General features: G+C 67.5%; 59 protein-coding genes (2 of these 59 cut by a window edge). 42 read left to right on the forward strand and 17 right to left on the reverse strand.

Features of this window, described 5'->3' with window-relative positions:
- The 12 genes from PA01_07335 to ilvA all read left to right on the forward strand — a co-directional run.
- Positions 1 to 982: the 3' portion of a TAXI family TRAP transporter solute-binding subunit gene (locus PA01_07335; protein ID KON81439.1), read on the forward strand. Its footprint begins 71 nt before the window's first position; the window shows 982 of its 1053 coding nt (coding positions 72-1053); its start codon lies beyond the left edge, outside the window; the stop codon is at positions 980 to 982.
- Positions 983 to 1098: 116 nt separating this feature from the next.
- Entirely contained in the window at positions 1099 to 2058 is a 960-nt protein-coding gene (gene thiL / locus PA01_07340; protein ID KON81440.1) for a thiamine-phosphate kinase, read from the forward strand.
- A 57-nt stretch (positions 2059 to 2115) separates the two neighbouring features.
- Positions 2116 to 2595, forward strand: coding sequence for a phosphatidylglycerophosphatase A (locus tag PA01_07345; GenBank protein ID KON82370.1), 480 nt, complete (start codon positions 2116 to 2118; stop codon positions 2593 to 2595).
- A gap of 1 nt (position 2596) precedes the next feature.
- Positions 2597 to 3097: a nicotinamide-nucleotide amidohydrolase family protein gene (locus PA01_07350; GenBank protein KON81441.1), complete on the forward strand. Its 501-nt coding sequence runs from the start codon at positions 2597 to 2599 to the stop codon at positions 3095 to 3097.
- A gap of 62 nt (positions 3098 to 3159) precedes the next feature.
- Positions 3160 to 4200 carry a recombinase RecA gene (gene recA, locus PA01_07355; GenBank protein ID KON81442.1) on the forward strand — a complete coding sequence of 347 codons (1041 nt, stop codon included), beginning with the start codon at positions 3160 to 3162 and terminating at the stop codon, positions 4198 to 4200.
- Between the two features lie 8 nt (positions 4201 to 4208).
- Positions 4209 to 4658: a recombination regulator RecX gene (gene recX, locus PA01_07360; GenBank protein ID KON81443.1), complete on the forward strand. Its 450-nt coding sequence runs from the start codon at positions 4209 to 4211 to the stop codon at positions 4656 to 4658.
- Complete coding sequence (lptB, locus tag PA01_07365; protein KON81444.1) at positions 4645 to 5367, forward strand: LPS export ABC transporter ATP-binding protein; 723 nt, start codon at positions 4645 to 4647, stop codon at positions 5365 to 5367. Before recX ends, lptB begins: the two co-directional genes overlap by 14 nt.
- Positions 5368 to 5388: 21 nt before the next feature.
- Complete coding sequence (locus PA01_07370; protein ID KON81445.1) at positions 5389 to 6822, forward strand: RNA polymerase factor sigma-54; 1434 nt, start codon at positions 5389 to 5391, stop codon at positions 6820 to 6822.
- A gap of 14 nt (positions 6823 to 6836) precedes the next feature.
- On the forward strand, positions 6837 to 7160 hold the full coding sequence (gene raiA / locus PA01_07375; protein ID KON81446.1) for a ribosome-associated translation inhibitor RaiA: 324 nt from the start codon (positions 6837 to 6839) through the stop codon (positions 7158 to 7160).
- 130 nt (positions 7161 to 7290) lie between these two features.
- Positions 7291 to 7776, forward strand: coding sequence for a PTS IIA-like nitrogen regulatory protein PtsN (gene ptsN / locus PA01_07380; GenBank protein ID KON81447.1), 486 nt, complete (start codon positions 7291 to 7293; stop codon positions 7774 to 7776).
- Entirely contained in the window at positions 7745 to 8686 is a 942-nt protein-coding gene (hprK, locus tag PA01_07385) for an HPr(Ser) kinase/phosphatase (protein ID KON81448.1), read from the forward strand. The genes ptsN and hprK overlap by 32 nt, the downstream gene beginning before the upstream one ends.
- Positions 8687 to 8758: 72 nt before the next feature.
- Positions 8759 to 10279, forward strand: a complete 1521-nt coding sequence (ilvA, locus tag PA01_07390) for a threonine ammonia-lyase, biosynthetic (GenBank protein KON81449.1) — start codon at positions 8759 to 8761, stop codon at positions 10277 to 10279.
- Between the two features lie 9 nt (positions 10280 to 10288).
- On the opposite strand, the gene PA01_07395 is transcribed toward ilvA, so the two are convergent.
- On the reverse strand, positions 10289 to 10894 hold the full coding sequence (locus PA01_07395) for a 5-formyltetrahydrofolate cyclo-ligase (protein ID KON81450.1): 606 nt from the start codon (positions 10892 to 10894) through the stop codon (positions 10289 to 10291).
- Positions 10895 to 10934: 40 nt separating this feature from the next.
- Between PA01_07395 and PA01_07400 the strand changes: the two genes are divergently transcribed.
- From PA01_07400 to PA01_07415, 4 genes are read left to right on the forward strand one after another with little or no spacing between them, the layout of a single operon-like run.
- Positions 10935 to 12869, forward strand: a complete 1935-nt coding sequence (locus tag PA01_07400; GenBank protein KON81451.1) for a lytic transglycosylase domain-containing protein — start codon at positions 10935 to 10937, stop codon at positions 12867 to 12869.
- 33 nt (positions 12870 to 12902) lie between these two features.
- Positions 12903 to 13868, forward strand: coding sequence for a complex I NDUFA9 subunit family protein (locus PA01_07405; GenBank protein ID KON81452.1), 966 nt, complete (start codon positions 12903 to 12905; stop codon positions 13866 to 13868).
- 38 nt (positions 13869 to 13906) lie between these two features.
- Complete coding sequence (locus PA01_07410) at positions 13907 to 14563, forward strand: glutathione S-transferase family protein (protein ID KON81453.1); 657 nt, start codon at positions 13907 to 13909, stop codon at positions 14561 to 14563.
- Positions 14563 to 15786, forward strand: coding sequence for a multifunctional CCA addition/repair protein (locus PA01_07415; GenBank protein ID KON81454.1), 1224 nt, complete (start codon positions 14563 to 14565; stop codon positions 15784 to 15786). Before PA01_07410 ends, PA01_07415 begins: the two co-directional genes overlap by 1 nt.
- A gap of 31 nt (positions 15787 to 15817) precedes the next feature.
- On the opposite strand, the gene PA01_07420 is transcribed toward PA01_07415, so the two are convergent.
- Complete coding sequence (locus PA01_07420; GenBank protein ID KON81455.1) at positions 15818 to 16015, reverse strand: DUF2905 domain-containing protein; 198 nt, start codon at positions 16013 to 16015, stop codon at positions 15818 to 15820.
- Between the two features lie 89 nt (positions 16016 to 16104).
- On the opposite strand from PA01_07420, the gene PA01_07425 reads away from it, so the two are divergent.
- From PA01_07425 to PA01_07435, 3 genes are all read left to right on the forward strand, one after another.
- The gene (locus PA01_07425; protein ID KON81456.1) at positions 16105 to 16725 is read left to right on the forward strand and encodes a glutathione S-transferase family protein; all 621 of its coding nucleotides are present in this window, start codon (positions 16105 to 16107) and stop codon (positions 16723 to 16725) included.
- Entirely contained in the window at positions 16722 to 17531 is an 810-nt protein-coding gene (locus PA01_07430) for an alpha/beta hydrolase (protein ID KON81457.1), read from the forward strand. The genes PA01_07425 and PA01_07430 overlap by 4 nt, the downstream gene beginning before the upstream one ends.
- A gap of 199 nt (positions 17532 to 17730) precedes the next feature.
- Entirely contained in the window at positions 17731 to 17943 is a 213-nt protein-coding gene (locus PA01_07435; protein KON81458.1) for a hypothetical protein, read from the forward strand.
- 122 nt (positions 17944 to 18065) lie between these two features.
- Here PA01_07435 and PA01_07440 read toward each other — a convergent pair whose 3' ends face one another.
- A complete protein-coding gene (locus tag PA01_07440) occupies positions 18066 to 19226 on the reverse strand; it encodes an SAM-dependent methyltransferase (protein KON81459.1) in 1161 nt (386 codons plus the stop codon).
- Positions 19227 to 19312: 86 nt separating this feature from the next.
- On the opposite strand from PA01_07440, the gene PA01_07445 reads away from it, so the two are divergent.
- The 7 genes from PA01_07445 to PA01_07475 all read left to right on the forward strand — a co-directional run bounded on the left by PA01_07445 (position 19313) and on the right by PA01_07475 (position 28744).
- Positions 19313 to 20059: a pteridine reductase gene (locus tag PA01_07445; protein ID KON81460.1), complete on the forward strand. Its 747-nt coding sequence runs from the start codon at positions 19313 to 19315 to the stop codon at positions 20057 to 20059.
- A 69-nt stretch (positions 20060 to 20128) separates the two neighbouring features.
- On the forward strand, positions 20129 to 21112 hold the full coding sequence (gene ttcA / locus PA01_07450; protein ID KON81461.1) for a tRNA 2-thiocytidine(32) synthetase TtcA: 984 nt from the start codon (positions 20129 to 20131) through the stop codon (positions 21110 to 21112).
- A gap of 119 nt (positions 21113 to 21231) precedes the next feature.
- Positions 21232 to 22098 (forward strand): FHA domain-containing protein, encoded by an 867-nt coding sequence (locus PA01_07455; GenBank protein ID KON81462.1) that lies wholly within the window; start codon positions 21232 to 21234, stop codon positions 22096 to 22098.
- Between the two features lie 22 nt (positions 22099 to 22120).
- Positions 22121 to 22540: a DedA family protein gene (locus tag PA01_07460; protein ID KON81463.1), complete on the forward strand. Its 420-nt coding sequence runs from the start codon at positions 22121 to 22123 to the stop codon at positions 22538 to 22540.
- 198 nt (positions 22541 to 22738) lie between these two features.
- A complete protein-coding gene (locus PA01_07465) occupies positions 22739 to 26638 on the forward strand; it encodes an FAD/FMN-binding oxidoreductase (protein ID KON81464.1) in 3900 nt (1299 codons plus the stop codon).
- 131 nt (positions 26639 to 26769) lie between these two features.
- Complete coding sequence (locus PA01_07470; protein ID KON81465.1) at positions 26770 to 27348, forward strand: hypothetical protein; 579 nt, start codon at positions 26770 to 26772, stop codon at positions 27346 to 27348.
- A 556-nt stretch (positions 27349 to 27904) separates the two neighbouring features.
- Positions 27905 to 28744: a hypothetical protein gene (locus tag PA01_07475; GenBank protein ID KON81466.1), complete on the forward strand. Its 840-nt coding sequence runs from the start codon at positions 27905 to 27907 to the stop codon at positions 28742 to 28744.
- Between the two features lie 52 nt (positions 28745 to 28796).
- Here PA01_07475 and PA01_07480 read toward each other — a convergent pair whose 3' ends face one another.
- From PA01_07480 to pyrE, 6 genes are all read right to left on the reverse strand, one after another.
- Positions 28797 to 29213 (reverse strand): hypothetical protein, encoded by a 417-nt coding sequence (locus tag PA01_07480; GenBank protein KON81467.1) that lies wholly within the window; start codon positions 29211 to 29213, stop codon positions 28797 to 28799.
- A 9-nt stretch (positions 29214 to 29222) separates the two neighbouring features.
- Complete coding sequence (locus PA01_07485) at positions 29223 to 29573, reverse strand: hypothetical protein (protein KON81468.1); 351 nt, start codon at positions 29571 to 29573, stop codon at positions 29223 to 29225.
- 326 nt (positions 29574 to 29899) lie between these two features.
- Positions 29900 to 30682 (reverse strand): NAD-dependent deacylase, encoded by a 783-nt coding sequence (locus PA01_07490; protein KON81469.1) that lies wholly within the window; start codon positions 30680 to 30682, stop codon positions 29900 to 29902.
- A complete protein-coding gene (locus PA01_07495; protein ID KON82371.2) occupies positions 30675 to 32759 on the reverse strand; it encodes a molybdopterin oxidoreductase family protein in 2085 nt (694 codons plus the stop codon). The genes PA01_07490 and PA01_07495 overlap by 8 nt, the downstream gene beginning before the upstream one ends.
- Before the next feature lie 92 nt (positions 32760 to 32851).
- On the reverse strand, positions 32852 to 33487 hold the full coding sequence (locus PA01_07500; protein ID KON81470.1) for a hypothetical protein: 636 nt from the start codon (positions 33485 to 33487) through the stop codon (positions 32852 to 32854).
- Entirely contained in the window at positions 33465 to 34112 is a 648-nt protein-coding gene (gene pyrE / locus PA01_07505) for an orotate phosphoribosyltransferase (protein KON81471.1), read from the reverse strand. The genes PA01_07500 and pyrE overlap by 23 nt, the downstream gene beginning before the upstream one ends.
- A 32-nt stretch (positions 34113 to 34144) precedes the next feature.
- Between pyrE and PA01_07510 the strand changes: the two genes are divergently transcribed.
- The 8 genes from PA01_07510 to PA01_07545 all read left to right on the forward strand — a co-directional run bounded on the left by PA01_07510 (position 34145) and on the right by PA01_07545 (position 38121).
- Positions 34145 to 34927, forward strand: coding sequence for an exodeoxyribonuclease III (locus PA01_07510; protein ID KON81472.1), 783 nt, complete (start codon positions 34145 to 34147; stop codon positions 34925 to 34927).
- Positions 34928 to 35118: 191 nt separating this feature from the next.
- Positions 35119 to 35388, forward strand: a complete 270-nt coding sequence (locus PA01_07515) for a type II toxin-antitoxin system prevent-host-death family antitoxin (GenBank protein KON81473.1) — start codon at positions 35119 to 35121, stop codon at positions 35386 to 35388.
- Positions 35385 to 35792, forward strand: a complete 408-nt coding sequence (locus PA01_07520; GenBank protein ID KON81474.1) for a type II toxin-antitoxin system VapC family toxin — start codon at positions 35385 to 35387, stop codon at positions 35790 to 35792. Before PA01_07515 ends, PA01_07520 begins: the two co-directional genes overlap by 4 nt.
- 219 nt (positions 35793 to 36011) lie before the next feature.
- Complete coding sequence (locus PA01_07525) at positions 36012 to 36332, forward strand: DUF883 family protein (protein KON81475.1); 321 nt, start codon at positions 36012 to 36014, stop codon at positions 36330 to 36332.
- A gap of 6 nt (positions 36333 to 36338) precedes the next feature.
- The gene (locus PA01_07530) at positions 36339 to 36722 is read left to right on the forward strand and encodes a phage holin family protein (GenBank protein ID KON81476.1); all 384 of its coding nucleotides are present in this window, start codon (positions 36339 to 36341) and stop codon (positions 36720 to 36722) included.
- A complete protein-coding gene (locus PA01_07535; GenBank protein KON81477.1) occupies positions 36719 to 37045 on the forward strand; it encodes a YqjK-like family protein in 327 nt (108 codons plus the stop codon). Before PA01_07530 ends, PA01_07535 begins: the two co-directional genes overlap by 4 nt.
- A 159-nt stretch (positions 37046 to 37204) precedes the next feature.
- Complete coding sequence (locus tag PA01_07540) at positions 37205 to 37765, forward strand: hypoxanthine-guanine phosphoribosyltransferase (GenBank protein KON81478.1); 561 nt, start codon at positions 37205 to 37207, stop codon at positions 37763 to 37765.
- Positions 37766 to 37776: 11 nt separating this feature from the next.
- On the forward strand, positions 37777 to 38121 hold the full coding sequence (locus PA01_07545) for a DUF1840 domain-containing protein (protein KON81479.1): 345 nt from the start codon (positions 37777 to 37779) through the stop codon (positions 38119 to 38121).
- Between the two features lie 3 nt (positions 38122 to 38124).
- Here the strand turns inward: PA01_07545 and PA01_07550 are convergent, their stop codons facing one another.
- The 5 genes from PA01_07550 to PA01_07570 form a co-directional block, all read right to left on the reverse strand.
- The gene (locus PA01_07550) at positions 38125 to 39153 is read right to left on the reverse strand and encodes a fumarylacetoacetate hydrolase family protein (GenBank protein ID KON81480.1); all 1029 of its coding nucleotides are present in this window, start codon (positions 39151 to 39153) and stop codon (positions 38125 to 38127) included.
- Positions 39150 to 39701 (reverse strand): VOC family protein, encoded by a 552-nt coding sequence (locus tag PA01_07555; GenBank protein KON81481.1) that lies wholly within the window; start codon positions 39699 to 39701, stop codon positions 39150 to 39152. Before PA01_07555 ends, PA01_07550 begins: the two co-directional genes overlap by 4 nt.
- Positions 39702 to 39858: 157 nt before the next feature.
- A complete protein-coding gene (locus tag PA01_07560) occupies positions 39859 to 40131 on the reverse strand; it encodes a DUF2783 domain-containing protein (GenBank protein ID KON81482.1) in 273 nt (90 codons plus the stop codon).
- A gap of 12 nt (positions 40132 to 40143) precedes the next feature.
- Positions 40144 to 41811, reverse strand: a complete 1668-nt coding sequence (locus PA01_07565) for an FAD-dependent oxidoreductase (GenBank protein ID KON81483.1) — start codon at positions 41809 to 41811, stop codon at positions 40144 to 40146.
- An 89-nt stretch (positions 41812 to 41900) separates the two neighbouring features.
- Positions 41901 to 42863: an MBL fold metallo-hydrolase gene (locus PA01_07570; GenBank protein ID KON81484.1), complete on the reverse strand. Its 963-nt coding sequence runs from the start codon at positions 42861 to 42863 to the stop codon at positions 41901 to 41903.
- 165 nt (positions 42864 to 43028) lie between these two features.
- Between PA01_07570 and PA01_07575 the strand changes: the two genes are divergently transcribed.
- From PA01_07575 to PA01_07585, 3 genes are all read left to right on the forward strand, one after another.
- On the forward strand, positions 43029 to 43844 hold the full coding sequence (locus PA01_07575) for an IclR family transcriptional regulator (protein KON82372.1): 816 nt from the start codon (positions 43029 to 43031) through the stop codon (positions 43842 to 43844).
- Between the two features lie 403 nt (positions 43845 to 44247).
- Positions 44248 to 47301: an EAL domain-containing protein gene (locus PA01_07580; GenBank protein KON82373.2), complete on the forward strand. Its 3054-nt coding sequence runs from the start codon at positions 44248 to 44250 to the stop codon at positions 47299 to 47301.
- Positions 47302 to 47366: 65 nt separating this feature from the next.
- Positions 47367 to 48041 (forward strand): N-acetylmuramoyl-L-alanine amidase, encoded by a 675-nt coding sequence (locus tag PA01_07585; GenBank protein KON81485.2) that lies wholly within the window; start codon positions 47367 to 47369, stop codon positions 48039 to 48041.
- 42 nt (positions 48042 to 48083) lie between these two features.
- On the opposite strand, the gene PA01_07590 is transcribed toward PA01_07585, so the two are convergent.
- On the reverse strand, positions 48084 to 49754 hold the full coding sequence (locus tag PA01_07590) for a peptide chain release factor 3 (GenBank protein KON81486.1): 1671 nt from the start codon (positions 49752 to 49754) through the stop codon (positions 48084 to 48086).
- A 151-nt stretch (positions 49755 to 49905) separates the two neighbouring features.
- Here PA01_07590 and PA01_07595 point away from each other — a divergent pair, with 151 nt between their 5' ends.
- Positions 49906 to 50163: a hypothetical protein gene (locus PA01_07595; GenBank protein KON81487.1), complete on the forward strand. Its 258-nt coding sequence runs from the start codon at positions 49906 to 49908 to the stop codon at positions 50161 to 50163.
- 84 nt (positions 50164 to 50247) lie between these two features.
- Here PA01_07595 and PA01_07600 read toward each other — a convergent pair whose 3' ends face one another.
- Both PA01_07600 and PA01_07605 read right to left on the reverse strand, forming a co-directional pair.
- Positions 50248 to 51012, reverse strand: a complete 765-nt coding sequence (locus tag PA01_07600) for a TerC family protein (GenBank protein ID KON81488.1) — start codon at positions 51010 to 51012, stop codon at positions 50248 to 50250.
- 130 nt (positions 51013 to 51142) lie between these two features.
- Positions 51143 to 51367, reverse strand: coding sequence for a glycine zipper 2TM domain-containing protein (locus PA01_07605; GenBank protein ID KON81489.1), 225 nt, complete (start codon positions 51365 to 51367; stop codon positions 51143 to 51145).
- Positions 51368 to 51729: 362 nt separating this feature from the next.
- Between PA01_07605 and PA01_07610 the strand changes: the two genes are divergently transcribed.
- The 4 genes from PA01_07610 to PA01_07625 all read left to right on the forward strand — a co-directional run.
- On the forward strand, positions 51730 to 53742 hold the full coding sequence (locus tag PA01_07610) for a TonB-dependent receptor (GenBank protein ID KON81490.1): 2013 nt from the start codon (positions 51730 to 51732) through the stop codon (positions 53740 to 53742).
- An 8-nt stretch (positions 53743 to 53750) separates the two neighbouring features.
- Positions 53751 to 54350: a DOMON-like domain-containing protein gene (locus PA01_07615; GenBank protein ID KON81491.1), complete on the forward strand. Its 600-nt coding sequence runs from the start codon at positions 53751 to 53753 to the stop codon at positions 54348 to 54350.
- On the forward strand, positions 54347 to 55567 hold the full coding sequence (locus tag PA01_07620) for a DUF1343 domain-containing protein (GenBank protein KON81492.1): 1221 nt from the start codon (positions 54347 to 54349) through the stop codon (positions 55565 to 55567). Before PA01_07615 ends, PA01_07620 begins: the two co-directional genes overlap by 4 nt.
- 90 nt (positions 55568 to 55657) lie before the next feature.
- A protein-coding gene (locus PA01_07625; GenBank protein KON81493.1) for a ribose-phosphate pyrophosphokinase crosses the window boundary here: on the forward strand, positions 55658 to 55817 show its start. Its footprint extends 782 nt past the window's final position; only the first 160 of its 942 coding nucleotides appear in the window; the start codon lies at positions 55658 to 55660; the stop codon falls past the right edge of the window.

Here is a 55817-nt window from a genome sequence, read left to right on the forward strand (position 1 = left end):
GGCGGAGTTCAAGATCGTGACTGCCTCGGAGCGCGGGACTTACATTCAGATCGGCCGCGACATCGCGAAATTCATCGCCCCGGACGCGAACATCGCGCTCGAAGTGCTGCCGTCGGCCGGCTCGGCCGAAAACGTGCGGCGCCTGCGCTACGAGCCCGGCGTGAAGTTCGCGATGGTGCAGTCGGACGTCTATCAGGCCTTCCTCGACCAAGGACAGGAAGGCAACGTCGCCGCGGCCCGCATGCTGCATCCGCTGCGCGTGATCATGCCGCTGTACAACGAGGAGATCTACTTCATCACGCGGGCCGACACCCCCGCTGAATTCATCCACGAAATAAAGGACGCGAAAATCAACGTCGGCCCGGTGGGCAGCGGCACTGCGCTGTCGGCGACGACGCTGTACCGGCTGATGTTCGGCAAACCGATCGCCGAGGAAAACACCAGCTACCTTTCGAACGAGGACGCGCTCGTCAAGCTGCTGACCGAAAAGACGCTCGACGTCGTCGTCGTCGTCGCCGGGCAGCCGGCGAAGCTCCTGACCGACATGAAACCCGAGGCGCGCCAGTTCATCAAGCTGCTCAAGCTCGATCCGGACCACAGCACGAGCCGCGCCGCGCTGCGCACGTATTTTCCGGCCACCGTACGCGCCGCGAACTATCCCAACGTGCTGACCGAGGACGTCCCCGGCCTCGCGGTCAAGGCGTTCCTCGTGACCTACAATTACAACCGCCCCGAGACGATCCGCTACCTGACGAAATTCGCCGAGTCGCTGTGCCACAATTTCCCGCGGCTGCGCAGCGAAGGCCACCCGAAGTGGCATGAAGTCGAGCTTTCGCTGCCGGCGCTGGGCAAGGGCTGGTCCTACTTTCCGCCGATGGAGCGGCATCTGCGCGCGTGCCCGGAGCTGACGCCGGCGGCGTCCCGAACCGTCGAGCAGAGCCAGTGCACGCAGCAGGAAAAAATTCTCGGCCTGTGCGAGTGAGCGCGCAGCCGGCGGTGAAATCCGGCAGCGGCGGAAAATAGTTCGGGCGGCCGGGGGCGGCCGGGTTAAGCTTTTCGACCCGATGAGCCGCTCCATTCTGCCTGCGCCGCGCCGCGATGCCTTCCGAATTCGACCTGATCCGCCACCACTTCACCCGCGCTGCGCGCCACACCGAGCTCGCCGTCGGCGACGACGCGGCGCTGTTCACGCCGCGCCCGGGCATGCAGCTCGCGACCTCGACCGACATGCTCGTCGCCGGTACGCATTTCTTCGCCGACACGGACCCCGAGGCGCTCGGCTGGAAAGCGCTGGCAGTCAACCTCTCCGATCTCGCGGCGATGGGAGCCGAACCGCGTTGGGCGCTGCTCGCGCTCGCGCTGCCGGCGGCCGACGAAACGTGGATCGAGGCGTTCGCACGCGGTTTCTTCGCGTGCGCCGCGCAGTTCGATGTCGACCTCGCCGGCGGCGACACGACGCGCGGCCCGCTCAACCTGTGCGTGACGATCACCGGTGAAGTGCCGACAGGCATGGCGGTCACGCGCGCCGGCGCGCGCCCGGGCGACGACCTCTGGATCACCGGCGAACCCGGCCGCGGCGCGCTCGGCCTCGCGTTCCTGCGCGGCGACACGGCGCTCGATGCCGCCGCGGTCGCGCCGTGCCTCGACGCGCTGCACCGTCCGCAGCCGCGCGTCGCCGCCGGGCTTGCGCTGCGCGGCGTCGCCGACGCGATGCTGGACGTCTCCGACGGGCTGGTCGGCGATCTCGCGCACATCCTCGAGGCTTCCGGCACCGGCGCGGTCCTCGACCTCGCCGCGCTGCCGCTCGGCGCGCTGCTCGCGGCGGGCGCCGACTTCGAATTCGCGCAGCGCTGCGTGCTCGGCGGCGGCGACGACTACGAGCTGCTATTCACCGCCGCCGCGGCGCAACGCGAGCGGCTCGTCGCGCTCGCGCGGCAGCTCGATCTGCCGTTCACGCGCATCGGCACGATCACCGGCGACGCCGGCCGCCTGCTGCTGCGGCACCCCGACGGCAGCGAACGCCCGCCGGCGTGCCGCAGCTACGATCATTTCATCTGATTTTCATTGGCGCTCCCGATGCTGTCACCCACCCCTGTGCGACAACGGCCGACGATGTTGCCCCCGACGTGTCGCCTGCTCCTGAGCCATCCGGCCCATTTCATCTCGCTCGGTTTCGGCACGGGGCTCGCGCCGCGCGCGCCCGGCACGGCCGGCACGCTTGCCGCTTGGCTGCTGTACCCGCTGCTGCGCGCACCGATCTCGGATTTCGTGTTCCTCGCGCTGCTGGCGAGTTTCTTCGTCGCCGGCCTGATCGCCGCCGAGCGCACAGGGCGAGCGCTCGGCGTGCCCGACCACGGGGCGATCGTCTGGGACGAAATCGTCGCGTTCTGGCTGGTACTATTCTTCACTCCGGCGAACCTCCTCTGGCAGAGCCTCGCGTTCGTGCTGTTCCGCTTTTTCGATATCGTCAAGCCGCAACCAATCCGGTGGATAGACAGTCGCATCAAGGGTGGCCTGGGCGTGATGCTCGACGACGTGATCGCGGCCGGCTACGCCATTCTCGCGCTGGCTTTGCTGGTGCGTTTTTTTGGATGAGATGATGGACAGGGAACTGGCTGCACTGTCGGTGCAAACCGGCGCGTGGCTCGGGGCTCGGGGCATGCGGCTTGCGAGTGCCGAATCGTGCACCGGTGGCTGGATCGCCGAAGTGGTCACGGCGACGGCCGGCAGCTCGGCGTGGTTCGACTGTGGTTTCGTTACGTATTCGAACGAGGCCAAGCAGCAGCTCCTCGGAGTGGCGGCGGCGACGCTCGCGGACTTCGGCGCCGTCAGCGAGGAGACCGTGCGCGAGCTGGTCGCCGGGACGCTCGCGCGCAGCCGGGCCGATGTCGCGCTGGCGGTGTCCGGCGTCGCCGGCCCGGGCGGCGGCACGGCAGCCAAGCCGGTCGGCATGGTGTGTTTCGCGTGGGGTCGGCGCGGGGGCGGGATCGACAGCGAAACGCGGCATTTTTCCGGGGATCGGGAAACGGTGCGGCGCCAGGCGGTGATCCGGGCGCTGCGCGGGATAATGACATATGATTTCCCGGCAGGCCGCTGAAGCAGCACCCGGCGTACCAGCAATCTCTGTGCCATAATTCGCAAAGTTTGAAAGGACAGGACATGGACGACAACAAGGCCAAGGCTCTCGCCGCCGCGCTCTCGCAGATCGAGAAGCAGTTCGGCAAAGGTTCGATCATGCGGATGGGCGACGGCACCATCGAACGTGACATCCAGACGGTGTCGACCGGCTCGCTCGGGCTCGACATCGCGCTCGGGCTGGGCGGTCTGCCGCGCGGGCGGGTCGTCGAAATCTACGGCCCCGAATCTTCCGGCAAGACGACGCTGACGCTGCAGGTCATCGCCGAAATGCAGAAGCTCGGCGGCACCGCTGCGTTCATCGACGCCGAGCACGCGCTCGACGTCGGCTACGCCGAGAAGCTCGGCGTGAACATCCAGGATCTGCTGATTTCGCAGCCAGACACCGGCGAGCAGGCGCTCGAGATCGCCGACATGCTGGTGCGTTCGGGCGGCGTCGACATCGTCGTCATCGACTCGGTCGCGGCGCTGACGCCGAAAGCCGAGATCGAAGGCGAGATGGGCGACCAGCTGCCCGGCCTGCAGGCGCGCCTGATGAGCCAGGCGCTCCGCAAGCTCACTGCGAACATCAAGCGCACCAACACGCTGGTGATCTTCATCAACCAGATCCGCATGAAGATCGGCGTGATGTTCGGCAGCCCGGAGACCACGACCGGCGGCAACGCGCTGAAGTTCTACGCTTCGGTGCGGCTCGACATCCGCCGCACCGGCGCGATCAAGAAAGGCGACGAAGTGGTCGGCTCGGAGACGCGCTGCAAGGTCGTCAAGAACAAAGTCGCGCCGCCGTTCAAGGAAGCGCATTTCGACATCCTCTATGGCGAAGGCATCTCGCGCGAAGGCGAGATCATCGACCTCGGCGTGCAGCACAAGATCGTCGACAAGTCCGGCGCGTGGTATGCGTACCAGGGCGAGAAGATCGGCCAGGGCAAGGACAATTCGCGCGAATTCCTGCGTGCGAACCCGGCTCTCGCGCGCGAGATCGAGAACAAGGTCCGCGCGCTGGTCGGTCTGAACGCAATGGCTGTCGAAGGTGCACCCGCCGCGGTGGCTTCCGTCGAGCCCTGAGCGGCACGATGGCTGAAATCAGCTTGCGGGAACGGGCGATACGCCATCTCGCGCGACGCGACCATTCCCGCGCCGAACTCGCCCGCAAGCTGGCGCCCTACGGCACCGCCGAGGAAATCGACGACGTCCTGACCCGCATGCACGAACTGGAACTGCTCTCCGACCGGCGCTTCGCCGAAGCCTGGGTGCGCGGCAAGGCCGCCCGCTTCGGCACTGCCCGCCTGCGCCACGACCTGGCGCAGCGGGGAGTTGCGCGCGAGACGGTCGAGGCTGCGCTGGCGAGCGCAAGCGGCGCTGACGAACTCGGCCGCGCCCGTCAGGTATGGACGGGCAAGTTCGGCGTCGCTCCGGCCGATGCCCGGGAGTGGGCGAAGCAGGCGCGCTTCCTGCAAAGCCGCGGCTTCGGCGGCGATGTGATCCGCAAGGTACTGAACGAGACGCCCGATGAGTCTGCTTAAGGTTGCCGGGCTGCAAAAGCGCTACAAGGCACGCACGGTTGTCCACGACGTCGGCTTCGAAGTCGGCAGCGGCGAAGTCGTCGGCCTGCTCGGGCCGAACGGCGCCGGCAAGACGACGTGTTTCTACATGATCGTCGGGCTCGTGCGGGCCGACGGCGGCGACATCACGCTCGACGCGGCGCTTCTCACGCACTTGCCGATCCACGCGCGCGCGCGTCTCGGGCTGTCCTACCTGCCGCAGGAGATGAGCGTCTTCCGCAAGCTCACCGTCGCCGAGAACATCCGTGCGGTGCTCGAACTGCAGGCGCTCACCGACGAGCAGATCGCGGCGCGACTCGAACAACTGCTCGAGGAGCTCGGCATCGCGCACCTGCGCGACAACACTGCGATCTCGCTGTCCGGCGGTGAGCGGCGGCGCTGCGAAATCGCCCGCGCGCTCGCGACCGACCCGCGCCTGATCCTGCTCGATGAGCCGTTCGCCGGCGTCGATCCGATCGCCGTGCTCGACATCCAGAAGATCATCCGTTTCCTCAAGGATCGCGGCATCGGCGTGCTGATCACCGACCACAACGTGCGCGAGACGCTCGGCATCTGCGACCGCGCCTACATCATCAGCGAAGGCCGCGTGCTCGCGAGCGGGCGGCCCGGCGAAATCGTCGCCAACGAGAAAGTCCGCCAGGTCTATCTCGGCGAGCATTTCCGCCTCTGAGCCAGATCGAGCCGCCTGCCGATGAAGCCGACCCTCCAGCTCAAACTCTCCCAGCACCTCACGCTGACGCCGCAACTGCAGCAGTCGATCAAGCTGCTGCAGCTATCGACGCTCGAACTGAACCAGGAACTCGAGCGCTTCCTGCTCGAGAACCCGATGCTCGAACGCGAGGACGGCGACGGCAGCGATTTTGCCCCCCCGCCCGCGACCGCCGCAGTCACAGGCGGAGAGAGCGAAACCCCTGCCGCCGCGAACGAACAGCACGCCGAAGCCGGACCGGCGAACCTCGACGAAGCCGGGGAATGGTCGAGCGCCGGAAGCGGCTCGTCGAACCGCGACGACGAGGACGACAGCGACTATCAGGAGTTCCAGGCCGCCGAAACCAGCCTGCGCGACCACCTCGACCAGCAGGTCAGCCTGTCGCCGCTGTCCGATCGCGATCGCGCGCTGGTGCGCTTCATCATCGAGGCGCTCGACGACGACGGCTATCTGAACCAGTCGCTCGAAGAGCTGCTGCCGCTGCTGCCGCCGGAACTCGAATACGACCTCGACGACCTGTCGATCGCGCTGCACCATGTGCAGAACCTCGACCCCGCAGGCGTTGCGGCGCGCACGCCGCAGGAATGCCTCAGCCTGCAGCTGCGCGCGATGCGGCCGACGCCGGCGCGCGAACTCGCGCTGAAAATCGTCGATCATCACCTCGAACTCCTTGCCGAACGCAATTTCGTCCGCCTCAAGCGGCTGCTCGGCTGCGACGACGATGCGCTGCGCTGCGCGCACCTGCTGATCTGCAGCCTCGATCCGCACCCCGGGTCGCAGCATTCGGTGCAGGAAACGCGCTACATCATGCCCGACGTCGTCGTGCGCAAGCAGCGCGGGCGCTGGGTCGTCACGCTGAACCCCGAAGCGATGCCGAAACTGCGCATCAACTCGCTGTACGCGAGCATCCTGCAGCAGAATCGCGGCTCGGGCGGCGCCTTGACGAGCCAGTTGCAGGAAGCGCGCTGGCTGATCAAGAACGTGCAGCAGCGTTTCGACACGATCCTGCGCGTCTCCCAGGCGATCGTTGACCAGCAGCGGCAGTTCTTCGATTATGGCGAGGTGGCGATGCGCCCGCTGACGCTGCGGGAAATCGCGGACCAGCTGGAACTGCACGAATCGACGGTGTCGCGAGTCACGACACAAAAATTCATGGCCACCCCGCGAGGCGTGTTCGAACTGAAATATTTTTTCGGCAGTCACGTCGCCACCGACACCGGTGGAGCGGCATCCTCAACGGCGATTCGCGCGCTGATCCGCCAGTTGGTCGAAGCCGAAGACAGAAAGAAACCTCTGTCCGACGCAAAGATTGCCGAATTGTTGGGCCAGCAAGGTATCGTGGTGGCGCGGCGCACCATTGCAAAATACCGCGAATCACTCAATATCCCGCCGGTCAGCCTGCGCAAGACGATCTGAAAAGAGGAATGATCATGAATCTCAACATTACCGGACATCACGTCGAAGTCAGCCCCGCGATCCGCGAATATGTCACGAACAAGCTCGACCGCGTGATCCGCCATTTCGACAACGTGACGAGCGTCGGCGTGATTCTTTCGGTGGAGAAGCTCCGGCAGAAGGCCGAAGTTACCCTGCACGTGCGCGGCAAGGACATCTACGTCGAGAGCGACGACGTCGACCTGTATGCGGCGATCGACGCGATGGTCGACAAGCTCGACCGCCAAGTCATGAAGTACAAGCAGAAAGCGTTCGATCACAATCACGACGCGCTGAAGCACCAAAGCACGGAACTCTGATCGAGTCCCTCTCTCTTCCCGCTCCAGGGTGTGTCTATAATGCGTGGGCATCCGTCCCACGCATGCGACACACCTCACGACTTTTCCCGCGCGCGGCGCCTCTTCGGGCGTCGCGCGCGTCATGAGCAGCATGAGCCTCATTGCCGAACTCCTGCCACCTTCAAACGTGGTCATCGACCTCGACGCGAGCAGCAAGAAGCGCGTCTTTGAACAGGCTGGCCTGCTGTTCGAGAACAACCACGGCATCGCCCGCAGCGTGGTATTCGACAGCCTGTTTTCACGCGAACGCCTCGGTTCGACCGGGCTCGGCCAGGGGATTGCGATTCCGCACGGCCGCATCAAGGGCCTGAAGGACGCGGCGGGCGCGTTTCTGCGCCTCGCGACGCCGGTGCAGTTCGACGCGCCGGACGGGCGGCCGGTCAACATGCTGTTCGTGCTGCTGGTGCCGGAGCAGGCGAACGAGCGCCACCTGCAGCTGCTCTCCGAACTCGCGCAGATGTTCAGCGACCGCGACTTCCGCGAGCGCCTGCTCGCCGCGCCCGATGCCGCGACGATCCACTCCCTGTTCGCCTCGTGGGGACCCCATGCGACAGACGAACGTCGCGCTGCTGTATGAAGCGCAGCGCGAAAGGCTGGCGCTGACGCACGTCAGCGGACAGCTCGACCGCACGATTTCGGTCACTGAAGATCGCATCTGGCCGGCAGACCTGATCGGCCACCTGAACCTGATCCACCCGGCCCGGCTGCAGATCCTCGGCGCCGCGGAGCTGTCGTGGGCGCAGCGTCAGTCCCGCGAGAAAATCGGCCATCATCTCACCGAGATCATCAACGCCCGCCCGCCGGCGATCATCGTCGCCGACAAGTGTCAGATCCCGCCGATCCTGCGCACGATCTGCGAGAACGCCGACATCGCGCTGTTCACCACGCCTCATCCGGCCGCGAGCGTCATCGACCAGCTGCGCTTGTACCTGTCGCGCGAGCTCGCCGAGAAAATCTCGCTGCACGGCGTGTTCATGGACGTGCTCGGACTGGGCGTGTTCATCACCGGCAACTCCGGCGCCGGGAAGTCCGAACTCGCGCTGGAGCTGATCTCGCGCGGCCATGGCTTGGTCGCGGACGACATCGTCGAATTCTCGCGCATCGCGCCGACCGTGCTCGAAGGCCGCTGCCCCGAAATGCTCAAGGATTTCATCGAGGTGCGCGGCCTCGGCATCCTCAACATCCGCACCATCTTCGGCGAGACCGCATGCCGCCGCAAGATGCGCCTGCGCCTCGTGGTCCATCTCGAGCGGCGCCTGCCCGGCCAGACCGATCCTTCGCGGCTGCCGATGCACCGCGAAACCCAGGAGGTGCTGGGCGTGCCGGTCCTCCGCGCGATCCTGCCGGTCGCAGCGGGCCGCAACATCGCGGTGCTGCTCGAAGCCGCCGTGCGTTCGACGATCCTGCAGCTGCGCGGCATCGACTCGACGCAGGAGTTCATCGACCGGCAGCAACGCATGCTCGAAGGCGAGCCGGGCCCGGACTGATCCCCCGCTTGCCGCCGTGCCGCACCGGCTGCTACGCTCGTTCCCTTTGCTCCTCCCGCTCAGCGACCGCCGATGACTGCCGCAATCCCGGACTATCTGGAAAAAACCCTCAACGCCCGCGTCTATGACGTCGCGGAGGAAACCCGGCTCGATCTCGCCCCGAACCTGTCCGCACGCATCCACAACCGCATGTACCTCAAGCGCGAGGACATGCAGCCGGTGTTCAGCTTCAAGCTGCGCGGCGCCTACAACAAGATGGCGCACCTGCCGCCGCAGGCGCTCAAGCGCGGCGTGATCTGCGCTTCGGCGGGCAATCACGCACAGGGCGTCGCGCTGTCGGCGCAGAAGCTCGGCGTGCGCGCAGTGATCGTGATGCCCACTTCGACGCCGCAGATCAAGGTCGACGCGGTCAGGTCGCGCGGCGGCGAAGTGGTGCTCGCCGGCGATTCGTACTCGGACGCCTACGCCCACTCGCTGGAACTGGAAAAAGCGGAGCAGCTCACTTTCGTCCATCCCTATGACGACCCGGACGTCATCGCCGGGCAGGGCACGATCGGCATGGAGATCCTGCGGGCGCACCCCGATCCGATCCACGCGATCTTCTGCGCCGTCGGCGGCGGCGGACTGATCGCCGGCGTCGCGGCCTACGTGAAGCGGCTGCGCCCCGACATCCGGGTCGTCGGCGTCGAGACGGTCGATGCCGACGCGATGACGCGCTCGCTCGCGGCGGGCGAACGGGTCGTGCTCGAGCAGGTCGGCCTGTTCGCCGACGGCACTGCAGTCAAGCAGGTCGGCGAAGAGACGTTCCGGCTGTGCCGGGAATACGTGGACGAAATGGTCCTCGTCGACAACGACGCGATCTGCGCTGCGCTGAAAGACGTCTTCGAGGACACGCGCTCGATCCTCGAGCCTTCCGGGGCGCTCGCGATCGCCGGCGCGAAGGAATACGCGAAGCGCCACAACCTGCACGGCAAAGCGCTCGTGGCAGTCGCGTCCGGCGCGAACATGAACTTCGACCGGCTGCGTTTCGTCGCCGAACGCGCCGAAGTCGGCGAGCAACGGGAAGCGGTTTTCGCCGTGACGATTCCCGAACGCCCCGGCTCGTTCCGCAAATTCTGCAGCCTCGTCGGCGACCGCCACATCACCGAGTTCAACTATCGCTACGCCGACCCGGAACAGGCGCACATCTTCGTCGGCGTGTCGGTGCACAACCGCGGCGAAGCTTCCCGTCTCATCGAGATGCTCGACCGCCACGAGCTGCCGGCAGTCGATCTCACCGACGACGAAATGGCGAAGAGCCACATCCGCTACATGGTCGGCGGCCGCGCGCCGCACGTCGACAACGAGCTCGTGTACCGCTTCGAATTTCCCGAGCGGCCCGGCGCGCTGATGAATTTCCTCACCAACCTGCACTCGGACTGGAACATCAGCCTGTTCCACTACCGCAACCACGGCTCGGATTTCGGCCGCGTGCTGGTCGGCATGCAAGTGCCTCCCGGCGACAAGGCAGCTTTCGGCGCGTTCCTCGACCGGCTCGGGTACGAATACGCCGACGAGTCGGGAAACCCCGCGTACCGCATGTTCCTCGGCTGAAACCTCGCTTCAGGCAGCGTGCGGCCGGGCCGGGAAAGCTCCCGCTTCGGTCACGATCCACTGCATCGGGCGGTCGTGGCGCTGCGGATACACCGTTTCGGCGCGCCCCAGCTCGAAACCGACGCCGACCGCGACCGTGTCGATCAGCGCCAGCGTGCGATCGAAATAGCCGCCGCCGTAGCCGAGCCGGTAGCCGGCGGCGTCGAACGCGTTGCACGGCACCAGCACCGCATCCGGCACGAGCGCCGCGCCGTCGGGCGGATGCGGGATACCGTGGCGATCGAAGACCATTTCCATGCCCGGCGTCCACCGGCGGAACACCAGCGGCGTCGCCTTTGCGAGCACGACCGGCAGCACTGCGATGCGCGACGGCCCGCCGGCGAGCCAGCGGCACATCCATGCACGCAGGTCGGGCTCGGCGCGATACGGCCAGCAGAACGCCAATACGTGCGGCGCAAGTTGCGCGACCAGCCCGTCCAGATGCGCTTCGAGCTGCTCCGTGAGCGCCGCACGCCGCTCGTCCGGCAGCGCGACGCGCTCGGCACGCGCGCGCTCGCGCAGCGCCCGCCGGATGCGGTGCGCGTCGTCGTCGGCAGGGGAAACGGGCGTCGTCACTGTGCTAAGGTGAATCGAATCAAAAACAGGATGGTAAGGGATGATCAAGGGATTGTGGGCAGGCGTGGCGCTGGCGTTGGCGGGTCTGAGCGCGGGGGTGCACGGCGACCCGGGGGATGAACGGATCCTGGCGGCGCGCGAGGCGCTGCGCACCGGCGACCGCGGCGCACTCGAGCAGCTCGACGCGGAACGCACGTCGCATCCGCTCGACCCGTACGTCAAGTACTGGCTGCTGTCGAACAAGCTCGCGCGCCCCGACCCGGCGCCGATCGTCGAGTTGACCGAATTCCTGGTGCAGGATCCCGACAGCCTCCTTGCCGAGCGCCTGCGCGCCGACTGGTTGCGCCGGACGGTGCGCGACGAGGACTGGTCGGGATTCCTGCGCCTGTACGTCGACCTGCGCGAACCGGACGCCGAGCTGCGCTGCCATTACCGCACCGCCCGGCTCAACCTCGGCGACACCGCAGTGCTGGCCGAGACCCGCGCCCAGTGGATGGAATTGACCGGCAGCCACGTCGCCTGCGAGCCGGTGCTGCGCGCGCTCGCGACCGGCGGTGGGGTCGGCATCGACGAGCTGTGGTGGCGATTCCGCCGCCAGGTCGAGACCCGCAGCTTCACCGCCGCGCGCAGCACGCTCGCGTGGCTCGCGGCCGGCGAAATGCCGAAACTCGCCAGCTTCGACCACGCGGTGAAGTCTCCCGCCGCGTACCTCGACCGCCTGCCCGCGAACTTCGCCGCGACGCGGCCGGGTCGCGAACTCGCCTTGACGGCGCTGGTCAGCCTCGCGCGCGAGGACGATCCGCGTGCCGCGCAGGTCCGCTTCGAGCGCATCAGCGACCGGCTCGACCACGACGAACGGGCCTACGCGCATGCAATCCTCGGCCACTACGGCGCGCTCGCACGCCTGCCGCAGGCCTCGGAGTGGTACCGCGCGGCCGGCGACGTGGCGATGAGCAGCGAACAGCGCGCGTGGCGGGTGCGCGCGGCGCTCAGGGTCGAGGAATGGCGCATGGTCGAATCCTCGATCGCGGCGCTGCCGGCGGCCGAGCAGGCCCGCCCGGAGTGGATCTACTGGCTGGGGCGCGCACGCGCTGCACTCGGCCGTGCCGACGAAGCCGCCGCACTCTACCGGCGCATCGCCGGCGAGCCGCATTTTTACGGTCTGCTCGCGGCCGAAGAAGGCGGCGAGCTTTTTTCCGCACCCGCCGGCAACGGCGTGGTGACGACGGGCGACACCGCGCGGGCCGCGGCCGATCCCGGCCTGCAGCGCGCCCTCGCGCTGTACCGGCTCGACCTGCGCACCGAAGCGGCGCGCGAATGGAACTGGGCGCTGCGCGGCCAGGATGAAGGCTTCCTCGTCGCGGCCGCACGCCTCGCGCTCAGCCACGAGATCTTCGACCGCGCGATCAACACTGCCGAACGCACCGACGCGCGCGCGAACTTCGACCTGCGCTATATCACCCCGTATCGCCCGCTGATCGAGCCGCAGGTGCGCGAGCGCGGGCTCGACATCGGCTGGGTATACGGGCTGATGCGCCAGGAAAGCCGCTTCATCGCGCCGGCGCGCTCGAGTTCCGGCGCCCAGGGGCTGATGCAGGTGATGCCGGCAACCGGCAAATGGGTCGCCGGCAAGATCGGCCTGCCGGGCTACCACGCGGGCATGCTCACCGATCCCAACACCAACGTCCTGCTGGGCACGAGCTACATGCGGCTGATTCTCGACGGACTCGACAATCATCCGGTGCTCGCATCCGCCGGCTACAATGCAGGGCCGAGCCGGGCCCGACGCTGGCGCGACCAGCGCGCGCTCGAAGGCGCGATCTATGCCGAAACGATTCCTTTCGACGAGACACGCGACTATGTCAAGAAGGTGATGTCCAATGCGGTCATCTATGCGGCGATGCTCGAAGGCCGACCCCAGTCGCTGAAGCAGCGGCTCGGCACGATCGCTCCCCGCCCCGCCGAAGACCAGTGATCCTCGCATCGTTGCCTGCACGGGAGCCTCAACATGAAAATCGAACGCGTCGTGCTCATCGGCGGCTCCGGCTTCGTCGGCAGCGCCGTTGCCAACCGGCTTGCCGGAGCCGCTGTCGAAGTCGTCGTTCCGACTCGCCGCGCGAGCCGCGCGCGTGATCTGCTGCTGCTGCCGACCGTCGAAGTCGTCGAAGCGGACGTGCATGATCCGGCGACGCTCGCCCACCTCGTCAGCGGCGTCGATGCGGTCATCAACCTCGTCGGGATCCTGCATTCCCGGTCGGGCTCCCCGTATGGCCGGGACTTCGCGCGCGCCCATGTCGAGTTGCCGCAAAAGATCGTCGCCGCGTGCCGCGCCGCGCGCGTTCCCCATCTCGTGCATGTGAGCGCGCTCGGCGCGTCGCCCGACGGTCCGTCCGAATACCTGCGCTCGAAAGCCGCCGGCGAAGCGGCAGTACGCGCCGGCGGCGATGCCCCGGCGTGGACCGTGCTGCGCCCGGCGGTGATGTTCGGCCGCGGCGACCACTTCACGAACCTCTTCGCCAAGCTGGCAAGGCAGTTTCCGGTTTTGCCGCTGGGCGGCGCGCGCACGCGCTTCCAGCCGGTGTACGTCGAAGACGTCGCGGCGGTGATCTGCCGCTGCCTGCGCGAGCCGGCCGCCGCCGGCGAGCTGTTCGAACTCGCCGGGCCGCGCGTCTATACGCTGCGCGAGCTGGTCGAATACATCAGCGATCTGGCCGGCGCACCCCGCCCGATCCTCCCGCTGCCGAACGGGCTCGCGATGATGCAGGCGGCCCTGATGGAATGGCTGCCGAATCCGATCATGAGCCGCGACAACCTGCGCTCGATGCGCGTCGACAACGTCGCGAGCGGCGCGCCGCTGCCGTTCGGCATGGCCCCGACGCCGCTGGAGGCCGTCGCGCCGTCATATATCGGCGACAGGTCGCAGCGCGCCCGCTACTATTCGATGCGTAGCCACTCCGGCCGACCCCACGGCTGACCGGCCGGACGATTCCCCACCCGACGGAGACTTCGTGCATGAAACTGATCATCGGCAACAAGAACTACTCGTCCTGGTCGTTGCGTGGGTGGCTCGCGGCCAAGGCCAGCGGCCAGCAGTTCGAGGAGATCCGCATCGCGCTGTTCATCCCCGGCAGCCGCGAACGCATCCTGTCGCACTCGCCGTCCGGGAAAGTGCCGTGCCTGATCGACCACGGGCTGGCGATCTGGGACTCGCTCGCGATCTGCGAATACCTCGCCGAAAAAGCGCCGGGACTGTGGCCGGCCGACGCCGCGGCGCGCGCCATCGCCCGCGCGGTCAGCGCCGAGATGCATTCGGGCTTCACCGACCTGCGCCAGCACATGACGATGAACATCCGCAAGGACTACGCCGGCCAGGGGCACAACGCGGCGGTCGATGCGAACATCGCGCGCATCGAGGCGATCTGGAACGACTGCCGCGAGCGTTTCGGCACGCGCGCGAACCCCGCCGGGCCGTATCTGTTCGGCGCGTTCTCAATAGCCGATGCGATGTACGCGCCGGTCTGCTTCCGTTTCAGGACTTACGGCGTGCGACCCGCCGCAGCGGCAGGCGAGTATCTCGACGCGATGCTCGCGCACCCGCTGATGCGGGAATGGGCAGCCGCAGCGAATGCCGAAAGCGAATCGATTCCGTCCGAAGACCTTTACGGCTGATGCGTGTTTATGTCGTCGGCGGCGCGGTGCGCGACCGCCTGCTCGGCCTGCCGGTGCAGGATCATGACTGGGTGGTCGTCGGCGCGACTCCCGACGAGATGCTCGCGCGCGGCTTTCGCGCCGTCGGCAAGGATTTCCCGGTGTTCCTCCATCCTCGCACCGGCGAGGAATACGCCCTCGCCCGTACCGAACGCAAGAGCGGCCGCGGCTATACCGGTTTCACCGTGCACGCGTCGCCGGACGTCACGCTCGAAGAGGACTTGCGCCGCCGCGACCTGACGATCAACGCGATCGCGCAGGACGAGGACGGCACGCTGATCGACCCGTACGGCGGGCGCCGCGACCTCGAAAACCGCGTGTTCCGCCATGTCAGCGACGCGTTCGCCGAAGATCCAGTGCGCGTTCTGCGCGTCGCACGCTTTGCCGCGCGCTTCGACGGGTTTTCGGTCGCGCCCGAGACGCTCGCGCTGATGCGCACGATGGTCGACGAGGGCGAAGTCGACCACCTGGTCGCGGAGCGCGTGTGGCAGGAGCTCGCGCGCGGCCTGATGGAACGCCGCCCGTCGCGGATGTTCGCCGTGCTGCGCGAATGCGGCGCGCTCGCGCGCATCCTGCCCGAAGTCGATCGCCTGTTCGGCGTGCCGCAGCCGCCGCAGCACCACCCCGAAATCGACACCGGCATTCACGTGATGGCGGTCGTCGACCACGCTGCGGCCACTGCGCAGCCGCTCGCCGTCCGCTGGGCGTGCCTGCTGCACGATCTGGGCAAAGCCGACACGCCGGTGCACGTATTGCCGCACCATTACGGCCACGAGGCGAAGAGCGCCGATCGCGCGCGGGTCGTGTCGGAGCGCCTGAAGGCGCCGGTTGAGTGCCGCGACCTCGCGGTGCTGCTGGCGCGCGAGCACGGCATCCTGCATCAGGCATGTGCATTGCGTCCGGTGACGGTCGTGAAGCTGCTCGAACGCACCGATGCGCTGCGTCGCCCGGAACGTTTCGGCCTGTTGCTCGACGCCGCAGCGTGCGATTTCCACGGCCGCCCAGGGCTGGCCGAGCGCCCTTATACGCAGGCCGCGCTGTGGCAGGACGCGCTCGCCGCGGTCCGGTCGGTCGACGCCGGGGCGATCGCGCGCAGCTGCCCCGACAAGGCAAGCATCCCGCAACGCGTGCACGAGGCGCGGGTGGCGGCCGTCAAGGCGCGGCGTGCGGAAGAGGAAGACTGACTCCGCGGGCCGCCCGTTTGCATGGAGCGACTCACAATGCGCGCAGCAGCGCCCAGCCGAGAACACTCAGCAGTATCGTGCTGGTAAATGGCAGATGGATCGCACGGCCCCACAGGCGAAAATGAAAATCGCCTGGCAGATGGCCGAAGCGCAGGCGGCGCATGATGTCCGGCCGGAGCAGGCCGGTCAGGAGGACGATCAGCGCCACCACGACCAGCCACTTAAGCATTCCGATCTCCGCCCCAAATTCGCATTAGACCTTGCGAAGGGTGCGTCTCGCAACGCGGCGTTCGCGCCGCCATCGACGGAGCCTGTCCGATGATCACGCTTTACACCTGGACCACGCCCAACGGCCGCAAGATCTCGATCGCACTCGAGGAACTCGGGCTGCGCTACGCAACGCGCCCGATCGACATTTCGCGCGGCGAGCAATTCGCGACCGAGTTCCTCGCGCTGAACCCGAACCACCGCATCCCGGTGATCGTCGATGACGAAGGGCCGGACGGCGAGCCGATCACCATCATCGAATCCGGCGCGATCCTGCTGTATCTCGCCGAAAAGACCGGGCGCCTGCTGCCGGCCGCAGCGCGCGAGCGCTGCGAGGCGATCCAGTGGCTGATGTTCCAGATGGGCAACGTCGGCCCGATGCTCGGGCAGGCGCATCATTTCCTGCGTTACGCGCCGGAAGTGATCCCGTACGCGGTCGAACGCTACGCGAAGGAAGCCGCGCGCATCTACGGCGTCCTCAATACCCGTCTCGCCGGCCGCGACTGGCTCGCCGGCGCCGATTATTCGGTCGCCGACATCGCGACGTTCCCGTGGATTGCGAGTCACGACTGGCAAGGAATCGATCTCGACCGCTTCCCTGAAGTGCGGCGATGGTTCGATGCGATCGCGGCGCGGCCGGCCGTGCAGCGCGGCATGGCGGTGCCGCAATGAGTGGGGGGCCTTTCGGCGAACTCGAGGTGATTGCGCGCCCCGCAGGCAACGCGGTTTCACCGGTCCCGCTGCTGTTCATCCACGGCGCCTACACCGGCGCGTGGTGCTGGGACGAACATTTTTTGCCGTATTTCGCCGCTGCCGGCTTCGACTGCTACGCGCTGTCGCTGTCCGGCCATGGTGCAAGCCGCAGGCGCGGAAGACTCGATTCGTTCTCGATCGACGACTACGTGCGCGACGTCGGCGAAGTCGTCGCCGCGTTGCCGCGGACGCCGGCGCTGATCGGCCATTCGATGGGCGGGATGGTGATTCAGAAGTACCTCGAGGAGGCTGACGTCCCCGCCGTCGCGCTGCTGTGCTCGGTCCCGCCGCAAGGGCTGATGGGCTCGGCGCTGGGCCTGATGTTCAACAAGCCGCACCTCCTCGGCAACCTGAACCAGATGCTCGCCGGCAGCCAGCCCGACCCGGAAAGCCTGCGCGAAGCCCTGTTCCACCAGCCGGTCGATGACGGCGCGCTGATGCGCTACTACCATCTGTGCCAGCCCGAATCCCACCGCGCAGTGTGGGACATGACGCTTTTCAACCTGCCGCAACCGTCGCGCATGCACCGTCCGCCGATGCTGATCGTCGGCGCGGAACACGATCACCTCATCCCGCCGGCGCAGGTCGCGATGACCGCGGCGCTGTATGGCCTGGAGGCGAGGATCCTCCCTGGCCTGGGGCATGGAGTCATGCTCGAGCGCGACTGGGAAAGTGTCGCGCAAATGCTCCTTGAATGGCTCACGGTACAACTTGTCGAAGTTTAGTACTGGAAACTGTAATCATTCGGCGCCAAGATGAAAGCGCGGGGTCACTCCGGAACCCCGTCAGCCGTGCCCCCTCCGGAGCTCGAACCCGGAGCGGGCAGCTGCAGACACTCGCGGCGCCCCGGTGCCGCCGGCATTTCCCGGTCCGCGCGACCAACGCCGGGAAGCCGGAACAACGGGGTACGTCGCGGAGGCCATCATGGTGATCATCATGGAAATGCACGCAGGCAACGTGATCGGGAATCCCGATGAATACGGCGACGAAGTGCTCAACGCCAGCTGGCTGCCGCCGCAACCCGAACCCGCGCTCCCGTTGCAGCACGCCGGACGCGGCGAAGGGGCCGGGAATCGCCCGCCGCCGCCGCTCGACGTCGACGACTTCCTGCAGGCGGTTTACCGCTACCAGGAATAGAGACCGCGCAGGCCGCGTGACGCGCAAGCCGGAAAGCGCGACGTCGCCGGAACAGCGCTCGGGAGCGCGCCGACCCGCGCAGTGCACCCGACCGATGCGTTCGCAGCGAAGCGCGCTGCGGATTACAGCGCGTGCACCCGGTCGCCGCGCTGGAACCCGAGCAGCGGGTCGGGGATGCCTTTGCCGAGCGCAAGCACTTTGAAGAGCTCCCCCATTTCCTGTGGCGTCGTCAGTCGCTGCGCGGCGCGCGCTGCGCGGATGTAGTCCGCCGACGTCTCGGGCCCGCGCCGCGCGAGGCATTCGAGCAGCCCGCAGTTGAACAGGAACGCGGCCTGGTTGGTGTAGCCGAGCACGTCGAGCCCGGCGTCGAACGCCGCTTCGGCGACCGACGTGAAATCGACGAACGCGGTGATGTCGTTCAGCCCCGGCCACAGGAAAGGATCGGCGTGCGCATGGTGGCGGTAATAGCACAGCAGCGTGCCGTTCGAGCGCGACGGCAGATAATACTCGGCGCGCGGATAACCGTAATCGACGAGCAGCAGCGCGCCGCGCTCGAGGCGCTGCGCCCATTCGCCGACCCACGCGCGCGCAGCGAGGTTCAGCTCGGTGACGTATTCGCCGCTCTCGGGCAACGGCAGGTCGAGCGCGCGCGCCGCGTCGGCGACCGCTCCGCTCGCCGGCGAGTCCGCCCAGCGCAGCGTGCCCGACGGATCGACGGCGACGCCGCGCTCGAACAGCCCTTCGGGGCGCGACACGACAAGGTGCACCGGCATCACGTCGAGGACTTCGTTCGCGACCAGCGCGCCGGAAAAACGCTCCGGCAGCGCGTCGAGCCAGCGTACGCGACTCGCCAGACGCGGCGCTTTCTCGGCCAGCACGTCGAACTGGCGCTCGCGCAGTTCGCCCGACAGTTCGAGGATGCCGTAAGTCTCGGGCAGGCAGTCCCGCCGCTCGAGTTCGAGCAGCAGATCGGCAGCGAGCAGTCCGGTGCCCGCTCCCGCTTCGATCACGTGCGCGGCGGAGGCGTGCATCACCTGCTCGACCTGCGCCGCGAGCGCCTGGCCGAACAGCGGCGTCAGCTCCGGAGCCGTGATGAAGTCGCCACCCGGGCCGAATTTCCTCGCCCCGCCGCTGTAATACCCGAGCCCCGGCGAATACAGCGCCAGTTCCATGTAGCGCGAGAAGGGCATCCAGCCGCCGGCCGCGGCGATGGATTCGGTGATCGAGCGCACCAGGCGCGCGCTTTGTTCGATCGCGTCGGCGGAAGGTTGAGGCAGGGACATGGGCGGCGGCACTCGGGAAAACGCGTATTCTAGCGTCTGTCTCCAGCGGCCACGCGCGGGTGGCCAGAACCGAGGAATCCGGCACGATGAGCACCACAGCCTCGCCCGTCATCCTGGTTACCGGCGCCGCCCGGCGCGTCGGTGCCCAAATCGCGCGGACCTTGCACGCCAGCGGCGCACACGTCGTGCTGCATTACCGCAATTCGGCAGCCGAGGCCCGCGCCGTGGCTGCCGAGCTCGACCGGTTGCGCCCCGGCTCGGCGTCGCTCGCGCACGGTGACCTCAAGGACGACGGCGTTCCCGCGGCCTTGATCGACGGATTGCTCGCGACGCACGGCCGGCTCGACGCCGTCGTGAACAACGCGTCGAGCTTCTTCCCGACGCCGCTCGGCCATATCGACGCCGCGGCATGGACCGAGCTGATCGGTTCGAACCTGAAAGGCCCGCTGTTCCTCGCGCAGGCCGCGGCGCCGATGCTGCGGCGCCAGCGCGGTGCGATCGTCAACATCGTCGATATCCACGCCGAGCGGCCGCTGCGCAACTACCCGCTGTATTGTGCCGCGAAGGCCGGCCTGCTCGGTCTCACCCGGGCGCTGGCGCTGGAGCTCGCGCCCGACGTCAGAGTGAACGGCGTGTCGCCCGGCGCGATCGAGTGGCCGGACGACGGCCAGTTTCCGCCCGAGCAGCGCGACGAGATCGTCCGCCACACGCTGCTCGGACGGATCGGATCGGCTGCCGACATCGCCCGCACGGTCCGCTTCCTGCTGTTCGACGCGCCGTATGTCACCGGGCAGATCATCGCCGTCGACGGCGGGCGCAGCGCGCACCTCTGAGCGCAGCAGGACCGCGTGCGCAGGGCGCAAAGGTATAATTGCGTTCGTTTCCCCGCAGGACGTTCAACCGTGACTCCCCTTTCCGCTGTCGCCGCGGCGACTCCAGCCCTCGCCGCGGCGACTTCAGCCCTCGCCGAAGCGGCCGACACCCGCTTTTCGAACACTTTCCTGCGGCTGAAGAAAAAGCTCGAGCGCAGCGTCGGCAAGGCGATCGCCGACTTCAACATGATCGGCGACGGCGACACGGTGATGGTGTGCGTATCCGGCGGCAAGGATTCGTACACGCTGCTGTCGTGCCTGCTCGCGCTGCGCGAACGCGCGCCGGTCGACTTCCGCATCATCGCGATGAACCTCGACCAGAAGCAGCCCGGCTTCCCCGCCGAAGTGCTGCCGGCCTATTTCGAGTCGATCGGTGTCGAATACCGCATCGTCAGCGAGGACACCTACTCGATCGTCAAGGACAAGATCCCCGAGGGCAAGACGACCTGTTCGCTGTGCTCGCGGCTGCGGCGCGGCATCATCTACCGCGTTGCGCGCGAGCTCGGCGCGACGCGCATCGCGCTCGGCCATCACCGCGACGACATGCTCGAGACGCTGTTCCTGAACCTGTTCTTCGGCGGCAAGATCAAGGCGATGCCGCCGAAGCTCGTCAGCGACAACGGCGAACACGTCGTGATCAGGCCGCTTGCGTACTGCACCGAAGCCGACATCGCGCGCTTCGCGCGGACGATGGCGTTCCCGATCATTCCGTGCAACCTGTGCGGCTCGCAGGAAAACGCACAGCGGAAGCAGATCAAGACGATGCTGCAAGGCTGGGCGCGCGAGCATCCGGGGCGCATCGAATCGATCGCGACCGCGCTCGGCCAAGTCGTGCCGTCACATCTCGCCGACGCATCGCTGTTCGACTTTCGCAACCTGACGCGCGACACGGTCGTCGCCGAAGGCGACATCGCGTTCGACCACGTCGAGGTGCCGTCCGCGTCCGCCGCGCCGATGCACGCCGTCATGCCCACCGTAATGCAATTCGCCGATCGCCCGACGGACGGGGAGTAGGCGCCGATCCGCCCGGCACAGAACCTGACCCCCATCCCACGCGACCGATCCCACGCGACACGTCCCGCTCCGGCCCGCCCGGCGCGGGAACGCGGCCGCGGCCGTGACTGCCCCCGCACATGATCCAGCCGAAGAACGTCTGCGTCCTCGTTGCCGAAATACCCGGGAGACAGCGCTTTGCCGAGGCGCTCGGCGCGCATGAAGTCAGCCATGCGGTCGAGCGCTGCATGCACCGCATCGAGCGGGCCGTCGAGGCCAACGGCGGAACCCGGCTGCGCCGCGAATCGGCACGCGCGTGCACGACGTTCGAGCGCTGCGACGCGGCGATCCTCGCCGCCTGCGAAATGCTCGAGCGCGTCGAAAGCCTGCCGCCGCTGCGCGGCCTGCGGATGTTGATCCGCGTCGGCGTGCACTATGGCGCGGCCGCCCCGGGCCAGGCAGTCAGCGCCGACGAGGCGCTCGCGATGCGCCTCGCCGATACCGCGCGACCCGGCCACATCCTCGCCAGCAATGCGGTCGTGATGCAGCTGTCGCCCGGCGTGCGCCATCTCGCCTGCAACACGGCGCTGCAGGACCCGGCGCTCGACGGCCTGGGCTGGCCGGCGTTCGAGATCGTGCGGTATTCGGGCACGATCACGTCGATCCCGGCTGCGGAGCGCATCGCGCAACGGCTGAGAATCCACCACCAGCAGGACGTGCTGTTCGTCGAGGAGAACCGTCCGGTGGTGCTGCTGGGGCGCGAGATCGGCAACGACATCGTCATCATCGACCGGCGCACTTCGCGCCAGCACGCGCGCATCGAGCGCCGGCGTGAAGGGTTCGTCCTGATCGACCGCAGCACCAACGGCACGTACATCGCCGAAAACGGCGGCGCCGAGCGGTACATCAAGGCCGGCGAACTGCCGCTGATCGGCCCGGGCCGCATCGGCTGCGGCTTCTCGGCGAACGACATCGAGCGCGACCTGGCGTTTTTCGAGATCGTCTAGGCGGCCGCGCCCGCAACCGCCGATGAGCTTCCTTTCGCTGCTCGACCCCGGCCCCGAAGCGGGTCTCGCGGCGCTGTTCGCGTCGAGCTTTCTTGCCGCGACGCTGCTGCCCGGGGGGTCGGAACTCGTGCTCGCCGGCGTGCTCGCGCTGCGGCCCGAGCAGCTCGTCGCGGCGCTGACGCTCGCGACGCTCGGCAACACGCTCGGCGGCATGAGCACGTGGGCGCTCGCCCGGCTGCTGCCCGGAAAGGCGGACACGGGCCGGCTCGCGTGGGTGCGCGATCACGGCGCGCCGATCCTGCTGCTGGCGTGGGTGCCGGTGATCGGCGACGCGCTGTGTGCCGCAGCAGGCTGGCTGCGCCTCGCGTGGCTGCCATGCCTGCTGTGGATGGCGGCAGGCAAGCTGCTACGCTACGCGCTCGTCGCCTTCGCCGTGCTGTGAACCCGCCTCGTGCGCAACGCCGGCTTCGCGAAGGACTGCCGCCCGCAGTCTGCCGGGCGCCTCGAGCCGATGACGGCACGATACAAGCCGCTTGAAAATCAAGCCCCTACGCAGCGCAGGGACTTGACCGACGTTCGTATTGCACCGCGGTAAGTTACAATTTGCGGCTTCCCCGCCGTCCTGGTATCGGAATATCTGATGACTCAACGCCTGCGCGAGATTCCCTATAACTACACGTCGTTCTCCGACCGCGAGATCGTCATCCGCCTGCTCGGCGCCGACGCCTGGCATGCGCTCGATGCGCTGCGCGAGGAACGCGTGACCGGGCGCTCGGCGCGGATGCTCTACGAAGTGCTTGGCGACATCTGGGTCGTGCAGCGCAATCCCTACCTCCAGGACGACCTGCTCGAAAACCCGGAGCGGCGCCGCGCGCTGATCGAGGCGCTGCGCCACCGGCTGCGCGAAGTCGAGAAGCGCCGCGAGGAAAGCGCAGCACAGGATCCGGAACGCAGCGACAAGGTCGCGCGCCTCATCGAGTCGGCGCACGACGCCGTCGACCGCTTCGCGCAGTTCTTCAGCGACACCGAAGTGCTGCGCAAGAAAACGCTGAAGACGCTGACGCGCCACACCGCACGCGACAACATCTGCTTCGACGGCCATGCCCGCGTGTCGCACGTCACCGATGCGACCGACTGGCGCGTCGAATATCCCTTCGTCGTCCTCTACCCCGACACCGAAGAGGAAATGGCGCCGCTCGTGAAATGCTGCATCGAGCTCGGCCTGACGATCATCCCGCGCGGCGGCGGCACCGGCTACACCGGGGGGGCCGTGCCGCTCGATGCGCGCTCGGCCGTCATCAACACCGAAAAGCTGATCGCGATCGGCCCGGTCGAGGAACTCGCGCTGCCCGGCGCCGACGGCAGCGAAGGCCCGCGCTACGCGACGATCCGCACCGGTGCCGGCGTCGTCACCGAGCGCGTCGCCGAAGCGGCGGCCGCAGCGGGGCGCGTGTTCGCCGTCGACCCGACGTCGGCCAGCGCGTCGTGCATCGGCGGCAACGTCGCGATGAACGCAGGCGGCAAGAAAGCCGTGCTGTGGGGCACTGCGCTCGATAACCTGGCGTGGTGGAAAATGGTCACGCCGGACGGCGACTGGCTCGAAGTCGAGCGCCTCGACCACAACTTCGGCAAGATCCACGAGCAGGAGACGGTGCGCTTTCGCCTGCGCCGCTTCGACGCGAAGCGCTACGCGCCGCTCGGCGAGGAGATCCTGACGCTGCCCGGCGCATCCTGCCGCAAGACCGGCCTCGGCAAGGACGTCACCGACAAGTTTCTCGGCGGCGTGCCCGGCGTGCAGAAGGAAGGCACCGACGGCCTGATTGTCGCCGCGCGCTGGGTGCTGCACAAGATGCCGCCGGTCACGCGCACGGTGTGCCTCGAGTTCTTCGGCCAGGTGCGCGAAGCGGTGCCGGCGATCGTCGAGATCACCGACTGGTTCAAGCCCGGCAATGAAGGCGAGCGCCTCGGCGTGCAGCTCGCCGGCCTCGAGCACCTCGACGAGCGCTACGTGAATGCGGTCGGCTACACGACGAAAGCGAAGCGCCACGGCCGGCCGAAGATGGTGCTGATCGGCGACATCGTCGGCTTTGATGAAGCGGCGGTGATGACGGCCGCGTCGGAAGTCGTGCGCCTGTGCAACGTGCGCGGCGCCGAAGGCTTCATCGCAGTCAGCCCCGAGCAGCGCAAACGCTTCTGGCTCGACCGCTCGCGCACCGCAGCGATCTCGCGCCACACCAACGCGTTCAAGGTCAACGAGGACGTCGTGATCCCGCTCGCGCGCATGGGCGACTACTGCGACGGCATTGAGCGCATCAACATCGAGCTGTCGACGCGCAACAAGCTCGATCTGTGCGACGCGCTCGCCGAACTGCTCGCCGGCGAGCTGCCGCTCGACCAGGGCGACGCGAACCTGCCGAGCGACGAGCTGATCGGCGACCGCCGCCAGGCCGCGGTCGACTACATCGCGAGCGTGCGGCGCCGCTGGCAGTGGCTGCTCGACAACCTCGACCTGCCGCTCGCGCACGCCGAAGCGCAGTTCGACGAATTCGGCATCCACCCCGGCGAGCTGACGAACCGCGCCGCGCACCCGAAGCTCTTCCATCGCCTGCAGGACTACTCCGTGCGCACGTCGTGGAAGACGGAGTTGAAGCCGCGGCTCGAGAAGATCTTCGACGGTGCGGTGTTCCGCCCGGTCGTCGCGCGCATCATGGAAGTGCACAAGGAAGTGCTGCGCGGGCGCGTGTTCGTCGCGCTGCACATGCACGCGGGCGACGGCAACGTGCATACCAACATCCCGGTCAACTCCGACCACTACGCGATGCTGCAGACGGCGAACCGCGCCGTCGACCGCATCATGGCGCTCGCCCGCTCGTTGGACGGCGTGATCTCCGGCGAGCACGGCATCGGCATCACCAAGCTCGACTACCTGACCGACGCCGAAATGGCGAACTTCTGGGAATACAAGCGCCGCGTCGACCCGCAAGGCCACTTCAACCGCGGCAAGCTGATGCGCGGGATGGGCTCGATCACCGGCAATCTCGACAACGCCTACACGCCGAGCTTCAACCTGATGGGCCACGAGTCGCTGATCATGGAGCAGACCGAGATCGGCTACATCGCGCACGACATCAAGGACTGCCTGCGCTGCGGCAAGTGCAAGCCGGTGTGCTCGACGCACGTGCCGCGCGCGAACCTGCTGTACAGCCCGAGGAACAAGATCCTCAGCACGTCGCTGCTGATCGAGGCGATGCTGTACGAGGAGCAGACGCGGCGCGGCGTGTCGCTCGCGCACTGGGCCGAGTTCGAGGACGTCGCCGACCACTGCACCGTGTGCCACAAGTGCGAGAAACCCTGCCCGGTCGACATCGACTTCGGCGACGTGTCGATCAAGATGCGCAACCTCTTGAGGAAGCAGGGCAAGAAGAGCTTCAATCCGGGCAAGGCCGCGGCGATGGCGTTCCTGACCGCGAAGGATCCGGCGACGATCAAGCTGATCCGCACCGGCATGATCGAATGGGGCTACAAGGCGCAGCGGCTCGCGCACCGGGTCGGCAAGTCGCTCGGCCTCGTCCAGCAACAGGTCAAGCAGCCGCCGGCGACCCTCGGCAAGCCGCCGCTGCGCGCGCAGGTGATCCACTTCATCAACAAGCCGATGCCCGGCAAGCTGCCCAAGCGCACCAGCCGCGCGCTGCTCGACATCGAGGACGCCAACGTCATCCCGGTGATCCGCGACCCGCACCTGAAGCGCGACGACTCGGAAGCGGTGTTCTATTTCCCCGGCTGCGGCTCCGAGCGCCTGTTCAGCCAGGTCGGCCTCGCGACGCAGGCGATGCTGTACCAGGTCGGCGCGACCACCGTGCTCCCGCCCGGCTACCTGTGCTGCGGCTACCCGCAGACTTCGGCCGGCGAGGACGACAAGGGCCAGCAGATCACGACCGACAACCGCGTGCTGTTCCACCGCGTCGCCAACACGCTGAACTACCTCGACATCAAAACCGTCATCGTGTCCTGCGGCACGTGCATGGACCAGCTGCAGAAATACCAGTTCGAGCAGATCTTCCCCGGCTGCCGGCTGCTCGACATCCACGAGTACCTGATGGAAAAAGGCGTCGCGCTCGAAGGCGTCACCGGCACGAAATACATGTACCACGAGCCGTGCCACACGCCGATGAAAGTGCATTCCGGAATCAAGGTCGCGAATGCCCTGATGGGCACGCGCGTCGACGCGAACGACCGCTGCTGCGGCGAGTCGGGCACGCTCGCGGTCGCACGACCCGACATCTCGACGCAGGTGCGCTTCCGCAAGCAGCAAGAGATCGAGAAAGGCGCGGCGACGCTGCGCGATGGCGCGGACGCGGTGAAGATCCTGACGTCGTGCCCGTCGTGCCTGCAGGGCCTGTCGCGCTACGCCAACGACGGTGGCGGCGTCGAAGCCGACTACATCGTCGTCGAGATCGCGAAACACCTGCTCGGCGACAACTGGATGCCGGACTACGTGCAGCGCGCGAACAGCGGCGGCATCGAACGGGTGCTGCTGTAGCCGGCGTCGCATGCCGACGGCGTCGCGCGGGGCGGGAACGTAAGTTGCTGGGAAGCAGCACGGGGGTCAGGAGAAGGATGCCGCCGGCACATTCCCCTGCACCGTCTTCCCGCCAGCACCTGGAGAAAAAAATGAGAACACGCACGATTGACGCGATTGCGATCGCACTCGGCCTCGCATTCAGTACCGCCGGGATGACCCAGGACATGTCGAAAAGCGAATACGACGCCGCCAAGGACAGGATCGAGAAGGACTACAAGGCCGCCAAGGAGGCCTGCGACGACCTGTCAGGCAACAAGGAGGACATCTGCGTCGCCGAGGCCAAGGGCAAGGAGAAGGTCGACAAGGCCGAACTCGAGGCCGCCTACAAGCCGAGTCCGGAAAATCGCCACGACGCGTGGGTCGCGCGCGCGGAGGCCGACTACGAAGTCGCGAAGGAACGGTGCGACGACATGGCGGGCAACGCCAAGGATGTATGCATGAAGGAGGCGAAGGCCGCCGAGACTGCGGCAAAGGCCGACGCGAAAGCCCGCATGGAGTCGGGCGAGGCGAACGTCGAAGCCGGGGAAAAGTCATCGGAAGCGCGCAAGGACGCTGCCGAAGACAAGCGTGACGCCGAGTACAAAGTCGCCAGGGAAAAATGCGATGCGTTGGCCGGCGACGCCAAGGACGCCTGTCAGGAAAGGGCCAAGGCACAATTCGGCAAGTAACGCGCGCAGGCGCCGCACCGCCCCGTGTCACGTCCCCGGCCGTGACGCGGCGGTGCAGCGATGATTCGATTCTTCAGATCCCCCAGCGGCCCGTCGATTGCGGCGACGGGCGCCGCGCTGACCCTGCCGCGCTGACCCTGCCGTCGCGCCAGAGCGGCGCAGATTGCTCATGTTCCTTCAACACGGTGCGGCGGGCACCGCCTTCCTGTTGCGCTGGCGCCCCCTGGAATCGGGAGTAACGTTCCCCCTCGCTCCCGCGTGCCGACCATCACCCTGCTGGCCGCAGCGCTCGGACCGCCGCCCGGAGCTTCGCCGACGCAGCACCGCTGACCAACAATCCGGGAATGGGCGCTCGTATATTGCAATACGTATATTTTTCCTGACCTATATTTATTTTGGCAGCTGGCCCGACGGTCACGGCCGGGGCGCGAAACCGGGCAGAATGCGGAGGTCGAGCCGGGTCGCAGTCCGGCGCGCCGGAGCCGATAACGGCAGGAAAACTCTGGAGCTTGCAGGCGTTCGAGCGCCGTGCGGCCGCACAAGAAAGGAGACAAGCGTGAGCGGCGTCTACTTCGACACCCTGAAGTTCGTTCGCAGCCTCACCGCTGCGGGGCTCACCGAAGCGCAGGCGCGCGCCCAGGCCGAGGCGCTCGCCGACGCGCTGGGCCAGACCGGCGTCGGCGATCTGCGCACGCGCCTCGAGTCGCTCTCGCAGACCCTGTCCGAGGTAAGAACCGGCACCGAGCGGCTGCGGCTCGGCGCCGACGACTTCCGGGCGCAAGCCGGCGATTTCCGCGCCGACCTTCCACGTCTGCGGGCGCTCGTCGAGGCACTCAAGGACGACGCGGACGAAGTCAAAAGCGGCCTCGGCGCGGTCGCCGGGAAGCTGCGGACGGGGGAAGCGTCGCTCGACGAACTGGTCCGGCAGACGACGGCACTTGCCGACGGCGGCTCCCGCGTCGCCGCCGACCTCGGAAGCTTCAAAGGCGCTTTCTCCCTGCTTACCGGTGATCTGTCGCAATTGAAGGCGGATGTCGAGGCGATGAAGACGCGTATCGCCGGAATTGCGGAAGACTTCGCGGCCATCAGGCCGGAGATCCACCGCCTGCGCACCGATCTGGCCGCCCTCCAGCCGGACCTCACGCAGCTTAAAGCCGGCGCGACTGCCGCCAAGGCTGACGGCACCGCGATCAAGGCGGACCTCGGCGAGATAAAGTCGGACATGGTGGACGTCACGGCCGACCTGCGGGGACTGAAAGCCGATTCCCCCGACGCGAAGTCCGACCTGCAGCGGCTCAAAGCGATGGTCGGCGTCACGCTCGCGTGCGCGGTCGCGATTCTGGTCGCCGCGGCCGCCCTCGTCGCAAAAGCGTATCTGCCCGGGCTCGTGCCGTAGCGGCTGCAGAGTTGGAAAAACCGCCGGCCGATCGCTCCTGCGCGCGCCGCGTTCAGGCGAACCAGCGCAGAAAGGCCGCCGCCGACAGCGCGGTGGCGGCGAGGGCGAACAGCGCTCGCCATGCGCCCCGCCGACGGCGCTCCTGCCAGCCGTGGGCGAAGCGCAGATACGCGGCGGCGAGCACGAAGCCGCTCGTCGCGCAGACGATCTTCACGACGAGTGCCGCGACCGCGATGCCGTGCAGTTCCGGAAAGCGACCGTACCAGGCATAACTCACGGCGCCGAAGCCGGCACCGCTCGCCGCCTGCAGCGCCCAGGCGGCGAGCGCGAGCCACGCCAGGCTGCGCAGCGCAGGCGACCGCCCGTCTGCCCACCATGCCGCGGCCGCGCTGCCGGTGACGGCCACCGCCCCAAAGTTATGCACCAGCTGCACCAACGCATAGGCGAGGTTCTGCAGATCGACCGCCACTGCGGCGGCTCACTGCACGTCGACCTTGACGCACTTGTCGACACCGATCGGCGTGTGGTTCTTGTTCACCACCCTGATGCACAGCTCGTGCATGCCGCTGGCGAGCGGCTCCAGCTTGTGGCTGCCCTTCAGCTGACGCAGCACTGCCACCTCGTCGCCGTCGACATAGAGGTGGGTGTGGTCGCCGCGCGGCCCCGGCGTCACGTCAAAGGCGATCTCGACCGGCGTCGTCGCGGCGAGCTTGGCGCCGTCGGCCGGCGAACTGATCGTCACCGTCGCGTCCTGCGCGAAGGCGCCGGCAGCCAGGCCGAGGGTGGTAAAAAGAGTGGCGGAAAGGGCGTGGCGGATCAGGGTTTTCATGTCTTCCTCCTCGTGAGTATCGAAAGCCCCCGCTTTCCAATGTAGCAGTCGCGCCGGCCCTGGCCAGGCGCATCCCATTACACCCCCCGTGAAGCGCGTCAAGACAAGGCAAACTTTCGGCCGCATTGATGCGGATGCGATGGTGGAAGTCGAGCGTTGCCTGGCCATGTCCCAAGGATCGCCAAACGAAGCGGCCGCTTTTGTAGCGAGCGACGAGCGGAAAAGCGCAGCGCCTGTTTCCGGCACGAATGGCGGGCCTTCGGCTCGTCCGCCCTACGGCGCTGCGCCGAGCCTGTCGTCGGTTGGGTCGAGGAAGCAGGTGGCAATCAGTCCTCGAGCGGCCGCTCCGGATGCAGCCGGCGCCACAGTTCCGGCAGCGCCTCGGCGGCGCGCAGGCGCAGGCGGTGCGTGACGATCTCGCTGACGCCGGTTTCGCCGGGGTTGATCTCGACGCTCGGCACGCCGAGCTGATCGGCCCACCAGACCGGCCCCGAGATGTACGGGAAGACGCTCGTCGTGCCGATCGACACGACGAGGTCGACACCGTCGTCGAGCAGCGCCGCGAGACGCTTCAGGCCGGTTTCCGGCAGCATTTCGCCGAACAGCACGACATCCGGGCGCAGCACGCCGCCACACGCGGGGCAGCCGGGCGGAATCCGCAGCCCGGCATAGTCGGGCACCGCGCGCGCGTGCGTGCATTCGGTGCAGCGCAGGCGATGCACGCTGCCGTGGATCTCGATGAGGTTGCGCGATCCGGCCGCGCGGTGCAGGCCGTCGACGTTCTGCGTCAGCACCCACACGCCGGGGTGCTCGTGTTCCAGCGCGGCGATGATGCGGTGCGCGATGTTCGGTTCGGCGCCGCGGCAGTTCGCTTCGATCTCGGCGATGTATTTCCACGCGACTTCAGGGCGCGCCTCCATCATCTCGCCCGACAGCGCCTCTTCGATCGTCAGCCCGTCGTCGGTCAGGCGCTCGTGGTAGAGCCCGCCGATGCCGCGGTAGGTCGGCAGGCCGGAATCGGCCGAAATGCCGGCGCCGGTGATGAACAGGATGCGGGGCGCATCGGCGACGAGCCGCGCGACGGCATCCAGAACGTGGGTCTCAGTCATCGTGCGTCTCCTTCGCGACCTCGACGAGACAGTCGTAGAACGTCGGCCCGCCGCCCATGTCGGTCAGCGCTTTTGAGGTCACCGCGTTCACGTTTTCGCCATCGCCGGACAGCTTGCGCCACCACACCGACGGTGCGACGACGAGGCCGGGTCGCACGCGATCGGTCGGCACCGCGCGCGCGTGGAACGCGCCGCGGTCGTTGAAGATGCGCAGCCGGTCGCCTTCGACGATGCCGCGCGCCGCCGCATCGTCAGGGTGGATCTCGAGCGACGGACCGCGTTCCTCGCCGATGAAGCGTGGCAGGTTCGCGAAGCTGGTGTTGAGGAAATTGCGCGCCGGCGGCGAAATCAGCGCCAGCGGATAGCGCGCCGCGAGCGTCGGGTTGCTGACCGGCGACTCGTGCGGCGGCACCCATGCCGGCAGCGGATCGTGCCCTTGCCGGGCGAGGCTGGCGGAGAAAAATTCGCATTTGCCCGACGGCGTGAGGAAATCGCCTTTCGCGAACGGCGCGAACGGCCGCGGCAGGTTCAGGTGCGCCCAGCCCTGCGCCCCAAGGCCGCGCTCGAGCCCATACACCCGGTTGTCGCGGCGCTTGAACGCCGCCGCGGCGATCTCGTCGTCGGACTCGCACAACGCCGGGTCGGTGAAGCCGAGCCGCGCGGCGAGCAGGCGGAACACTTCGCTGTTCGGCTTCGCCTCGCCGAGCGGCCCGATCGCCGGCTGGTTGTCGACGACGTACAGGTGGCCGTAGGACTTGTGCAGGTCGCGGTGCTCGAGCTGGCTCGTCGCCGGCAGCAGGATGTCGGCGTAGTCGGCGGTGTCGGTCTGGAAAAGTTCGTGCACGACGCAGAACAGGTCCTCGCGCGCGAACCCTTCGCGCACGCTGCGATTGTCCGGCGCGACCGCGAGCGGATTCGAGTTGTAGACGTAGATCGCGCGGATCGGCGGGTCGTCCGCGGTGAGCAGCGCGTCGCCGATCGTCGCCATGTTGATCGTGCGCGGCGGACGGCCCGGCTCGTGCGGGTATAGGTCCGGCCGCTCGAGCGCGTGCTGGTCGACCGGGAAATTGCCGGACGTCGACAGCGCCGCCCCGCCGGCGGCATGGCGCCACGCGCCGGTCAGCGCCGGCAGGCACGCGACGTTGCGCACCGCCATGCCGCCGCCGCCACAGCGGTTGAGCCCGTAATTGAGGCGGATCGCGGCGGGCTTGACGCTGCCGTACTCGCGCGCGAGGCTGCGGATCGCCTCTGCCGATAGGCCGGTCAGCGGCGCCGCCCACTCCGGCGTGCAGGGCTTGACGCGTTCGGCGAGCGCGTCGAAGCCGAGCGTATGCGCCGCGATGTAGTCGCGGTCGATCAGCCCGTCGTCGATCAGCACCTGCATCATCGCCAGCGCGAGCGCACCGTCGGTGCCGGGCCACGGCGCGAGATGCTGATCGCATTTTTCCGCGGTCTGCGTGCGCCGCGGGTCGATGCACACGAGCTTCGCACCGCGCCGCTTCGCCTCCTGCAGGTAACGCCAGCCGTGCAGGTTCGACACCACCGGGTTCGCGCCCCAGATCAGGATCAGCTTCGCGTCGACGAGCGCTTCGGGGTCGGTGCCGACCATTGCTCCGATCGTCGCCGTCCAGCCGGCGACGCCCGCTGACGAGCAGATCGTGCGGTCGAGCAGCGACGCGCCGAGGCGATGGAAGAAGCGGAAATCCATGCTGCCGCCCTGCACGAAGCCGAGCGTGCCACCATAGCTGTACGGCACGATGCCGCGCGCATCGTCGGCGGCGATCGCGCCGAACTTCGCCGCGATCGTGTCGAGCGCCTCGTCCCAGCCGATGCGCTCGAAGCGGCCTTCGCCTTTGCGCCCGACGCGCTTCATCGGGTGCAGCAGGCGCTGGTCCGAATACACCCGCTCGAGATAGCGGGCGACTTTCGGGCACAGCGCGCCGTTCGTGAACGGCAGCGCTGCGGCGCCGCGGATCTTCACCGCCCGTCCGCCGGCGACCGTCACTTCCATCGCGCAGGTATCGGGGCAATCGTGCGGGCAGGCCGCGCGGACCACCTTTTCAACGAGCTGGCTCATGAGTTTTCCTCAACACCGTCACGTGACATCGCGCGCGCCGCAAGGCCGGCGCGCAGCGAACACAACGTCGTGCGATGCGCCGCGGAGAACGTTCAGCGGCGCCCTTCTCCGGCCGCGATCAGCTCGGCATAGCGACGCCGGTCGGCAGCGAAACGCGCCTGCACGGCTTCGGTTTCGCGGATTTTCGCATCGATGATGCTTTTTTGCGCTGCGAGTTCGCCGTTGACGCTCTGCTGTGCGACCGCGATGGTGCGCGGCAGCTCGGTGCCGCGGTAAGGCGCGGCCTCTTCGGCAAGCCGCCTGCGCTCGGCCAGCAGCTCGGTTTCGCGGGCGCGCGCCGCTTCGATCTCGCGGCGAATGTCCGCGATCTCGCGGTCCTGGCGGTTGTCGATGTCCTCGAGGCTCGTGTAGGTCTCGAGCAACGCCTGGTCGAGCCGCCGCTGCTTGAGCAGGCGCGCCTCTTCGTCCTTGCGCCGCTGCCTCTCGGCATCGCGGTGCGCGATCTCGCGACTCGTCAGCGGCGCCGCGACGTGACGGCGCACCGTACCCTGCGGGCTGATTTCACGATAGGCGCGACCGTAGCAGACGGTAGGCAGCACATCACCGCACACCGGCCTGCCGTTCGCGTCCTCGCAGCAGTAGATCGTGCGCTCGCTCTGCGCAGCGACTGCGGTCGGCAGCGCCAAAAGCACTGCGCACAGCAACTCAGCGCGGCGAACCAATGCCATACATGTCGCGATAGGCCTGCACCGCGTCCAGATTCGCGGCGAGCTCCGGGCTGTCGCCGAGGTAGTCGATGAGGTCGTCGAGCGTCGCCACGGCGATCACCGGAATCTCGAAGCTCGCGCGCACTTCCTCGACCGCCGACTCGGCGCCCTTGCCGCGCTCCACGCGGTCGAGCGCGATCACGACACCGGCCGGGACGGCCCCGCCGGCGCGGATCAGTTCGACCGACTCGCGCACCGAGGTGCCGGCGGAGATCACGTCGTCGAGGATCAGCACGCGGCCTTCGAGCGGCGCGCCGACCAGCGTGCCGCCTTCGCCGTGGTCCTTCGCTTCCTTGCGGTTGAACGCGAAAGGCAGATTGACGCCCTGTTCGGCGAGCCGGATCGCGACGCCGGCGACGAGCGGAATGCCTTTGTACGCCGGCCCGAACAGCATGTCGCACGGCACGCCGGCAGCCTGGATCGCGCGCGCGTAGAAGCCGCACAGCGCGCGGAACGACGCCCCGTCGTCGAACAGGCCGGCGTTGAAGAAATACGGCGAATTGCGCCCGGCCTTGGTCACGAACGAACCGAAGCGCAGCACCCCTTTGGCACAGGCCAATGCAATGAAATCCCGGCTAAAATCCACGTCTTGCTTCCACTTTGAGCTTATCCGGCGGAATGTTACGCGTCATCACCCTCAACCTCAACGGCGTCCGCTCGGCAGTCGGCAAGGGCTTTCTCGACTGGCTCGCCACGCAGGACGCCGATGTCGTCTGCGTGCAGGAACTCAAGGCGCAGGCCGGCGACCTCAGCGACGCGATGCGCACGCCGAACGGCTACACCGGCCACTTCCATCACGCTGAAAAGAAAGGCTACAGCGGCGTCGGGCTCTACACGCGGCGACCGCCCGACCGCATCGTCGAAGGACTCGGGATCGCCGACATCGACGCCGAAGGGCGCTTCCTGCAGCTCGATTTCGGCCCGCTGTCGGTCGTGTCGCTGTACCTGCCGTCGGGCTCCAGTTCCGAGGAGTGCCAGCTGGCCAAGTTCGGCTTCATGGAGCGCTTCCTGCCGCATCTGGCGACGCTGCGTGCGTGCGGTCGCGAGATCATCGTCTGCGGCGACTGGAACATCGCGCACCGGGAAATCGACCTGAAGAACTGGAAATCGAACCAGAAGAATTCCGGCTTTCTCCCCGAGGAGCGCGCCTGGTTCAGCCGCGTGCTCGAGGAACAGGCGTGGGTCGACGTCTATCGCCGGCTCTACCCCGAGGCCGGCGGCGAAGGCTACACGTGGTGGTCGAACCGCGGCCAGGCGTGGGCAAAGAACGTCGGCTGGCGCCTCGACTACCAGATCGCGACCCCCGGCATCGCCACGACTGCGAAGTCGGCCGAGGTCTACAAAGCACAGCGCTTCAGTGACCACGCGCCACTGGTGGTCAATTACGATTTCAGCTTCTGACAGTTCGCGGGCACTTGCGGGAAGCGGTCAGGAGCTGCCGCGCGGGCGTTTAACGGAGCAAACGTTCGAATGGCCGCTCTACGCCCATTGCGCCCGCTCAACGCAGAGGGGTGGCCGATCCGGAGCAGGCTTGAGGGACGCTGGCACTCGCCCCTATAATATGGCTAGCTATCAGTTATAGGGGTTTAGCCATGAGGCCTGTACCCGTCTTTGAAGCCAAGAACCGGCTGTCCGAGCTGCTGACCCTTGTCGAGCGGGGGGAGGAGATCGCGATCACGCGGCGGGGGGTGGCGGTCGCGCGACTCGTCGCCATGGATGCGGACGCATCATCGGGCGATGCCGCGCGCCGGCAGGCCGTGGGTGAGGTGTTCGCCGATCTGCGCCGCTTGCGTGAGTCGTTCGATCTCGAGATGGATGGCGACGGCGACTTGAAAGCGATCGCGCGCGAAGGTCTGGCATGAAGGCCTTCGTACTCGACAATTCGGTGTTGTGTGCGTGGTTCATCGCCAGCCAAGCGACACCGTATGCCGATGCGATCGCACAGCGGCTTGAAACGGAGCGCGCGATGGCGCCCGCCTTGCTGCAACTCGAGTACATCAACGTGTTGCGTACGGCATGCAAGCGCGGGCGTTTGCTGGCGCAACAGGCGCGGGAGGTCGTGGAACGGGTCGGGATCCTGCCGATCGAGTTCGACGCCCAAGCGCCGAGCGCGACGGCCATCCTGTCGCTCGCCCTGCGCTTCGACCTGACAACCTACGACGCCACCTACCTGGAACTTGCGCTTCGCGAACAACTGCCGATCGCAACGCAGGATGCTGCGTTGGCAGAGGCTGCCTGGGCGGCGGGCGTGGGCGTGGTGAAGTAGGCTCCGGGCTGCTGCAGGTCGTTAGAAGGAGCCGTTGCACGTGCCGGCCAGTCCGTTGCCACGCTGACAGCCTATCGTCCAGTACGCCCATCGCGCCCGCTCGCGCAGGCCCGGAACGCGTCGTTTCACTCGTGATTTGCCTTCATCTGGGAATGGCGCTAGCGTGTACTCAGCTCGCGCGTCCGCGCGGATGTCATGACCTGAAAAGGGGATGAGAACATGCTGAATACAACCGATGCGGTGTCCCGCGACAAGCTCGTCGCCGACTTCAAGGTGGTGGTCGCGGATGCCGAGGAACTGCTCAGACTGACGGCCGGCCAGGCAGGCGACAAGCTCACCGATGTGCGCACCCGGCTGGGCGACCGCCTGGTCACGGCGAAGGACCGCATCGCGGATGCCGAATCCGCAGTGCGCGAACAGACGAAGAAAGTCGCCTATGCGACCGACGACTACGTTCACAAGAATCCCTGGCAATCGGTCGGCGTCGCCGCCGGCGTCGCGTTCCTGCTCGGCCTGCTGGCCGGTTCCGGGCGTCGCTGATACGCGATGGCGGAAGAGCCGAGGCCGCGTCTGGCCGCCAGCCTGCGCGGTCTCATGGATTCGGGGCTGGGGATGGCCCAGTCGCGGCTCGAACTGCTCGTCGTCGAGGTGCAGGAAGAAAAGCTGCGCCTTGCCGGCCTGTTGCTGAACATCGTGCTGACCGCGGTGCTGGTCGGATTCGGCATCGTGTTCCTGGCGATTTTCCTCACCGTCCTGTTCTGGGAAGAGCATCGCCTCCTCGCTCTCGGGCTCGGCACTGCGGCGCTGTTCGGCGCGGGCTTGTTCACCGCCTCCAATGCCGCCGCCGATCTGCGGCGTGGCACGCGGCTGTTCGCGGCCAGCCTCGCTGAACTCGCGCGCGATCGCGAAGCGATGCGGCACAAGGAATGAACCTCAAACTCGTCGAACTGGCGCTGAAGAAGCAGCGGCTGCAGATCCGGGCGGACCAGCAGCGCACCGAAATGCTCGGTCACCTGCGCGGCATCGAGTCCGCGCTCGACCTCGTCGACCGCGCGCGCGACCAGATGCGCTGGGCACGCGAGCACATCCCGCTACTGTCTTCGGTGGTGCTGATCGCGGCGCTCGTTCGGCCGCGCGCGACGTTGCGCGTGGCGCGCCGGGCATGGCTCGGCTGGATCGTTTTCAGGAAGCTCGGCCAGCGGTTCGCGCCCGCGCTCGGCGCGTTCGAACGCCTGCGCGCCGGCCGGCTGTAGCGATTTCGGCCCCGCCGGCGAAACTTCCTGCGCCGGCGGCAGCCTCACTTAGCGGACCGGTTCGTCCGGCAGGAGCCCCGCGTTGAACGGGGCACCGCCGACCCCGCCCGGTAGAATGGCCGCTCCGACGTTTTCGCAATGCATCAGGAGGCTGCAGCAATGCCGGTCGATATGGACGAAATCATCCGCGCCCGCGAGGAGGCCGATTGCCTCGCGGACGCTACTGCGGTCGATGCCGCGCTCGCGCGCATGGCGGCGGAAATCACCGCGCAGATGGCCGGCAGCAATCCGATGGTGTACACGGTGATGAACGGAGGACTGGTCATCGCCGGGCGCATCCTGCCGCGGCTGCCTTTCCCGCTCGAAGTCGGCTACCTGCACGCGACGCGCTATGGCCACGCGCTGAAGGGGGGCACGCAGCTCGACTGGCGCGTGCGCCCGACGTGCGACCTGCGCGGGCGTACCGTGCTGGTGCTCGACGACATTCTCGACGAAGGCCACACGCTGCACGCGATCCTGCAGTACCTGCGCGCCGAAGGGGCGAAGGAAGTGCGCGCCGCGGTGCTCGTGCACAAAGTGCACGACCGCAAGGCCTACCCGGGGATGCGGGCGGATTTCACCGGGCTCGACGTCGCCGACCGCTTCCTGTTCGGCTGCGGCATGGACTACAAGGGCTACTGGCGCAACGCGCCGGGGATATACGCAGTGAAAGGACTTTGAGGAGATCCGCGATGCTGTACACATTCAAGTCGGACGCCGCCGCCCCCGTCATCATGTTCGCCGACGTCGCGAAGAAGCTGATCGCGATCCTCGGCAAGGACCCGGAAGACGTCAAAGGCATCGTCACCGTCGAACAGCTGCCCGACGCGATCGAGCGGCTGCGCGTCGCGATCGACGAGGACAAGGCGCGCCAGGCCGCGCATGACGAGGAGACCGAGGAGGAACAGGAGGCTGCCGCCGCCGCGGGCAAGACCGGCATGGGCGCGCCGGTCGGTCTCGCCCAGCGCGCCTGGCCGCTGCTCGACATGCTGCAAGCGTCGCTGAAGGACCGCGTGCCGGTCGTCTGGGGCGTCTGAACGTCAGCGCGCGAGCGGCACGACCGTCTGCTCGATCGCGCCGAACACGTCTTCGCCGCGGGCGGTCAGCATCTCGATCCGCACCCGATCGCCGAAACGCATGAACGGCGTCTTCGGCGCACCGGTTTCGATCGTCTCGTAAGTGCGCACTTCGGCGAGGCAGCAGTAGCCGACGCCGCCGTTTTCGATGCTCGAGCCATGCAGCCCGCCCTGCCTGTTCGACACGGTGCCCGAACCGATGATCGAGCCGGCTTCGAGCTCGCGCGTCTTCGCGACATGGGCGATCAGCTGCGGAAAGCTGAACGTCATGTCGACGCCTGCATTCGGGCAGCCGAACAGCCGGCCGTTGTGCGTCACGCGCAGCGGCAGATGCACGCGCCCGTCGTGCCACGCCATGTCGAGCTCGTCGGGCGTGACCGCGACCGGCGAGAACGCCGAGGCCGGCTTCGACTGGAAGAAACCGAAGCCTTTCGCGAGCTCGGCCGGAATCAGGTTGCGCAATGAGACGTCATTGACGAGCAGCAGCAGGCGGATTTTCAGCGCGCATTCGTCGGCCGAGGCGCCGAGCGGCACGTCGCCGGTGACGACCGCGACTTCGGCCTCGAAGTCGATGCCCCAGTCCTCGCTCGCCGCGACGATGTCGTCGCGCGGGCCGACGAAGCTGTCCGAACCGCCCTGGTACATCAGCGGGTCGGTGTGGAACGACTCGGGCAGCTCGGCGCCGCGGGCGCGCCGCACGAGCTCGACGTGGTTGATGTACGCCGAGCCGTCCGCCCACTGGTACGCGCGCGGCAGCGGCGAATGGCACTGCGCCGGGTCGAACGGGATCACGTGCCGGCCGAACTTTCCGAGCCGCCCGTGGTTGAGCAGGTCGTAGACCAGCTCGAGGTCGTCGACGACGGCCTCCCAGTTGTCGAGCGCCGCCTGCAGCGTCTTCGCGATCGCGGCGACCGGCTGGCAGCGCGTGAGGTCGCGGCTGACGACGACCAGCGTACCGTCGCGCCCGCCCTGCTTCAGAGTCGCGAGCTTCATCGTGCGCCCCCTTCCCCGCTCATGCTGCCGTCGTGCATCCAGCGCGCGTGCTGCGGCGCGCGCTTCGTCCGCGACCATTCCTCGATCATGTCCCACTTGACCGCGTCGAGCTTCTGCAGCATTTCCGGGGTGCCGGTGTTCGCCGCGAGCTCGAGCCGGTGGCCGCTCGGGTCGAAGAAGTAGATCGACTTGAAGATCGTGTGATCGGTCGGACCGACGACGTCGATGCCGGCCGCTTCGAGGCGCGCCTTCGTCGCGAGCAGCACCTCCATCGATTCGACTTCCATCGCCAGATGCTGCACCCAGTCCGGCGTGTTGCGGTCGCGGTCCATCGGCGGCTTCGTCGGCAGCTCGAAGAACGCCAGCACGTTGCCCTGGCCGGCGTCGAGGAAGATGTGCATGTACGGGTCGGGCGCTTTCGTCGACGGCACTTCGTCCTCGGCGATCGCGAGCACGAGCTTCATGCCGAGGTGCTTTTCGTACCACTCGACGGTTTCCTTCGCATCGCGACAGCGGTACGCGACGTGGTGGATCTTCTTGATCAGCATTGTTCGTCTCCAATGAATAGCCGGCAGTCAAATACCGTTCGGGGCCGGCAATCAAATACCGTTCGGGCTGAGTCTGTCGAAGCCCCGCCACCACCCTTCGACCAGCCTGTCCTGAGCAAAGTCGAAGGGCTGAGGGCGAACGGGATGCGTTTGATGCTCAGGGCGAACGGGATGCGTTCGAGGCCCACTCACTCCCGTTGCGCGCCCAGACGCCGTCGCGGGCGATTGCCATCGCCGCACGCAGCACCGAGATGTCGCCGATGTGGTTCGCGAGCAGCAGGATCAGCCGCGCGTTGACCATCGCGCTTTGCTCGGCGGTGAGGTCGCGGTGCGTCTCGATCAGCGCCTCATAGAAGTCGTCGCCGGGGCTGAACGCGCGGAAATAGCGCTTGCCGGGTGTGAAGAAGTTCGAATCGGTGTTGAGGCTCATGTTTCCACTCCTTCAGGCGTTGCAGGTCGCGCGGGCGAGCGCGGCGCGCACGAGGCCGGCGTCGAAGCTGCGCCAGCGGGCCGCGACGTGCTGGTCGGGCCGCACGAGGTAGGTCGTGGCCGGTTGCAGATCGTAACGCTCGCGGATGCGCCCGCGGCTGTCGATCAGCGTCTTCAGGCCGCCCGGCGCGGCGCCGCGCTCGGCGACGACGAGCGCTTCGACCGGCACCGGCGCGTCGGCCAGCGCGGCAAGGGCCGCCACATCGGCCGGCGCGATGGCCGCCGCATCCGGCACGTAGTAGAGCAGCTGGAAGCGGTTGCCGGTGGCCTGCAGCAGCCACTGCTCGCCGCCCGCCGTCTCGATCGGCGCATCGTCCATCGGCGCGCCCGGCACCATGACGCCGGCGAAGGCATCATTATCCGGCGTGTTGAGGCTCGACTCGGTGAGGAAGCTCGGCACCGACAGGCGGCCGGAATTGACCAGCGCGCGGGCGAACGGGTAGTCCTTCGCCAGACCGAGCACCGCGTTGCGGAACGTCTTGCTGACCGCGCTCTTCGGCGTGATGAAATCGGTCGAGCGCGTCGAATTCATCAGGTTCTCGTCGGCAGCGGCGACGCGCTCTTCCGAATACGTGTCGAGCAGCGTAGCCGGCGCCTTGCCGTCGAGCACGAGCTTCAGCTTCCACACCAGATTGTCGGCATCCTGGATGCCCGAGTTCGCGCCGCGCGCGCCGAACGGCGACACCTGGTGCGCGGCGTCGCCGGTGAACAGCAGCCGGCCGTGGCGGAACTCGTGCATGCGGCGGCACTGGAACGTATACACGCTGACCCATTCAAGCTCGAACTCGCGCTCGTCGCCCAACATCGCCTTGATGCGCGGGATCACGTTCTCGGGCTTCTTCTCCTCTTCCGGGTCGGCGTGCCAGCCGAGCTGGAAGTCGATGCGCCACACGTTGTCGGCCTGGCGATGCAGCAGCACCGACTGGTTCGGGTGGAACGGCGGGTCGAACCAGAACCAGCGCTCCGCCGGATAATCCGCCTTCATGACGACGTCGGCGATGAGGAAGCGGTCCATGAAGATCTTGCCTTCGACTTCCAGCCCCATCATGTGACGGATCGGGCTGCGCGCGCCGTCGGCGACGACGAGCCAGTCGGCGTCGAGCGAGTACGCGCCGTCGGGCGTCTCGACGCGTAGCGCGACGCGGTCGCCCTCGTCGGCGACGGCGATGACGTTGCTTTTCCAGCGCAGGTCGATGTTCGGCAGGCTCTGCGCGCGGCGCACGAGGTATTCCTCGAGGTAGTACTGCTGCAGGTTGATCATGCCCGGGCGGTGGTGGTCGGGCTGCGGGCACAAGTTGAAGTTGAACACTTCTTCCTCGCGGAAGAACGTGCGCCCGACGTTCCACGACACGCCTTTTTGCACCATCTCCTCGGCGCAGCCGAGCCGGTCCATGATCTCGAGCGCGCGCTTCGCGTAGCACACGCCGCGCGAGCCGATGCTCACCGTGTCGTCATTGTCGAGCAGCACGACCGGCGTGCCCTGGATCGCCAGGTCGATCGCCGCGGCAAGCCCGACGGGGCCCGCGCCGACGACGACGACCGGATAGCGCCCGTCGCGCTGCCCGGCAAGTTCCGGCGGCCTGCGGTATTCGAACTTCGGATAGTTGTACGTGCTGAGCACCGGTGCTCCTCCTCTTCTGCTTTTGCTCGGCCGGCGCCGCCTTCTGCGGGCGGTCACCGATCTGTCGTCTGTCGGGGCGGGGGTGCGGCTTATTGCTGCAGCGCGTGCCACATCTGCTGGTCGCGCTCGGCGGTCCAGACGCGCGGGTCGCGGATGCCGGACGCTTCGTCGTGCGCGCGCGTCACGTCGAACGGCAGGCAGTGCTCGTAGATGAACACCTGACCGAACTGCGGATCCATGTTGCGGCGCGTCAGCTCCATCGTCGCCTTCAGGTCCATCCCCTGCGCGACCGCTTCCTGCGCGCTGCGGTACAGCGCCGTCACGAACGCTTTCGTATAGGCGATGCCCTGCGCGACCTGCTCCGGGTTCTTCAGCGCCGGACCGCGTCCGGGGACGAGCTTCTCGGCGCCGAATTGCGCCAGCCGGTCGAGCGTCGCCGGCCAGTCGGCGAGATACGCGTCGCCGGTGTAGCACGCCGCGTCGAACTCGACGAGATCCCCGGAGAACAGCACCTTGTCCTGCGGCAGCCACACCACCGTGTCGCCTTTCGTGTGGCCGCGGCCGACCTGCCGGATGTTCACTTCGAGGCTGCCGAGCCACAGGCTCATCTCGCCGGTGAACGTGATCGTCGGCCAGGTCAGCCCCGGCACGCTCTCGACGGCGTTGAAGAGCCGCGGAAAGCGGCCGATCTCGGAGTCCATGTCCTGCTGACCGCGCTCGACGATCAGGTCGTAGGTGTCGCGGCTGGCGATGATCTGCTCGAGCCCTTCGCTCTTGTAGCCGGACGCGCCGAGCACGCGCACCGCGTGGTAATGCGTCAGCACGACGTACTTGATCGGCTTGTCGGTGATCTCGCGCACTTTCGCGATGACGCCCTGCGCCATCACCGGTGTCGCGGTCGCATCGATGATCATCACGCCGTCGTCGCCGACGACGATGCCGGTGTTCGGGTCGCCTTCGGCGGTGTAGGCCCAGGCATGCTCGGAGAGCTGTTCGAAGCTGATGCGCTTTTCTTCGAGGTCGGCTTGCGAAGCGAAAACCTTGGTGTTCATGAACGGACTCCTTGAAGTGCGGCGGATGGACAAAGCGTAGTCGATGATTTGTTATTAGTCAATCGATTCGCTATTGTTAAATTCACCCCCCGCGGAAAGCATGTGCTTGCCGCCCCCGCTGCTAAGATTCGCGCCGCACAGGAGACCACCGTGAAACACGAGCAGATGGCCGAGCCGATCGCCCCCCCTCCCGCCGAACGCAACGGCGACCGCCGCGGCATCCAGTCGATCGAAGTCGGCGGCGCGCTGCTGCAGGCGCTCGTGCGCCACGGCGGCCCGATGATCCTCAAGGAGCTCGCCCGCACCGCCGGCATGCCGCCGGCCAAGGCCCACCCCTACCTCGTCAGTTTCGGCAAGCTCGGCCTGATCGAACAGGACCCGTTGACCGGCCGTTACGGGCTCGGCACGTTCGCGCTGCAGATGGGCCTGTCGGCGCTGCACGGCCTCAACCCGCTGCGCGTCGCGACGCCCGAAGCGGCGAAGCTCTCGGACGAAATCGGCCAGAACGTCGCGATCGCGGTGTGGGGCAACCAGGGCGCGACGGTCGTCAGCATCGAGGAATGCAGCCGCCAGGTGCACGTGAACATGCGCGTCGGCACGGTGATGAACCTCGTCACTTCGGCGACCGGCCGGGTCTTCGCCGCATACCTGCCGGCGCGCCTGACCGGAACGCTGATCGCCGAAGAGCTCGCGCACCTCGGCCGCGCTGGCGACCCTTCGCTGCATCTGACGAAAAAACAGCTTGGCGACGAACTCGAAGAAATCCGCCGCCAGCGCCTCGCGCGTGCCGTCGGCCAGCCGATCCCCGGCATCAACGCGTTCTGCGCCCCGGTCTTCGACCACAACGGCCACATCGCGCTGACGATCACTGCGATGGGCGCCGCGGACAACTTCGACCCGGACTGGCACGGCCCGCTCGCCGAGAAACTGCGAAGCTGCGCGGAGTCGATCTCGGCACGACTGGGGAAGATGGAAGGCTGATCGGCCGAATATCAAAATTGCCGTGACATAGATCACCGTTGCATGCCCGGCGCAGGGATCGGTGTCGAGGAGATGATCGGCCGCACTGCGACGACCTGCCGGGTCGGGAAAGCCTGACGTCACTCGCGCTCGAACGGGGTAATCCAGCGCGATGATGTATCGTCTTCACTCAGGACGTGCTTACCACGCCGGCGGCGACGACCCGCCCGGATATCGGCGGAGCTGCGCGTGCGGCGATTCTCAATAGGCTGCCGGGCAGCAAGGGAATTTCCGCTGCGGACGGCGTTCGAATTGCGCGAGGGATGATGCGGGTTCCGAAGCGTCGGCAGGCCGTAGGTCTCGTCGAAGGGCAGCGTCAAGCGGCCGGGGTGACACCGTGAGAAAAGCAATCCAGGGAAGTTCGTTGTCTCGCCCGGAGAACAATTTCCAGGTCAAGGCCGCATGGGAGAAGCTCCTGAGCGGGCAATTCGGTGGCACGACCCGCGCGCTGCGCCCTGCGATCGACGACTCGTGGCGGCGCTGCCTGGTCGGGCAGGTGGATCCCGAACGCGGCGGTGCGCGCCCACCGGTCGAGCGCGGCGAACTGGAGGCATTGCGCAACCGGAACGAGCGCCTGATTTCGGCCAGCGCTCCGTTCATGATCCAGGCCCGGGAATTTCTCGCCCACACCGGCACGGTGATGATTCTCGCGGACCCCGAGGGCACGATCCTCGACGTCGAAGGCGACGCGCACCTGCTCGACCCGATCCAGCACGCGGGGCTGGTTCCGGGCCACAACTGGCAGGAGTCGAGCATGGGCACCAATGCCATCGGCACCGCGCTGGCCCTCGGGCAGCCGATCCAGGTCCATGCGTCCGAGCACTTCTGCGAAGCAGTCCAAAGGTGGACCTGCTCCGCGGCCGTGATCCGCGACCCGGTGGACGCATCGGTCCTCGGTGTGCTCGACCTTTCCGGCTTCAGGCGTGACTACAGTCAGCACAGCCTGCCGCTGATCGCGACCACCGCGAACAGCATCGAAGCGCGCCTCGCGCAGATGGAACTGGAGCGGCGCTTCCAGTTGTTGGAGGCGACGGTGCAGCGGCTGTCCGCGGCGGACGGCGTAATCGTCTTCGATGGCCGCGGCCGGCTGGTCAAGGTCAACGAGCGCGCCGCGCCGGCGCTGGCCGCATGGGGCGTGACGCTGAGTGCGGACACGAGCCTTCCAGTCGGCAGCGGAGCATCCGGGATGGGATCGCCGCAACTGCCGGACTGGGTCGTCGCCAGTCGCATTGAGCCGGTCTTCCGCGGCGTCGGGCTGCTCGGATTCATCGTCTCCGTCCCGCTGCCCGCGGTGTCGCCGCAGCCGCCGCCCCCTGCCGAAATCGCGCCGGTACCGGCAAGGGAGTCGGGCGAGTCGGGCGGCCAGCAGGCGATGCTGGCGACGATGATCGACCAGTCGGCTTCGCTGGTTTCCCTCAAGGACCTGGACGGCCGCTACGAATTCGTGAACCGCCGCTTCGAAGAGGTGTTCGGCATGAAATCCGCCGACATCGTGGGTCGAACCGATGCGCAGCTGTTCGAGCGGGAACAGGCCCGGCAGCTGCGCGCGCGCGATCTGGAGGCCATCGAGCAGGCCGTCCACAGCGAATCGACGGACGAGATCGACCTCGGCCACCGTCGGCTCCGCCTCGCCACGGTCCGCTTTCCGATCTTCGATGAAGCCGGTCGGATCACTGCGCTGTGCACGCAGGCGACCGAACTCGACCGCGCCGGCCTGCACGCCCCGGCGCCAAGCGCGGGCGATGCGATGGGGCGCACCGACGAAGGGGTCATGATCACCGATGCGCACGGCGTGATCCTGACCGTCAACGCCGCGTTCACGCGGATCACCGGCTACAGCCTCCAGGACGTCGCGGGCAAGCTTCCCAGCATCCTGCAGTCCGGGCTTCATTCGAAGGAGTTCTACGAACGCTTGTGGCTCAGCCTGGCCGAGCATGGCCGCTGGCAGGGGGAAATCCAGAACCGGCGCAAGAGCGGCGAGATTTTTCCGGAGTGGTTGACGATCTATGCGGTGAAAGGCGCCGACGGCGAGGTGCAGAGCTACATCGCGCTTTTCGGCGACAGCAGCGCGCGCCAGGGCGGCGAGTTCATGACGATGCACGATGCGCTGACCGGCCTGCCCAACCGCAAGCTGCTGATGGAGCGCCTGTCGGACTGCATCGCCGACGCGCGGCGGCGGCGCGACAGCCTCGCGGTGATGCTCATCGACCTGGACAACTTCAAAGGCATCAACGACTCGCTCGGGCACGACGTCGGCGACCTGCTGCTGCAGCAAGTCGCCGAGCGCCTGCGGCGCTGCCTGTGCGACGCCCACACGCTGGCCCGTGTCGGCGGCGACGAGTTCGCCGTCATCGTGCGCAGCGTCACGCTCGACGAGATTCGTCGCCTCGCGGCGCACACCCTCGACTATCTGTCGGGGTCGTTCTGCATTCGCAGGCACGAACTGTGCGGAGCCGCCAGCATCGGCATCAGCCTGTTCCCCGAAGATGGCGACACCGCGACCGGCCTCCTGCAGAACGCCGACACCGCGCTGTACGTGGCCAAGGCACAGGGCCGCAATCGCCTCCGGTTTTTCGCTGCGGAGATGCAGGCCCTGGTGCAGCAGCGCATGACGCTGGAAGCCGGCCTGCGGGCGGCGATCGACAACGACCGCTTCGAGATCGTCTATCAGCCGCAGACCGCGCTCGCCGACGGCGAGCTGGTCGGTGCCGAAGCCCTGTTGCGCTGGCGCGACCCGGTCCTCGGCGACGTCCCGCCGGGGCGCTTCATTCCCGCGGCGGAGGAAGCCGGGCTGATCGCCACGCTGAGCGAGCAGGTGCTCGCCAAGGTGCTGAGCCGCATTGCGCTGTGGCGCTGCCAGGGTCTCGTGCCGCCGCGGATCTCGATCAACATCGTCGCTCAGCAGCTGCGCGAACCGCATTTCGTCGAACACGTCTGCGAACTGCTCGAAAGCCGCGGGGTGCCACCCGCAGCGATCTGCCTCGAACTGACCGAAGGGACGCTGATGGAAGACCTGGACGGCGCGAGCCAGATGTTGTCCCGGCTCACCGAGCGCGGCATCGCCGTCAGCATCGACGATTTCGGCACCGGGTATTCATCCCTGGCCTATCTCGGCCGCCTGCCGATCCATGAACTCAAAGTGGACCAGAGCTTCGTGCGCGGGATCGCCGGCGAGGCCAGCAAGCGCTCGATCATTACCGCGATCATCGACATGGCCCACGCGCTCGGGATGCAGGTGCTCGCGGAAGGCATCGAGACCGAAGAGCAGCTGGCCTTCCTCAAGGACCGGCACTGCGAGATGGGGCAGGGCTACCTTTTCCATCGCCCCCTCAGCGCCGACGTTTTCGAGCGGCTGTTCGCACCGGGCGGCGGGACACCGCCCCGCGCCTCGGCACCTTTTGGCCGGCTGGCGTCGTGACCGGCGCGCGCCGGCGTGATGCGCTCCCTGGCGCGAGCACGGCCGGCCTGCTGGCTGTCGCCGCGCTGGCGATCACCCTGCCCGCGCAGGCCGACCCGGGCCGCGCACCGCTCGTCGCCGTCGACATCGGCCACACGCTCGCGGCGCCGGGCGCCACCAGCGCCCGCGGACGCACCGAGTTCGAGTTCAACCGCGACCTCGCGCTGCAGGTGAGCGCAGCGCTCGAACGGCTGGAGGTGAGAACGGAACTCGTGAATGACGACGGCGCGATCGAATCCCTCGCGGCGCGCCCGGCGCAGGTAGCGGCCGCGGATTTCTTCCTGTCGATCCATCACGATTCGGTCGGCGAGTGGGAGCTCGAGCACTGGCAGCCGCACGGCGAGACGCACAGCTACAGCGACCGTTGGGCGGGGCATTCGCTGTTCGTGTCGCGGCGCAATCCGGATCTCGGGCGCAGTACGCTGTGTGCGGTGGCGATCGGGGCGCGGCTGCAGCGGGCGGGTTTCGTGCCGACGCAGAAGAACGGGCGCCAGCGCGAATACGCCGACCGGCAGCATGCGGTGCATTTCTACGACAATCTCGTCGTGCTGTACCGCGCGCGGCAGCCCGCGCTGCTGTTCGAAGCCGGCGTCATCAAGCACCGCGACGAGGAGCTGCTGCTGCGCGACCCGCGCCGCCAAGTGCTGATGGCCGGCGAGATCGCGACCGGTCTCGCGGCGTGCCTGAGCGCGGGGCGCTGACGACAATCGTCGTGCCGCGCGCTTTCGGACGCGCCGCGAAGTTCAGCTCAGCTTCTCGCCGTGTTCCCGCGTCGCGTGGAAACCGACTTTCGGCCACTTTTCCATCGTCACTTCGAGGTTGTAGCGGCTCGTCGCCAGATACACCGGGTTGCCGTCGACATCCTTGCCGACCCGCATGCCCTGTTCGCGCTCGAAGTTGCGGCGCGTGACTTCATCCGGGAAGGTCAGCCAGCGCGCGGTGTGGATGTCGGCGGACTCGAAGACCGCGTCGACCTTGTATTCGTCCTTGAGGCGCTGCGCGACGACTTCGAACTGCAGCTGGCCGACCGCGCCGAGCAGCATGTTGCCGCCTTCCTGCTCGAACACCTGGATCGCCCCTTCCTCGCCGAGCTCCTGCAGGCCTTTCTGCAATTGCTTGGACTTCAGCGGGTCGCGCAGGCGCGCGGCGCTGAAGAGTTCCGGCGAGAAATACGGGATGCCCTTGTAGCCGAGGTTCTCGCCTTCGGTCAGCGTGTCGCCGATGTGCAGCTGGCCGTGGTTGTGAATGCCGATGATGTCGCCGGCGACGCCGTCTTCCTTCAGCACGCGTTCGTTCGCCATGAACGTCAGCGCATTCGCGAGCTTCATCTCGCGCCCCATGCGCACGTGCTTCACTTTCATCCCCGATGAATAGCGCCCGGAGCAGATGCGGAAGAACGCGATGCGGTCGCGGTGCTTCGGGTCCATGTTCGCCTGGATCTTGAACACGAAACCCGAGAACGGCGCCTCGGCGGGCATGACCAGGCGCTCGCTCGCCTCGCCGGCGCCTGCGACGCGCGGCTGCGGCGGCGGCGCCCAGTCGAGCAGCGCCTGCAGGATCTCCTGCACGCCGAAGTTGTTGATGCCCGAGCCGAAGAACACCGGCGTCTGCTTGCCGGCGAGGAAGTCGCCGAGCGAGAACGGGTGCGAGGCGCCCTGGATCAGCTCCACTTCCTCGCGCAGCTTGCCGACTTCGAGCGGGAACAGGGCGTCGAGCTGCGCGTTCGCGATTCCTTTGATGACTTCGGCCTCGCTGCGCTTTTCCTCGCCGGGAGCGAAGCGCAGCACGCGGTCTTCGAGCAGGTGATAGACGCCGCGGAACGTCTTGCCCATGCCGATCGGCCACGTGATCGGCGCGCAGTCGATCTTCAGCACCTCCTCGATCTCCTGCAGCAGATCGAAGCTCTCGCGCACTTCGCGGTCCATCTTGTTGATGAACGTGATGATCGGCGTGTTGCGCAGCCGGCACACTTCGAGCAGCTTGATCGTCTGCGTCTCGACGCCTTTGGCCGCGTCGATGACCATCACCGCGGCATCGACTGCGGTCAGCACGCGGTAAGTGTCTTCCGAGAAGTCCTGGTGGCCCGGCGTGTCGAGCAGGTTGATGGTGTGCCCGGCGTAATCGAACTGCATCACCGAGCTGCTCACCGAGATGCCGCGCTGCTTTTCGACTTCCATCCAGTCGGACGTCGCGTGGCGCGCGCTCTTCCTCGCCTTGACGGTGCCGGCGAGCTGGATCGCGCCGCCGAACAGCAGCAGCTTTTCGGTCAGCGTGGTCTTGCCCGCGTCAGGGTGGGAGATGATGCCGAAAGTGCGGCGACGTTCGACGTCGCGCAGCAGCTCGGGCGGGAACGGGGTCGCTGAGGGGACAGCTGAAGGGGTCACTGAGGGCGTGGCGGAGGGCGTGTCGGCCATGGTCGGTTCGCAAAAAAACAAAGCCGCCGAGCCGAGCAGCCGGGCGGGGACAAGCCCAATTCTATCAAGTAATTACCGGATCGCAGCAGATTGGCGCGAGCCTGCGGAAATCTGCGATGATGCGGCCCTCCCGCAATTCGACGATATCGTCATGCCCCGAGCCACTCCGACGCTGCGCCAGCGCAAGATCTTCGCCCTCACCCGCATCCTCGCCGGCCTCGTCGCCGCGTGCTATCTCGGCTACGTCGTCGTCGCCAACCTCGCCGCCGGGCTGCCGTTCGACCGCACGCTGCTGTTCACGGCGCTGGTCGCGGTCGCCGGATTCGCGTACGCGGCGTGGTATCTGCGCGACCTGTCGGCGGTCGCGCGCGAGGAGCGCGAACAGCGCAGCGCGAACGACCAGCGGTAACGCCATGTCGCCGCCCCGGCACCGAGGCACTTCTGCCCCGGTGGGCCACGACCGGCCGAGTGCGCAGGATTCCCGCCGCTTCGCTCAGGCCCGCTCCCCCGCCTTGCCGGGAACATACGGTTCATGCAGCTCGACCGGCTTCGCCGCACGCTTGCGCATGCGGATGTTGAGCATCTCGACGACGACCGAGAACGCCATCGCCGAATAGATGTAGCCTTTCGGCACGTGGTGGCCGAAGCCTTCGGCGATCAGCACGACACCGACGACCATCAGGAACGACAGCGCGAGCATCTTCACCGTCGGGTGCGCCGAGACGAAGTCGCCGATCGGGCCGGACGCGACCATCATCAGTCCGACCGACGCGACGACTGCCGCGATCATCACGGCGAGGTTGTCCACCATGCCGATCGCGGTGATGATCGAGTCGAGCGAGAACACCAGGTCGATGACGATGATCTGCGTGATGACTGCGGCGAACGTCGCCTTGACCGCGCTCGACGCTTCGCCCTCCTCGCCTTCCATCAGCTGGTGGATCTCGCCGGTGCTCTTCCACACGAGGAACAGGCCGCCGAGCAACAGGATGACGTCGCGCGCCGAGAATCCGTGCCCGAACACTTCGAACAGCGCCCTGTTCAGGCTGGCGAGCCAGGCGAGGAGCGACAGCAGCGCCAGACGCATGAACATCGCGAGGAACAGGCCGAGCCGCCGGGCAAAAGCGCGCCGCTCGGGCGGCAGCTTGTCGACGAGGATCGAGATGAAGATGATGTTGTCGATCCCGAGCACCAGCTCGAGGACGGTGAGGGTGAGGAAAGCGAAAATCAGCTGCGGGTCGGTCAGGAGTTCGATCATGGCGTGGCATGCGGGAGCGATGGCGCCCGACTATACAACACGTCCTCGTAAAAAATGCCGAACCGCGGGTTCCGTCGCCGGACACCCGCGGTTCGCCGAAGCAAGCGCCTGCGCGCGAGCGGTAAAAACCTCAAGGCTGGCGCCGCTTGCCGACCTGGTCGCCGATCACGCCGCCGATCGCCGCGCCGCCGACGGTGCCGAGCACTCCGCCGTCAGTCGCGACCGCCCCGGCCGTCCCGCCCACGCCCGCGCCGATCACGGCACTCCTTTCACGCGACGACATGTTGTCCCACGTTGCACAGCCGCTGGCAGCGATCGCCAGCACTATTGCCGAAACACCGGTCCGGATGTTCATGATGACCTCCTGACTGCACCAACAGATTTCCAGACGGCACCGATCGGCCCACCAATCCGCGCCGCTCAGTTTTCGGACGGACCGCGGAAACGTGCCGTTCCCGTTTTCCAGCCGATTCTGTTACAAGAAATTCCGCGACTGGCGCCCAGGTCGGCAACGTAAAGCTCTCGACACACGCTTCCCGACGACGCGCAGCGTCAGGCCTCGGAAATCGACATTTACATTCCTGTGCTCGTCACGCCGCCGCCTGGGCTTGCGCGGATCCGGAATGCGGAAGCAACCGCCCATACCCTCGACGTAGTAGAAGCGGTATCCTTCGCCCCGTGCTGCCGCCGGCTGCGCAGCCCTCTGCACCGATCACGATGACGATTTCCCGTACCGCCCGATGCCTGTCGGTGCCGTTCGCCAGTTGCGCAATCGCGACGTGCGCGGCTGCCGGCGAAGTGCCGTATCTCGAAGAACTGCCCCGCGTGCTCAGCGCCTCGCGCCTGCCCCAGCCGCTGCACGAAGCACCCGGCGCGGTCACGGTGATCGACCGCGAACTGCTCGCCGCGACCGGTTACCGGGACCTCGCCAGGGTGTTCCGGCTCGTGCCCGGGATGCAGGTCGGGCAGGAGCGCGGCCACGCGCAGTGGGTCACGTATCATGGCCTGTCGAACGATTTCCCGACCGAAATGCAGGTGCTGATCGACGGACGCTCGGTGATCACGCCGAGCGCGTTCGGCGGCGTCGACTGGAGCGCGCTGCCGCTGACCCTCGACGAGATCGATCGAATCGAGATCGTGCGCGGCACGAACGCGGCGAGCTTCGGCGCCAACGCGTTTCTTGGCGTCATCAACATCATCACGCGCCACAGCGCCGAAGGCGCAGGCACTGGCGGCGCGCTGCGGATGGGCAGCGGCGGCGTGCGTGACGCCGAAGCGGGCTGGACGAACAACGGAGATTCGCCGGTTTCGCTGCGAATCAACGCCGCTTCGCAGCGCGACGACGGTTTTGACGGAGTGCACGACACGCGTCACATGGATATCGCGACGGTACGCGGCGACTGGCAACTGTCGTCGCAGGACAGCCTGATGCTGCGCGCGGGCGCGAGTGCCGGACGGCGCGGCGAAGGCTACACGGATTCGGTGTTCGGCAACAACGGACCGCGTGACGCGCGCAGCCTGACCACGACGCTGCACGTGAAAGGGCGCCACGGCGCGGACGACGGCGAGGAATGGCTGCTGAATTATTACCGCACCGACGAACGGCTGCGCGACGAATGGATCGCGAGCGCGCCCGGCTACCCGATCGTACCGCTCGAGCGCAACCGGCACAGCGTGCGCAACCACCTCGAACTGCAGCATCGCAGCAGGCCGTCGCCGGCGCTGCAGCTGGTGTGGGGCGTCGGCGCGCGGCGCGACGACGTCGACGCGCCGTTCCTGTTCTTCACCGGCAACCCCGCTCCGCAGCGCCTGCACCGCGTGTTCGGCAACGCCGAATGGCGCCCGCTCGCGCGACTGACGCTGAACCTCGGCGGCGCCCAGGAAAAGTATTCGACCGCACCGGCGCATTTCAGCCCGCGCGCGTTCGCCAACTGGCAGGCGACCGATACCGACACGCTGCGCGGCGGCTATTCGCGCGCGTGGCGCCAGCACAATCTTTTCGAACGCCAGGGCGACATCCGCGCCATCGACCCGGCCAGCGGCGAACTCCTCGCCCGTCCGTTCCTGCCGCACCGGAATCTGCGCCAGGCCCGCGTCGATACCGTCGAATTCGGCTACTTGGGCCGCTTTGCGGCGTGGAACTCGATGCTCGACGTGCGCCTCTTCAACGAGCGCATCGACGACTTCATCGTGCGCGTGCCGCAGCCCGATCCGTTGCCGGCGCCGCTCCTCGCCGGCTTTCTCGGCTCGACGCGCTACGAGAACCTCGGCCGGCCGGTGACGCTGCGCGGCGTCGAATACCAGCTCATCGCGCGCCCGCGCAGCGGAACCGAACTGCGTGTCGCGCACAGCGTGATCGACCGCGACGCCGGAAACCGCAGGCTCGAAGCCCGCACGGCACCCTACACCGCGAGCCTGAGCTGGCGGCAGGATTACGGCGCGGGCTGGAAAAGCATGATCAGCGTGCTGCGCATGGGGCCGCTCGCCGGCAGCGAAGGCTACGTGCCGCGCTTTCGCCACGTCACGCGCTCGTATACGACCGTCGACGCGAACCTGAGCTACGACACGCGCCTCGGCGGAAAACCGCTGCGATTCGCGCTCACCGCGCTGAATCTCGGGCCGCGCCACCCGGAGATCGCGAACGGCGGCGAGCGGATGCTGCACGACGGGGACGTGGTCAATCGAGCCACACGCCAGGTCTATCTCTCGGTCGCGCTCGCGCTCGACTGATATTGGCGATGACCGGCACCGGCGACTGGATTGCACTGCGCTCCCATCCGCACACGCCGTGCGCGGCGGTCGAAGCTCTCGCAGTCCGGGTCGACATCGTGTCCGACGGCACGCTCGGCCTGCGCTACCGGCTGCACGGCGACCTGGCGCGGCTGCGCATTCCGGCGCCGCGCCCGGCCGCCCGCGCCGACGGACTGTGGGCGCACACGTGCTTCGAATGTTTCGTCGCCATGCCCGGCACCGCGGCGTACCGTGAGTTCAATTTTTCACCATCCGGCGAATGGGCAGCGTATGCGTTTCGCGCCTACCGTGAGCGCGACGACGAAGCTGCACGCGCGACGGCGGTCGCGCCGCGCATCGCAATGGACGCGCAGGGCCGCCGGCTCGATCTCGACGTCCGCGTTCACGCCGCCGCGTTGCCCGCAGACAGCTTTGCTGGCCTGCAACTCGGGCTGACGGCGGTCGTCGAAGACATCGACGGCAAGTGCTCGTACTGGGCACTGCGCCACCCCGGTCCGGCCCCCGACTTCCACCTTCGCGACGGCTTCGCGCTCACGATCGGGGCCGCCCCCACCGCCGATCCCCGGCTCCGTCAAAGGACCTCATGACCGCCTCGATCCAGTTCGGCCTCGACCGCCTGCTCGACACCCCGGCGCTGCGCCGCCCGCTCGCCGGACGCCGGGTCGCGCTGCTCGCGCATCCCGCTTCGGTGACGCGCAGCCTCGTCCATTCGCTCGACGCGCTCGCCGCGCTGCCGGACCTGCAGCTGACCGCCGCGTTCGGGCCGCAGCACGGGCTGCGCGGCGACAAGCAGGACAACATGGTCGAGTCGCCCGATTTCATCGACTCGATGCATCACATCCCGGTGTTCAGCCTGTACGGCGAAGTGCGCCGGCCGACCGACGCGATGATGGACAGCTTCGACGTGCTGCTCGTCGACCTGCAGGATCTGGGCTGCCGCATCTACACGTTCATCACGACGCTGCGCTACGTGCTCGAAGCCGCGGCCGAGCACGGCAAGACGGTGTGGGTGCTCGACCGCCCGAATCCCGCCGGCCGGCCGGTCGAAGGCCTGCTGCTGCGACCGGGCTGGGAAAGCTTCGTCGGCGCCGGGCCGCTGCCAATGCGCCACGGCCTGACGATGGGCGAGCTCGCGCGCTGGTTCATCGCGACGCTGCGGCTCGACGTCGATTGCGAAGTCGTCGCGATGCAAGGCTGGCAACTGGACGCGGCGCCCGGCTACGGCTGGCCGGCAGGCGAGCGCAGCTGGGTCAACCCGAGCCCGAACGCACCGAATCTGTCGATGGCGCGCGCGTATGCCGGAACAGTGATGCTCGAAGGCACGACGCTGTCCGAAGGCCGCGGCACGACGCGCCCGCTCGAACTGTTCGGCGCGCCGGACATCGACGCCCGCGCGCTGCTCGCCGCGATGCGCGCGCTCGCGCCCGACTGGCTCGCCGGCTGCGTGCTGCGCGAGTGCTGGTTCGAGCCGACGTTCCACAAGCACGCCGGCCGGCTGTGCAACGGCCTTCAGATCCACGTCGAGGACGCCGCGCACTACGACCACGGCGCGTTCCGCCCGTGGCGCCTGCAGGCGCTCGCGTTCAAGGCGCTGCATCTGCTGCGGCCGGATTACCCGCTGTGGCGCGACTTCGCGTACGAATACGAGCACGACCGCCTCGCGATCGACCTGATCAACGGCAGCGAGCTGCTGCGCGAATGGGTCGATGACCCCGTCGCGACACCGAGCGACCTCGACGCGCTGGCGCAGCCGGACGAAGCAGCGTGGTGCGGAACACGCGAGGAATTCCTGCTCTACCGCTGAGACCTGGATCACGCGAACTGCCTGCGCAAGCTGCCGTTGACCCGCAGCGAAAGCATACAATCCGTCCCTCAGCTTCCCGCGAGACCCGGCATGAACGACGCCCTGCGCATTTTTTCCTGCAACGCGAACCAGCCGCTCGCCGACGAGATCTGCCAGCGGCTCGGGCTCCAGCGCAGTCCGCTGGAGATCTCCCGCTTTTCGAACGACAACCTGCGCGTCCAGATCCTCGACAACGTGCGCGAACGCGACG

The sequence above is a fragment of the Azoarcus sp. PA01 genome (assembly GCA_001274695.2).
In the GTDB taxonomy this organism is placed as follows: domain Bacteria; phylum Pseudomonadota; class Gammaproteobacteria; order Burkholderiales; family Rhodocyclaceae; genus Aromatoleum.

What these genes read in the sequence shown, in the direction of transcription:
- PA01_07500 (KON81470.1), bottom strand. Translation starts at nt 33,487, where the DNA reads ATGGCATTGGTTCGCCGCGCTGAGTTGCTGTGCGCAGTGCTTTTGGCG.
- PA01_07465 (KON81464.1), top strand. Translation starts at nt 22,739, where the DNA reads ATGACTCAACGCCTGCGCGAGATTCCCTATAACTACACGTCGTTCTCC.
- PA01_07495 (KON82371.2), bottom strand. Translation starts at nt 32,759, where the DNA reads ATGAGCCAGCTCGTTGAAAAGGTGGTCCGCGCGGCCTGCCCGCACGAT.
- PA01_07415 (KON81454.1), top strand. Translation starts at nt 14,563, where the DNA reads ATGCGTGTTTATGTCGTCGGCGGCGCGGTGCGCGACCGCCTGCTCGGC.
- PA01_07590 (KON81486.1), bottom strand. Translation starts at nt 49,754, where the DNA reads ATGGCCGACACGCCCTCCGCCACGCCCTCAGTGACCCCTTCAGCTGTC.
- PA01_07535 (KON81477.1), top strand. Translation starts at nt 36,719, where the DNA reads ATGAACCTCAAACTCGTCGAACTGGCGCTGAAGAAGCAGCGGCTGCAG.
- PA01_07405 (KON81452.1), top strand. Translation starts at nt 12,903, where the DNA reads ATGAAAATCGAACGCGTCGTGCTCATCGGCGGCTCCGGCTTCGTCGGC.
- PA01_07520 (KON81474.1), top strand. Translation starts at nt 35,385, where the DNA reads ATGAAGGCCTTCGTACTCGACAATTCGGTGTTGTGTGCGTGGTTCATC.
- ilvA (KON81449.1), top strand. Translation starts at nt 8,759, where the DNA reads ATGACTGCCGCAATCCCGGACTATCTGGAAAAAACCCTCAACGCCCGC.
- PA01_07490 (KON81469.1), bottom strand. Translation starts at nt 30,682, where the DNA reads ATGACTGAGACCCACGTTCTGGATGCCGTCGCGCGGCTCGTCGCCGAT.
- recA (KON81442.1), top strand. Translation starts at nt 3,160, where the DNA reads ATGGACGACAACAAGGCCAAGGCTCTCGCCGCCGCGCTCTCGCAGATC.
- PA01_07575 (KON82372.1), top strand. Translation starts at nt 43,029, where the DNA reads ATGGCCGAGCCGATCGCCCCCCCTCCCGCCGAACGCAACGGCGACCGC.
- PA01_07455 (KON81462.1), top strand. Translation starts at nt 21,232, where the DNA reads ATGATCCAGCCGAAGAACGTCTGCGTCCTCGTTGCCGAAATACCCGGG.
- PA01_07400 (KON81451.1), top strand. Translation starts at nt 10,935, where the DNA reads ATGATCAAGGGATTGTGGGCAGGCGTGGCGCTGGCGTTGGCGGGTCTG.
- PA01_07550 (KON81480.1), bottom strand. Translation starts at nt 39,153, where the DNA reads ATGAAGCTCGCGACTCTGAAGCAGGGCGGGCGCGACGGTACGCTGGTC.
- PA01_07410 (KON81453.1), top strand. Translation starts at nt 13,907, where the DNA reads ATGAAACTGATCATCGGCAACAAGAACTACTCGTCCTGGTCGTTGCGT.
- thiL (KON81440.1), top strand. Translation starts at nt 1,099, where the DNA reads ATGCCTTCCGAATTCGACCTGATCCGCCACCACTTCACCCGCGCTGCG.
- PA01_07605 (KON81489.1), bottom strand. Translation starts at nt 51,367, where the DNA reads ATGAACATCCGGACCGGTGTTTCGGCAATAGTGCTGGCGATCGCTGCC.
- PA01_07530 (KON81476.1), top strand. Translation starts at nt 36,339, where the DNA reads ATGGCGGAAGAGCCGAGGCCGCGTCTGGCCGCCAGCCTGCGCGGTCTC.
- PA01_07570 (KON81484.1), bottom strand. Translation starts at nt 42,863, where the DNA reads ATGAACACCAAGGTTTTCGCTTCGCAAGCCGACCTCGAAGAAAAGCGC.
- PA01_07620 (KON81492.1), top strand. Translation starts at nt 54,347, where the DNA reads ATGACCGCCTCGATCCAGTTCGGCCTCGACCGCCTGCTCGACACCCCG.
- hprK (KON81448.1), top strand. Translation starts at nt 7,745, where the DNA reads ATGCGACAGACGAACGTCGCGCTGCTGTATGAAGCGCAGCGCGAAAGG.
- PA01_07425 (KON81456.1), top strand. Translation starts at nt 16,105, where the DNA reads ATGATCACGCTTTACACCTGGACCACGCCCAACGGCCGCAAGATCTCG.
- raiA (KON81446.1), top strand. Translation starts at nt 6,837, where the DNA reads ATGAATCTCAACATTACCGGACATCACGTCGAAGTCAGCCCCGCGATC.
- recX (KON81443.1), top strand. Translation starts at nt 4,209, where the DNA reads ATGGCTGAAATCAGCTTGCGGGAACGGGCGATACGCCATCTCGCGCGA.
- PA01_07555 (KON81481.1), bottom strand. Translation starts at nt 39,701, where the DNA reads ATGCTGATCAAGAAGATCCACCACGTCGCGTACCGCTGTCGCGATGCG.
- PA01_07600 (KON81488.1), bottom strand. Translation starts at nt 51,012, where the DNA reads ATGATCGAACTCCTGACCGACCCGCAGCTGATTTTCGCTTTCCTCACC.
- PA01_07430 (KON81457.1), top strand. Translation starts at nt 16,722, where the DNA reads ATGAGTGGGGGGCCTTTCGGCGAACTCGAGGTGATTGCGCGCCCCGCA.
- PA01_07350 (KON81441.1), top strand. Translation starts at nt 2,597, where the DNA reads ATGATGGACAGGGAACTGGCTGCACTGTCGGTGCAAACCGGCGCGTGG.
- PA01_07485 (KON81468.1), bottom strand. Translation starts at nt 29,573, where the DNA reads ATGAAAACCCTGATCCGCCACGCCCTTTCCGCCACTCTTTTTACCACC.
- PA01_07510 (KON81472.1), top strand. Translation starts at nt 34,145, where the DNA reads ATGTTACGCGTCATCACCCTCAACCTCAACGGCGTCCGCTCGGCAGTC.
- PA01_07420 (KON81455.1), bottom strand. Translation starts at nt 16,015, where the DNA reads ATGCTTAAGTGGCTGGTCGTGGTGGCGCTGATCGTCCTCCTGACCGGC.
- PA01_07610 (KON81490.1), top strand. Translation starts at nt 51,730, where the DNA reads ATGACGATTTCCCGTACCGCCCGATGCCTGTCGGTGCCGTTCGCCAGT.
- PA01_07615 (KON81491.1), top strand. Translation starts at nt 53,751, where the DNA reads ATGACCGGCACCGGCGACTGGATTGCACTGCGCTCCCATCCGCACACG.
- PA01_07435 (KON81458.1), top strand. Translation starts at nt 17,731, where the DNA reads ATGGTGATCATCATGGAAATGCACGCAGGCAACGTGATCGGGAATCCC.
- PA01_07470 (KON81465.1), top strand. Translation starts at nt 26,770, where the DNA reads ATGAGAACACGCACGATTGACGCGATTGCGATCGCACTCGGCCTCGCA.
- PA01_07370 (KON81445.1), top strand. Translation starts at nt 5,389, where the DNA reads ATGAAGCCGACCCTCCAGCTCAAACTCTCCCAGCACCTCACGCTGACG.
- PA01_07545 (KON81479.1), top strand. Translation starts at nt 37,777, where the DNA reads ATGCTGTACACATTCAAGTCGGACGCCGCCGCCCCCGTCATCATGTTC.
- PA01_07525 (KON81475.1), top strand. Translation starts at nt 36,012, where the DNA reads ATGCTGAATACAACCGATGCGGTGTCCCGCGACAAGCTCGTCGCCGAC.
- ptsN (KON81447.1), top strand. Translation starts at nt 7,291, where the DNA reads ATGAGCCTCATTGCCGAACTCCTGCCACCTTCAAACGTGGTCATCGAC.
- PA01_07460 (KON81463.1), top strand. Translation starts at nt 22,121, where the DNA reads ATGAGCTTCCTTTCGCTGCTCGACCCCGGCCCCGAAGCGGGTCTCGCG.
- PA01_07515 (KON81473.1), top strand. Translation starts at nt 35,119, where the DNA reads ATGAGGCCTGTACCCGTCTTTGAAGCCAAGAACCGGCTGTCCGAGCTG.
- PA01_07540 (KON81478.1), top strand. Translation starts at nt 37,205, where the DNA reads ATGCCGGTCGATATGGACGAAATCATCCGCGCCCGCGAGGAGGCCGAT.
- PA01_07440 (KON81459.1), bottom strand. Translation starts at nt 19,226, where the DNA reads ATGTCCCTGCCTCAACCTTCCGCCGACGCGATCGAACAAAGCGCGCGC.
- PA01_07595 (KON81487.1), top strand. Translation starts at nt 49,906, where the DNA reads ATGCCCCGAGCCACTCCGACGCTGCGCCAGCGCAAGATCTTCGCCCTC.
- PA01_07560 (KON81482.1), bottom strand. Translation starts at nt 40,131, where the DNA reads ATGAGCCTCAACACCGATTCGAACTTCTTCACACCCGGCAAGCGCTAT.
- PA01_07445 (KON81460.1), top strand. Translation starts at nt 19,313, where the DNA reads ATGAGCACCACAGCCTCGCCCGTCATCCTGGTTACCGGCGCCGCCCGG.
- lptB (KON81444.1), top strand. Translation starts at nt 4,645, where the DNA reads ATGAGTCTGCTTAAGGTTGCCGGGCTGCAAAAGCGCTACAAGGCACGC.